The sequence below is a fragment of the Streptomyces sp. NPDC001219 genome, assembly GCF_053597915.1.
This window is the reverse complement of record NZ_JBSFJF010000014.1, coordinates 56,939-112,283: the sequence shown is the minus strand read 5'-3', so window position 1 is coordinate 112,283 and position 55,345 is coordinate 56,939. Positions and strand designations below refer to the sequence as shown.

The 55,345-nt window shown below is 69.1% G+C and carries 54 protein-coding genes and 4 pseudogenes (1 of these 58 only partly in view); 16 read left to right on the top strand and 42 right to left on the bottom strand.

Annotated features, from left to right (window positions below):
* Positions 1-95: 95 nt before the first annotated feature.
* The 4 genes from ACWC9R_RS12005 to ACWC9R_RS11990 form a co-directional block, all read right to left on the bottom strand.
* On the bottom strand, positions 96-644 hold the full coding sequence (locus ACWC9R_RS12005; protein ID WP_450730818.1) for a lamin tail domain-containing protein: 549 nt from the start codon (positions 642-644) through the stop codon (positions 96-98).
* Between the two features lie 255 nt (positions 645-899).
* On the bottom strand, positions 900-2,369 hold the full coding sequence (locus tag ACWC9R_RS12000) for a UvrD-helicase domain-containing protein (protein WP_450730868.1): 1,470 nt from the start codon (positions 2,367-2,369) through the stop codon (positions 900-902).
* 168 nt (positions 2,370-2,537) lie between these two features.
* Positions 2,538-3,404 (bottom strand): DUF6083 domain-containing protein, encoded by an 867-nt coding sequence (locus ACWC9R_RS11995; RefSeq protein WP_450730816.1) that lies wholly within the window; start codon positions 3,402-3,404, stop codon positions 2,538-2,540.
* A 158-nt stretch (positions 3,405-3,562) separates the two neighbouring features.
* The gene (locus ACWC9R_RS11990; protein ID WP_450265706.1) at positions 3,563-3,826 is read right to left on the bottom strand and encodes a helix-turn-helix transcriptional regulator; all 264 of its coding nucleotides are present in this window, start codon (positions 3,824-3,826) and stop codon (positions 3,563-3,565) included.
* A 638-nt stretch (positions 3,827-4,464) separates the two neighbouring features.
* Between ACWC9R_RS11990 and ACWC9R_RS11985 the strand changes: the two genes are divergently transcribed.
* The 4 genes from ACWC9R_RS11985 to ACWC9R_RS11970 all read left to right on the top strand — a co-directional run bounded on the left by ACWC9R_RS11985 (position 4,465) and on the right by ACWC9R_RS11970 (position 9,715).
* Positions 4,465-5,058: a hypothetical protein gene (locus ACWC9R_RS11985; protein WP_450730814.1), complete on the top strand. Its 594-nt coding sequence runs from the start codon at positions 4,465-4,467 to the stop codon at positions 5,056-5,058.
* Between the two features lie 385 nt (positions 5,059-5,443).
* Entirely contained in the window at positions 5,444-6,202 is a 759-nt protein-coding gene (locus ACWC9R_RS11980; protein ID WP_450730812.1) for a TnsA-like heteromeric transposase endonuclease subunit, read from the top strand.
* Entirely contained in the window at positions 6,199-8,619 is a 2,421-nt protein-coding gene (locus ACWC9R_RS11975) for a hypothetical protein (protein ID WP_450730810.1), read from the top strand. Before ACWC9R_RS11980 ends, ACWC9R_RS11975 begins: the two co-directional genes overlap by 4 nt.
* Positions 8,620-8,671: 52 nt before the next feature.
* Positions 8,672-9,715: an ATP-binding protein gene (locus ACWC9R_RS11970; protein WP_450730866.1), complete on the top strand. Its 1,044-nt coding sequence runs from the start codon at positions 8,672-8,674 to the stop codon at positions 9,713-9,715.
* Here the strand turns inward: ACWC9R_RS11970 and ACWC9R_RS11965 are convergent.
* Positions 9,647-12,142 carry a Helicase associated domain protein gene (locus tag ACWC9R_RS11965; protein ID WP_450730808.1) on the bottom strand — a complete coding sequence of 832 codons (2,496 nt, stop codon included), beginning with the start codon at positions 12,140-12,142 and terminating at the stop codon, positions 9,647-9,649. The two genes, ACWC9R_RS11970 and ACWC9R_RS11965, sit on opposite strands and share 69 nt — an antisense overlap.
* A 428-nt stretch (positions 12,143-12,570) precedes the next feature.
* Here ACWC9R_RS11965 and ACWC9R_RS11960 point away from each other — a divergent pair, with 428 nt between their 5' ends.
* Positions 12,571-13,566, top strand: coding sequence for a hypothetical protein (locus ACWC9R_RS11960; RefSeq protein WP_450730806.1), 996 nt, complete (start codon positions 12,571-12,573; stop codon positions 13,564-13,566).
* Positions 13,567-13,579: 13 nt separating this feature from the next.
* Here the strand turns inward: ACWC9R_RS11960 and ACWC9R_RS11955 are convergent, their stop codons facing one another.
* The 7 genes and pseudogenes from ACWC9R_RS11955 to ACWC9R_RS11925 form a co-directional block, all read right to left on the bottom strand.
* A complete protein-coding gene (locus ACWC9R_RS11955) occupies positions 13,580-16,333 on the bottom strand; it encodes a Helicase associated domain protein (protein ID WP_450730804.1) in 2,754 nt (917 codons plus the stop codon).
* Positions 16,334-16,734: 401 nt separating this feature from the next.
* Positions 16,735-17,298 (bottom strand): hypothetical protein, encoded by a 564-nt coding sequence (locus ACWC9R_RS11950; protein WP_450730802.1) that lies wholly within the window; start codon positions 17,296-17,298, stop codon positions 16,735-16,737.
* Positions 17,299-18,263: 965 nt separating this feature from the next.
* Positions 18,264-18,374: pseudogene (locus tag ACWC9R_RS11945) on the bottom strand (IS5/IS1182 family transposase); the annotation flags it as partial.
* A 130-nt stretch (positions 18,375-18,504) separates the two neighbouring features.
* A pseudogene (locus tag ACWC9R_RS11940) lies at positions 18,505-18,615 on the bottom strand (transcriptional regulator); the annotation flags it as partial.
* A gap of 70 nt (positions 18,616-18,685) precedes the next feature.
* Entirely contained in the window at positions 18,686-19,951 is a 1,266-nt protein-coding gene (locus ACWC9R_RS11935) for a multidrug effflux MFS transporter (protein WP_450730800.1), read from the bottom strand.
* A 3-nt stretch (positions 19,952-19,954) separates the two neighbouring features.
* Positions 19,955-20,599: an NAD(P)-dependent oxidoreductase gene (locus ACWC9R_RS11930; protein WP_390506806.1), complete on the bottom strand. Its 645-nt coding sequence runs from the start codon at positions 20,597-20,599 to the stop codon at positions 19,955-19,957.
* Between the two features lie 23 nt (positions 20,600-20,622).
* Positions 20,623-21,375 (bottom strand): MBL fold metallo-hydrolase, encoded by a 753-nt coding sequence (locus ACWC9R_RS11925; RefSeq protein WP_450730798.1) that lies wholly within the window; start codon positions 21,373-21,375, stop codon positions 20,623-20,625.
* An 81-nt stretch (positions 21,376-21,456) separates the two neighbouring features.
* On the opposite strand from ACWC9R_RS11925, the gene ACWC9R_RS11920 reads away from it, so the two are divergent.
* Together ACWC9R_RS11920 and ACWC9R_RS11915 are read left to right on the top strand one after the other, a co-directional pair.
* A complete protein-coding gene (locus ACWC9R_RS11920; protein WP_450730796.1) occupies positions 21,457-22,086 on the top strand; it encodes a winged helix-turn-helix transcriptional regulator in 630 nt (209 codons plus the stop codon).
* A gap of 388 nt (positions 22,087-22,474) precedes the next feature.
* Positions 22,475-22,687, top strand: coding sequence for a DUF6207 family protein (locus ACWC9R_RS11915; RefSeq protein ID WP_450730864.1), 213 nt, complete (start codon positions 22,475-22,477; stop codon positions 22,685-22,687).
* A gap of 491 nt (positions 22,688-23,178) precedes the next feature.
* Here ACWC9R_RS11915 and ACWC9R_RS11910 read toward each other — a convergent pair whose 3' ends face one another.
* The 4 genes from ACWC9R_RS11910 to ACWC9R_RS11895 form a co-directional block, all read right to left on the bottom strand.
* Complete coding sequence (locus ACWC9R_RS11910; protein ID WP_450730794.1) at positions 23,179-23,589, bottom strand: hypothetical protein; 411 nt, start codon at positions 23,587-23,589, stop codon at positions 23,179-23,181.
* A gap of 232 nt (positions 23,590-23,821) precedes the next feature.
* Positions 23,822-24,007: a hypothetical protein gene (locus ACWC9R_RS11905; protein WP_450730792.1), complete on the bottom strand. Its 186-nt coding sequence runs from the start codon at positions 24,005-24,007 to the stop codon at positions 23,822-23,824.
* 605 nt (positions 24,008-24,612) lie between these two features.
* Positions 24,613-24,786 (bottom strand): hypothetical protein, encoded by a 174-nt coding sequence (locus ACWC9R_RS11900; protein ID WP_450199995.1) that lies wholly within the window; start codon positions 24,784-24,786, stop codon positions 24,613-24,615.
* A gap of 333 nt (positions 24,787-25,119) precedes the next feature.
* Complete coding sequence (locus ACWC9R_RS11895) at positions 25,120-25,431, bottom strand: hypothetical protein (RefSeq protein WP_450730790.1); 312 nt, start codon at positions 25,429-25,431, stop codon at positions 25,120-25,122.
* A gap of 74 nt (positions 25,432-25,505) precedes the next feature.
* On the opposite strand from ACWC9R_RS11895, the gene ACWC9R_RS11890 reads away from it, so the two are divergent.
* The gene (locus ACWC9R_RS11890; protein ID WP_450730788.1) at positions 25,506-26,096 is read left to right on the top strand and encodes a hypothetical protein; all 591 of its coding nucleotides are present in this window, start codon (positions 25,506-25,508) and stop codon (positions 26,094-26,096) included.
* 147 nt (positions 26,097-26,243) lie between these two features.
* Here ACWC9R_RS11890 and ACWC9R_RS11885 read toward each other — a convergent pair whose 3' ends face one another.
* From ACWC9R_RS11885 to ACWC9R_RS11875, 3 genes are read right to left on the bottom strand one after another with little or no spacing between them, the layout of a single operon-like run.
* Complete coding sequence (locus ACWC9R_RS11885) at positions 26,244-26,642, bottom strand: DUF5958 family protein (RefSeq protein ID WP_450730786.1); 399 nt, start codon at positions 26,640-26,642, stop codon at positions 26,244-26,246.
* Positions 26,639-27,295 (bottom strand): Fic family protein, encoded by a 657-nt coding sequence (locus ACWC9R_RS11880; protein ID WP_450730784.1) that lies wholly within the window; start codon positions 27,293-27,295, stop codon positions 26,639-26,641. Before ACWC9R_RS11880 ends, ACWC9R_RS11885 begins: the two co-directional genes overlap by 4 nt.
* Entirely contained in the window at positions 27,292-27,963 is a 672-nt protein-coding gene (locus ACWC9R_RS11875; protein ID WP_450730782.1) for a hypothetical protein, read from the bottom strand. Before ACWC9R_RS11875 ends, ACWC9R_RS11880 begins: the two co-directional genes overlap by 4 nt.
* Positions 27,964-28,385: 422 nt before the next feature.
* On the opposite strand from ACWC9R_RS11875, the gene ACWC9R_RS11870 reads away from it, so the two are divergent.
* On the top strand, positions 28,386-28,646 hold the full coding sequence (locus ACWC9R_RS11870; RefSeq protein WP_450730780.1) for a hypothetical protein: 261 nt from the start codon (positions 28,386-28,388) through the stop codon (positions 28,644-28,646).
* A 626-nt stretch (positions 28,647-29,272) separates the two neighbouring features.
* Here ACWC9R_RS11870 and ACWC9R_RS11865 read toward each other — a convergent pair.
* The 4 genes from ACWC9R_RS11865 to ACWC9R_RS11850 form a co-directional block, all read right to left on the bottom strand.
* On the bottom strand, positions 29,273-29,782 hold the full coding sequence (locus ACWC9R_RS11865) for a PLAT/LH2 domain-containing protein (protein ID WP_450730862.1): 510 nt from the start codon (positions 29,780-29,782) through the stop codon (positions 29,273-29,275).
* Between the two features lie 123 nt (positions 29,783-29,905).
* Positions 29,906-30,895, bottom strand: coding sequence for an AraC-like ligand-binding domain-containing protein (locus tag ACWC9R_RS11860; protein WP_450730778.1), 990 nt, complete (start codon positions 30,893-30,895; stop codon positions 29,906-29,908).
* 807 nt (positions 30,896-31,702) lie between these two features.
* A complete protein-coding gene (locus tag ACWC9R_RS11855; protein ID WP_450730776.1) occupies positions 31,703-31,951 on the bottom strand; it encodes a hypothetical protein in 249 nt (82 codons plus the stop codon).
* A 158-nt stretch (positions 31,952-32,109) separates the two neighbouring features.
* Positions 32,110-32,355: a hypothetical protein gene (locus ACWC9R_RS11850; protein ID WP_450730774.1), complete on the bottom strand. Its 246-nt coding sequence runs from the start codon at positions 32,353-32,355 to the stop codon at positions 32,110-32,112.
* A gap of 125 nt (positions 32,356-32,480) precedes the next feature.
* Between ACWC9R_RS11850 and ACWC9R_RS11845 the strand changes: the two genes are divergently transcribed.
* Positions 32,481-33,506 (top strand): RICIN domain-containing protein, encoded by a 1,026-nt coding sequence (locus tag ACWC9R_RS11845; protein WP_450730772.1) that lies wholly within the window; start codon positions 32,481-32,483, stop codon positions 33,504-33,506.
* Here the strand turns inward: ACWC9R_RS11845 and ACWC9R_RS11840 are convergent.
* On the bottom strand, positions 33,443-33,766 hold the full coding sequence (locus ACWC9R_RS11840; RefSeq protein WP_450730770.1) for a hypothetical protein: 324 nt from the start codon (positions 33,764-33,766) through the stop codon (positions 33,443-33,445). The genes ACWC9R_RS11845 and ACWC9R_RS11840 overlap by 64 nt on opposite strands.
* A gap of 12 nt (positions 33,767-33,778) precedes the next feature.
* Here ACWC9R_RS11840 and ACWC9R_RS11835 point away from each other — a divergent pair, with 12 nt between their 5' ends.
* Positions 33,779-34,093 carry a hypothetical protein gene (locus tag ACWC9R_RS11835; protein WP_450730768.1) on the top strand — a complete coding sequence of 105 codons (315 nt, stop codon included), beginning with the start codon at positions 33,779-33,781 and terminating at the stop codon, positions 34,091-34,093.
* On the opposite strand, the pseudogene ACWC9R_RS11830 reads toward ACWC9R_RS11835, so the two are convergent.
* The 4 genes and pseudogenes from ACWC9R_RS11830 to ACWC9R_RS11815 form a co-directional block, all read right to left on the bottom strand.
* A pseudogene (locus tag ACWC9R_RS11830) lies at positions 34,016-34,186 on the bottom strand (DNA helicase); the annotation flags it as partial. The gene ACWC9R_RS11835 and the pseudogene ACWC9R_RS11830 overlap by 78 nt on opposite strands.
* Before the next feature lie 140 nt (positions 34,187-34,326).
* The gene (locus tag ACWC9R_RS11825; RefSeq protein WP_450730767.1) at positions 34,327-34,932 is read right to left on the bottom strand and encodes a DJ-1/PfpI family protein; all 606 of its coding nucleotides are present in this window, start codon (positions 34,930-34,932) and stop codon (positions 34,327-34,329) included.
* On the bottom strand, positions 34,929-35,900 hold the full coding sequence (locus ACWC9R_RS11820) for a GlxA family transcriptional regulator (protein WP_450730766.1): 972 nt from the start codon (positions 35,898-35,900) through the stop codon (positions 34,929-34,931). The genes ACWC9R_RS11825 and ACWC9R_RS11820 overlap by 4 nt, the downstream gene beginning before the upstream one ends.
* Before the next feature lie 255 nt (positions 35,901-36,155).
* Complete coding sequence (locus ACWC9R_RS11815; RefSeq protein WP_450730764.1) at positions 36,156-36,512, bottom strand: MerR family transcriptional regulator; 357 nt, start codon at positions 36,510-36,512, stop codon at positions 36,156-36,158.
* A gap of 181 nt (positions 36,513-36,693) precedes the next feature.
* On the opposite strand from ACWC9R_RS11815, the gene ACWC9R_RS11810 reads away from it, so the two are divergent.
* Positions 36,694-37,398 carry an amidohydrolase family protein gene (locus tag ACWC9R_RS11810; protein ID WP_450730762.1) on the top strand — a complete coding sequence of 235 codons (705 nt, stop codon included), beginning with the start codon at positions 36,694-36,696 and terminating at the stop codon, positions 37,396-37,398.
* Between the two features lie 343 nt (positions 37,399-37,741).
* Here ACWC9R_RS11810 and ACWC9R_RS11805 read toward each other — a convergent pair whose 3' ends face one another.
* The 3 genes and pseudogenes from ACWC9R_RS11805 to ACWC9R_RS11795 all read right to left on the bottom strand — a co-directional run bounded on the left by ACWC9R_RS11805 (position 37,742) and on the right by ACWC9R_RS11795 (position 39,775).
* Positions 37,742-38,644, bottom strand: coding sequence for an aminoglycoside phosphotransferase family protein (locus tag ACWC9R_RS11805; protein WP_450730760.1), 903 nt, complete (start codon positions 38,642-38,644; stop codon positions 37,742-37,744).
* 323 nt (positions 38,645-38,967) lie between these two features.
* Positions 38,968-39,124: pseudogene (locus ACWC9R_RS11800) on the bottom strand (DNA-binding response regulator); the annotation flags it as partial.
* Positions 39,125-39,130: 6 nt separating this feature from the next.
* On the bottom strand, positions 39,131-39,775 hold the full coding sequence (locus ACWC9R_RS11795; RefSeq protein ID WP_450730758.1) for a LysE family translocator: 645 nt from the start codon (positions 39,773-39,775) through the stop codon (positions 39,131-39,133).
* 383 nt (positions 39,776-40,158) lie between these two features.
* On the opposite strand from ACWC9R_RS11795, the gene ACWC9R_RS11790 reads away from it, so the two are divergent.
* A complete protein-coding gene (locus tag ACWC9R_RS11790) occupies positions 40,159-40,482 on the top strand; it encodes a hypothetical protein (RefSeq protein ID WP_450730756.1) in 324 nt (107 codons plus the stop codon).
* A 139-nt stretch (positions 40,483-40,621) separates the two neighbouring features.
* The gene (locus tag ACWC9R_RS11785) at positions 40,622-40,843 is read left to right on the top strand and encodes a DUF7489 domain-containing protein (protein WP_450730754.1); all 222 of its coding nucleotides are present in this window, start codon (positions 40,622-40,624) and stop codon (positions 40,841-40,843) included.
* 660 nt (positions 40,844-41,503) lie between these two features.
* On the opposite strand, the gene ACWC9R_RS11780 is transcribed toward ACWC9R_RS11785, so the two are convergent.
* The 3 genes from ACWC9R_RS11780 to ACWC9R_RS11770 form a co-directional block, all read right to left on the bottom strand.
* A complete protein-coding gene (locus ACWC9R_RS11780; protein WP_450730752.1) occupies positions 41,504-42,040 on the bottom strand; it encodes a hypothetical protein in 537 nt (178 codons plus the stop codon).
* A gap of 323 nt (positions 42,041-42,363) precedes the next feature.
* Entirely contained in the window at positions 42,364-42,987 is a 624-nt protein-coding gene (locus tag ACWC9R_RS11775) for a histidine phosphatase family protein (protein WP_450730750.1), read from the bottom strand.
* 175 nt (positions 42,988-43,162) lie between these two features.
* Entirely contained in the window at positions 43,163-43,330 is a 168-nt protein-coding gene (locus ACWC9R_RS11770; protein ID WP_450730749.1) for a hypothetical protein, read from the bottom strand.
* Positions 43,331-43,388: 58 nt separating this feature from the next.
* Between ACWC9R_RS11770 and ACWC9R_RS11765 the strand changes: the two genes are divergently transcribed.
* Positions 43,389-43,709 (top strand): hypothetical protein, encoded by a 321-nt coding sequence (locus ACWC9R_RS11765; protein WP_450730747.1) that lies wholly within the window; start codon positions 43,389-43,391, stop codon positions 43,707-43,709.
* A 270-nt stretch (positions 43,710-43,979) separates the two neighbouring features.
* On the opposite strand, the gene ACWC9R_RS11760 is transcribed toward ACWC9R_RS11765, so the two are convergent.
* From ACWC9R_RS11760 to ACWC9R_RS11740, 5 genes are all read right to left on the bottom strand, one after another.
* Complete coding sequence (locus tag ACWC9R_RS11760; RefSeq protein WP_450730745.1) at positions 43,980-44,675, bottom strand: alpha/beta hydrolase; 696 nt, start codon at positions 44,673-44,675, stop codon at positions 43,980-43,982.
* A gap of 269 nt (positions 44,676-44,944) precedes the next feature.
* The gene (locus ACWC9R_RS11755; protein ID WP_450730743.1) at positions 44,945-46,096 is read right to left on the bottom strand and encodes an ABC transporter substrate-binding protein; all 1,152 of its coding nucleotides are present in this window, start codon (positions 46,094-46,096) and stop codon (positions 44,945-44,947) included.
* A gap of 313 nt (positions 46,097-46,409) precedes the next feature.
* Entirely contained in the window at positions 46,410-47,117 is a 708-nt protein-coding gene (locus tag ACWC9R_RS11750; RefSeq protein WP_450730741.1) for a response regulator, read from the bottom strand.
* Complete coding sequence (locus tag ACWC9R_RS11745) at positions 47,114-48,628, bottom strand: sensor histidine kinase (protein ID WP_450730739.1); 1,515 nt, start codon at positions 48,626-48,628, stop codon at positions 47,114-47,116. The genes ACWC9R_RS11750 and ACWC9R_RS11745 overlap by 4 nt, the downstream gene beginning before the upstream one ends.
* Positions 48,629-48,685: 57 nt before the next feature.
* Positions 48,686-50,674 carry a protein-arginine deiminase family protein gene (locus ACWC9R_RS11740; protein WP_450730738.1) on the bottom strand — a complete coding sequence of 663 codons (1,989 nt, stop codon included), beginning with the start codon at positions 50,672-50,674 and terminating at the stop codon, positions 48,686-48,688.
* A 239-nt stretch (positions 50,675-50,913) separates the two neighbouring features.
* Between ACWC9R_RS11740 and ACWC9R_RS11735 the strand changes: the two genes are divergently transcribed.
* The gene (locus ACWC9R_RS11735; protein ID WP_450730736.1) at positions 50,914-51,774 is read left to right on the top strand and encodes an RNA polymerase sigma factor SigF; all 861 of its coding nucleotides are present in this window, start codon (positions 50,914-50,916) and stop codon (positions 51,772-51,774) included.
* 131 nt (positions 51,775-51,905) lie between these two features.
* Here ACWC9R_RS11735 and ACWC9R_RS11730 read toward each other — a convergent pair whose 3' ends face one another.
* From ACWC9R_RS11730 to pcaB, 3 genes are all read right to left on the bottom strand, one after another.
* Entirely contained in the window at positions 51,906-52,970 is a 1,065-nt protein-coding gene (locus ACWC9R_RS11730) for an alpha/beta fold hydrolase (RefSeq protein WP_450730735.1), read from the bottom strand.
* Positions 52,971-53,209: 239 nt separating this feature from the next.
* Positions 53,210-54,358, bottom strand: coding sequence for a bifunctional 3-oxoadipate enol-lactonase/4-carboxymuconolactone decarboxylase PcaDC (pcaDC, locus tag ACWC9R_RS11725; RefSeq protein WP_450730733.1), 1,149 nt, complete (start codon positions 54,356-54,358; stop codon positions 53,210-53,212).
* On the bottom strand, positions 54,355-55,345 hold the 3' portion of the coding sequence (gene pcaB, locus ACWC9R_RS11720; protein ID WP_450730732.1) for a 3-carboxy-cis,cis-muconate cycloisomerase. It continues 413 nt past the right edge of the window; only the last 991 of its 1,404 coding nucleotides appear in the window; its start codon lies beyond the right edge, outside the window; the stop codon is at positions 54,355-54,357. Before pcaB ends, pcaDC begins: the two co-directional genes overlap by 4 nt.

Here is a 55,345-nt window from a genome sequence, read left to right as displayed (position 1 = left end):
CCACCGCAGGTGCAGCACCCCAACTCCACAGAAATCGAGCCAGAGCCGACTCGGGTTCTGGCCACCTGCGGCGCGCTCTCGACCGGCTGGGCGTCTCAGTGCATCCGAACGCCGTAGTCGCCGCGGTGCGGGAGGACGGCTTGGACACCCGCGATGGAACGTCGTTCGCCACTGACGCCGTTGTGTGGACCACCGGGTTCCGTGCGCCGGAGCTGGCCCGCGCGGCAGGACTCGCCACGGATGAGAGCGGCCGGATGCTCGTTGACGCCACCCTGCGCTCGGTCGCGGCGGTTGTCCTGTCCGGTGCCCGTGTGGACGCGGATCTGGCTGTGGCCGTTGAGGTGGAGGTTGCCGAAGCGGTAACTGTGGCCGGACTTGTCGGACAGGGTCCAGCCCTTGATGTTGACCGGGAGGCGGCCGGTGTTCTTCACCGTGACCCACTCCGCGTTCAGGCTGCGGTTGGAACGGTCGTCCCGTCCGGGGCTGTCGTACTGGATCGCGCCCAGGACCACAGCGGAGCGGCTGTGCTGCGGGGCCGGCGCGTGGTGGCCGTGGCCGGCCGCCGCGGCGGGGAGCGCGGCGGTGGCGGCGAGAGCCGCAGCACCCGCGACGGCAACGGCGATGCGCGAGATGCGACGGGACACAGAAACCCCCTCAGAGGGCACCCCACGAAAAGGGTGCCGGAATCCGGAAGTCCGGCCAGCTTGACTGGACCCCCACACAGTGACCCACCGTCACACCTTGCCAGGAGAAATCCGGTTTGGAGTTATAAAACCCAGATATCTGCACAACCACACCACGCCAGGCGCGCACTCCCCCGCGTCCACCAGCACAAACACGACACCCCATACACCCACCCAGCTGCCGCAAGGGGTTACCGCCGGTGCAGTCGGCTGGCTTCAGTGACGCGGGAGGTTTCCGTCAGGGTGCTGTTCGACCCAAGCAAGGCCCCCGATGTCGAGTCGGGTCCGAGTTCGAGTCACGGCGACATAGGCGAGACGGGCTTCGCCATCATCGATCGGCCCGGGGATGGGACAGCCGGCATCGTCCTGCTCGTCACTGTCGCGAGGTGGCAGGAAGTCGGCGGCGATCCGCACGCTGGGCCATTCGCGGCCTTTGGCTTTGTGCGCGGTCGAGACGGTCACGTGTGCCTGGTCTTCGTCGGTGAGCTTGTTGACGGCGGCGAGGATGGCGTCCGTGCCGTGCGTGTCAACGAGGTCGACCAGCGGCTGCAGATCGCGGCCTGCTGGGTCGTAGGAGGCATAGTCCTGAAGGTCGCCCCAGGAGGTGAACAGCACGAGTTCGGGGTGACCGGTGCGGCGGCCTTCCTTCAGGTCGCGAGCGGCCAGGGCCAGGGCGCGAAGGCTCTCGCCTCCGCCTACGAGGGCAACGCGGTGCCCAGCGTCCAGCAGTTGGATGACTTCGGTAATGGCGCCGACGTTCGTGCGGCACAAGACAGCGTCCGGGCAGGGGACCAAGCCGAGTTTGGTCGGGATCGCTTCGCTGCCTTGCAGGCGGAGGGGCGCGTCGGCAATGGCGAGCCAGCGGTTGGCTTCGCGGGCGAGGCGGGGGCCGAAGCGGAAGGACTTCGACAGGGCCAGGGCGGTGCCGTCGAAGCCGGTCATGACGTCCCTGGCGCCGCGCCATTGGTAGATGGCCTGGGCGGAGTCGCCGACCATGACGAGCTGGGCGTGACTGCGCTGGTTGTTGAAGATCTGCTCGACGACGGGGTTGGTGTCCTGCGCTTCATCGAGGAGCAGGAAGTCGGCGGCGATCTTCGGGTTCGTGAGTGACCAGATCTTGAGGTAGTGGTCGTGGTCGAAGCGAACTTTGCCGTCGTCCGGGTGTTGGAGGTCGGCCCAGGCTTTGTGGGCGAAGGGCGTGATCAGTTGGGCGAGTTGTTGGTGTAGCGGTGGTTCTTCGAGTCCGCGGAGGCGGGGGACGTGATGGTGGGTGAGGGCGGGGTCGGCGGAGTGGCAGAAGCGGGTGATGGTGCGCAGGGTGGCGTGGGAGAGGGTTTTGGGTGACAGGTCGCGTTCGCCGATGCGGATGGGCTTGGTGATGCCAAGGTCTCGTCCGGTGTGCCAGGCGGGGCGGCGTGGGGCGTTCAGTCGGCGGGCGTAGCGGTGGCCGATGGCGGCGAAGGCCAGGGCGTGGGCGGTCTTGCAGGTGACGGTGGTGGGGAAGCGGGTGGCGGCGTCGCGGGCGATGGCTTTGTTGTAGGCGATGTATCGGCCGCGGCGTTTGGTGCCGTGCGCGAGCAGGGCGAGGGTGGTGGTTTTGCCGGTGCCGGCTCCAGCTTGGAGGGCGAGGTGGTCGCCGGCGTGGAAGTGGTCTGCGGCGGCGGCTTGTTCGTCGGTCGGGTTCAGCACCTGGGTTCCATCTGGGCAGTTCGGGGTTGGGTATCAGCCTGGGGCGTTGCTGATCTGGTGAAGTGCTTGAGTCGCGGACGGGTGATGGCGGGTTCGCCGGGCGACCGTGTGGTCTGTGGTTGTGGTGCGTGGGGCTGGGTGTGGTGGTGGGCTGAGCCGCGGGTATCAGTTGCTGCGTCCGCGGTGCCGGATGGTGGTGGGCAGGCGGGGGTGCATGTACGAGTGGTGGAGCAGCGGGTCGAAGACCTCCCACTCGGCGAGCGCGAGGTCGGCGGCCTGCGCGGCGGCTGCGTGGAGGGGGCAGCGTTGAGCGCGCCAGCGTAGTTGCTCTGTGTAGTGCAGTTGGCCTAGGTCGTAGACGGCCATCTCGGATGCGGGGAGAGTGAGTTGGCCGTGGGAGGGGGTGGCAGACATGAGGGTCCACGTTCCCGCGGGTGCGTCCGGGGTGAGGATGGGGTGGGTGCAGCGGTGGCGTAGGCGGGTCTGTGCGACGCAGCGGATGTCGCCGAGAGGGCGCGGGGCGAGGTAGCGGCAGTAGAGGAGCTGCACCACGGGTCGGGCGGGCTGGCACGGCGTGGTGAGTGGGTCTGGTGCGGGTTCGGTGGGGTGTGGAGTGAAGGCGCCGGTGTCGAGCAGGCGTCGGGTGCGCAGTGCGAGGTGGCGGCGTAGCGCGGCGAGCTGTGCGGTGAGTGGCGCGGTGGCGGGGCGTGCGGGGCAGAGGGGGGTGTGGGGGATGCGGCACCAGGGTGTGCCGTCGTGGGCGGGGTGGGCGATGCCGGAGCTGACGTGCCAGCGGCATCGGGCGGGAACGGCGGCCGCAGTCATCTCGTGCGGGTGGAGGCTGATGGGGTGCTGGTTGGTGCGGGTGTACCAGTCGATGCGGTTGCCGCAGTCGCGGCAGCGTGCCGGTTGAGCTGCGCACAGCAGACGGCTGGGGCTGTCCGTGGCGACGCGCAGGGCACGTGGACGGTGGTGCGGGCGGGTGGGGCTGCCGTCCCATCGGCGGGCCGGCAAGGCGGGGGTGGAGCGCATGGCCGTGAAGGTGACAGTCGGCGCGCCGGAATCGCGGTGCCCATGCCGTCCGCATCCCACGGATGGCTCACTCGCAGCGTGAGTTCATTCGATTCGCGCCTACGCGTTCGTGGTCGAGGACCGGATCGGGTGATCTGCCCAGGGGTGGAGCAAGGAAGCTATTCGGTGGCGTCGGCCGGCGGCGTGTGGCCGTCGCAGAGGGCGCCGAAGAGGTGCTCGATGGAGATGCCGAGGGCGTGCGCGAGGGCGTGCCAGGTCTTGAGGGTGCCGATGGTGCGGCCCTGTTCGATCTCAATGAGCGTGCGTCTGGCCAGGCCACTGCGGTGTGCGAGTTCGTCGTAGGACCATCCGCGCTCGCCCCGCAGCCGTCCCAGCTCCAGGCGCAGGGCGGTGAGGTTGGGGTCGGGCGGGAAGAACGTCACCTTCTTATCCGAAGGTGCAGACCCCTGCCCTGTCAGTGCAGACCTCTGCCCTATTTCCGCTGGTGGCGGCCATGCGGGTCAGGGCAGAGGTCTGCACTACCGTTCCGCCCACCCCTCCCCGTCACCGCCCTCGAGGTGCCCGCCTCAACGCGGACGAGACAGAAAGGCTTGCGGTCATGAGGCTGTGCGCGACCGGACGAACAGTGCGGCGCACCTGGACGGTCGAGCTGCGCCCGCAGCGCGGCGGCCCTGTGATGGCCTGCCCGGACTGTCCTACAGCGAGCAGGCGCTTGCCGCTGGGAACGGCGGCAGTGCGCCCCGCTGTGGTGGGGCATCTGGCCGCCCATGCCCGGAGCGACGCATTGCCGGCGCATCTGCGCACCTGCCAGTGCCACGCGCGGGGCTGCCATTGGCATCCACGCCACCGCGGCTGTTCAGGCGCCATCCTGCTGGTGCTCACCTGCGAACGCGGCGGGCGCCTGTGGCGACTGACCGACGCCTGCACTGCCTGCGCCCAAGCCACCGAACACAGCGCCATCGTCCCCGAAGCCGCCTTCGCGACATCCGCCCTTCCCCCTCCCCCGCGACGCCGCAGGAGACGGGGGCAGGGACCGGGAGCGGCAGTCAGGATCCGGGAGATGCTCAGCTACCTCGCGGCCGCGCTTCCTGCCGAGATCGGCTCCGCTGCCCGGCTCGTTGCCCTGCAAGGCGCGCTGCGGGCAACGGCCTCAGGCCGGCTTCATCTGCCGGCAGGCCTCCTACGAGGCATGCGCTTGGACCAACAGTCATCTCCGTGGCAGGAACTGGAGCACGCCGGCTGGCTTATCCGTCTAGCTGCGGGCATCGCAGGTGCGCCCTGCGGGGTCACAGCGCAGCTGCTTGACGCCGCGGTCCTGACACAGGCGCCAAGGCGACAAGACCGTGCCTACGCCGCAGACAAAGCCCTGCGCCTGACCTCCTGCCGCGCGCTTCGCAACTTGCCGACCGCAGATCAGCTGGCCGTACTCGCACTGGTCACTCACCTCCCTCCCGGCAGCCTTCAGGGCGCCATCGAAGCGGACAGGATCGGGCGCGTGTGCGCTGCGCCTCCTGACGTCCTGGCCTCCACGCTCGACCGCCTCGTAGCCGCCGGGGCAGCGGACTGGTGGTCGTACGACCAAGGTGCGGAAGAGATCGCCTGGGCTCTCGGCCCCACGTTGGTCGATCCTCATGCGAATGTGTCCGCCGAATAAGAGCCCTTGGCCGTACTCGCCGATCCCAGGCCGGAGGAAGCACAGGCAGCTCCAGCTGGCTAGTCAAGCCCCCACCTGCTTCCCTCGCGCCCTCGCGCCTGCCATCACGTAGCTGCAGAGCAGCCTGGAGGCGTGCCGAGCGTCCAACCTGATCGCCTGCGCCGCTTAAGCCACCAAGCCGATCCGAGCACTCACTTGTCAAGTCAACGGAGTTCACCTGCCCGTCCGCCGGGCGACCTCGTACCGGGGGCGCCCGGCGGCCCGCAAAAGACTGTCCGGATCGCGCTATTCGCCGCTCAGGGGGCGGCGAGCGTTGTGCTATTGGTCTGACAGTCCGTTGTCGGCGGCACGCCGCGGCAGTACGACGTAATGCCAGGGAGGCGTCATGGAACGGGAGTTGCAGGTTCTTCACTTCGACCCCAACGAAGTGCGCCGGACCGTGCCAGCGGACCGGTTGGCAGGGGTGGCGCTGGCGGAGCGGGGCGAGGTGTGGAAGCCGTCGCGGCATCCCTCCCAGCGAAGCATCGTCACCTGGTGGTGGGCGGCGACCAACAGGCGTCTGGTGGGCTGCCGTTCGCTGGAGCGGCTGTCGACGGCGATGCTGCTGGACTTCCATCCTGGGGTGGTCGATTTCGGCGCTTGGTCCGCGCAGTTGGTCTGGCGGGAGCGGGGCCGCGAGCGGCGGCTGGTGCCGGACTTCTTCGTGCGCACCGTTTCCGGAGCGACGGTGATGGTGGTCGCCCGGCCGGGTAAGGGGCCGGGCGAGCGGTTCGAGCGGGAGATGTCCGTGTGGCGCGAGGCGTGCGAGCAGGCGGCCTGGCAGCTGGCGACGCCGCGGCTGCCGGGGAGGACGCCGTTGGCGAATCTGCGGTGGGTGTCGCGGCGGCGGCATCCGCGTTTCGCTGACGCGGAGGTGGAGGCTGCGCTGGCTCGCGCGTTCGCCGAGCCGCGGCCGCTGGCGGAGGGCGTCGAAGAGTGTGGGGTGTCGCGCCTGCTGGCCCTTCCCCGCCTTTACCACATGTTGTGGAAGCGGCGCCTGAGCTTGGACTGGGCCGTGCCCCTGGGTCCCGGATCGTTGGTGGGGCCGATGAGCGCGGACGAGCCGGAGGCGATGCGCCGCCCGTTCGCGGCGGAGCAGCCGTGAGCGGACCGGGGCCGGCTGCTGCGGCGGACCGGGCGTCACTGCAGGTGCGCGGCGCACCGCGCGGGGTGCTGGCGCGCGGTGATGAGGTGCGGTGGCGGGGCGGCCGGTACCTAGTAGCCGGACTGGACGGGGTGATGGTGCTGCTGGACCCGTTGGGTATCAGCGGGGTGCCGGCCGCGGTGTTTCTGTCGGTGCTGGCGGCAGCGGACGACTTCGCTGTCCTCGACACGGCCGGGCATCCCTTGATCCAGTCGGAAATGCCCGACTTCGCAGAACTGGAGGGTATCCCGGGCGCTGCGGCGGAGGCGGCGCGGCGGTGGCAGCGCGCGGTGGTCGAGGTCGACACCGGGCTGCCGCTCGGGGCACCGCCGGGGGCGCGGCCGCGGCCGGCTTTCGACCCTGCGTCGACGACGTTCATCGAGCGATACCAGGCCAAGGCTGCCGAGATGAGCGCAGTGCTGGGCAGGCGGGTGTCCTGGCAGACGGTCCAGGCCAAGCGGCTGGTCTACTGCAGGCGGCGCAGTGTGGTCGATCTTGTGGATGGGCGCAGTACCAAGCGGCGACGGCTGTACGGGGCGACCGACCCGCTCGTAGTGGAACAGCTTCTGGTACTGGTGGAGCGTCAGCGTCGGCGGGTGGACGCGCCTTCGGATGCGCGGAAGCTGTTCAAGTCGCTGCGGCGGGTGGTGCGTGCCGCGCACGGGGAGGGGGTGAAGGTTCCGGAGGAGCCGACGCTGTACAAGCTGTTGGGGCGGCTGGGCATCAACCCCAAGGACTGGGACTCTCCCCCCGGCGCGCGTGCGGCGGGCGCCCGGGTGGGGCCGCCGTTCTCGGTGACGAAGGCGACTATGCCGGGTGAGCTGGTCCAGATCGACTCGACCGACCTGGATGTATGGGTGCTGGGCGACGACGGCCAGCCCGCCCGGGTTGAGCTGACACTCGCGATCTGCGTGGCGACCCGCAGCATCATTGCTGCGGTGGTGCGGCCCAAGCAGCCGGGCAGGCGGGGCAAGCGGCGGAAAGCCGGCCGGGGCGGTCTGGTGTCGGCGCCGCGTGCCAGGGGGCGGGCGACGAAGGCGGTGGACGCCTGCGAACTGCTGGCGCAGGCCTTGGTCCCGGCGCCTATGCGGCCCGGGTACGACGCGGCCGTCCACGCGAGCATGTCCGATCTGCCGTATGAGGAACTGGTCGCCGTCGACCCCCGGTTCGCGAATGCCGCGGCCCGGCCGGTGATCATCCCTGACGTGATCGTCATTGACCACGGCACGGTGTTCGCCGGGCGGACGTTCGCCGACGCCTGCGAGTACCTGGGCTTCTCGGTGCGGCCGGCACGCAAACGCACCGGCCAGGACAAGGCGATCGTGGAGCGCACCTTTGGGACGGTCAAGTCGAAGTTCAGTCAGCACGTGAATAGCTACACCGGTCGTGACCCGGTGCGGGTGCGGCGGACCGTGGACGGCGAGCGGTTGTGGACGCTGGCCGAGCTCGACGCTCTGCTCCAGCAGTGGATCGCCCTGAAGTGGCAGAATACGCCTCATCCGGAGCTCGCCGATCCCTACGACGCCTATCTGCCCCATCTGACGCCGAACCAGATGTACGCGGCGTGCGTGGCGGTCGAAGGCTACCTGCCGATCCCGCTGACCCGCGAGGACTACCTCCGGCTGCTGCCGACGGCGTGGGTCGGGGTGAGCGAGCAGGGCATCCGTCTGCACAATCGCACCTACGACCACCCCTCCCGGGATCCGGAACAGGGGCTGAACCCCTTCCGGCGCACGCGCTCGGACCTGCGGGGCAAGAGGAAGGGTCGCTGGGAGGTCCGGTACACCCCCAACAATCTGTCCCGGGTGTGGCTGCGGGATCACAACAAAAACCGGTGGGTGGAGGCCACATGGGTCGGTAGCCATGTGGTCGGGGCGCCGTTCACGCAGTTCCTGTGGGACATCGCGGTCTCCCAGCATCTGGAGCGCGGCGGGCGCATCGAGGACGAGGAGGCGATCGCCCATGCTCTTGCCGAGTTGTTGGAGCGGGCCGAGCGGGGGCCTGAGCAAGTTCAGCGGGTGCTGGTGCCGGACGGTTACACGCCGCTGCCCGAACCGGCCCTGCAGCGGGAGTTCGACCCGTACGCGGAGCGCGACCCCATCGACTGGTCGAAAGTCCCCCCGTCCGTTCCGGACCCGGACGGTGATCCTCTCAGCTTGGGCGACACCGGCCTGTACGGCGGGCCCGAAGGTGACGAGGGGTCGGGCATCGACTGGGAGCAGAGTGCGATGGCGCCAGATCCCGCACTGGATGCCTGGGCGCGTGCCAGCGGAGCGGAAGGCGACGTCGGCGAGAGTCTCAAAGAGCGCTACCGGCAGATCTTCGCCCAGTTCGACCAGGCGCAGGCCGATGCTGGCACCGAAGGCGACGTCCTGTGAGGGCATGGTGCGGACGAGGCACCTGCACAGTTGGAGAGGGGTACCCGTGAAGATGGAGCTGACGGTCGAGGAGGAACGGCTGCTGCGCGACAGGAGTGCGCCTGAGCCGTTGCTGCTGGCGCCGCCTGCGCCGTCGTGGCCGGAGAACTGCCATGAGTGGAGGGCGCTCGCTCAGTCGTCTTTGTATGCTCCGAAGCTGGAGGACAGCGCCCCGGAGGGGACGAAGGTCGGCAGTCTGGACCCGCGGCTGCTGTTCCACGGGCATCTGCGCACGTTCACCACCCCCGCGATCGCCAAGGCGAAGCTGCTGGTGGCGGAGCAGATCTTGGCCAACCAGCAGCGCCGGCACGGCAAGGCCGGGATCATCCTGGACGGGCCGCGCGGAACGGGGAAGAGTACGGTGCTGCAGGCGATCGGGGTGCACTGGGAGCGGCGGCTGTCGGATCTGTACGGGCAGGACGAGAACCGCATCCCGGTCATCACCCTGAACGTGCCCGCGCCGACGCGCGGCAGCATGCGCAACTGGGCTGGTGCGTTCGCTCGGTTCCTGGGGCAGGAGCGGGAGAGCGGAGACCTCACCGAGTCGGTAATCCGGACCATGCGTAATGCGAGGACGCGGCTGGTCCTCATCGACGGCATCGAGCGGCTGCGTACGGCCGCGGACGCGGAGTTGGCCTTCCAATACCTGGATGTGATCAGCGAGGAGACCGGGGCAACGTTCGTCTACTGCGGGCGCGGCGCCCAGTTCATTGTCGACCCCCTCACTCGGGATAACGACACCGAGCTGGATCGCTCAGAGCAGTTGCGGGGTGACCACATGGTGCTGCGGACCAGTCGGATGGGATTCAGTGACGAGGAGTCGATCACCTTCGCGCGAGTCATCGACCTGTTCGATGCGGAGCTGGTGCTGTACCGGCATCAGCCGCACGACCTACGGAAGGTGGCCGAGTACCTGCATACGCGCAGCCGCGGCTACATGCGGTCGCTGTCCCAGTTGATCTGTCAGGCGGCGCAGATCGCGATCCGATCAGGCGAGGAGCAAATCACGCTGGAGGTGCTGGAGAAGGTGTCGCTCGGCCGTGTCGTGCATCTGTGATCCGCAAGCCCGGTCCGGGACAGGTGCCAGGGGCTGTTCTGCGGTTTCATGCGCGATCGGGCGTCTCGCGTGTGGCCTGGTGTCGTCGTGTGAGCGGCGGGCCGGGTGTTTGCGGGTACTGAGGGTGGGGTGCCAGATCATGCGCAGCGCTTCGAGGGCGTGGCGTTGTTTTGGGGTGAGGAGTTCGGGGTGCCTGCGGCGCTTATGGATCCACTCCCCCAGTGCGAAGGCGGGGGCGTCCGCGCGGGCTGGGGTGGGTTCCATGTGGCGGCGGGGTACGTCGAGGTGGCCTTCGCGGTTGAGGAACGCGGCGGCATGTCCGAGGGCCGCGTAGAAGGCGTGGCGTTTGGGGTCGTAGGCGCGGTCGGAGTACATGCTGCCAGGCAGGGGCGGGATGCCCAGGTCGGCCAGCAGTTCCTGCTGGCGTGGCTGGAGCTGGAAGAAGGTCAGCCGCTGAGTGACAACCCAGTTCACGATGGCGCGGTGCTCTCCGGTGGGGCTGGTGGAGGGCACGGCGGGCTCCCAGCCGGTGGTGGCGACGAGGGTGCGGGCACGGATGTAGCGGCGATGCCAGTCCGTCCGGGGCGGGTTCCAGTCGGAGTCGATCGCGTCGAGCGCTTGGACGTGCTCGTGGGGAAGGCGGCCGGTCTTGGCTTTGTGGCGCTGGGCTGCCAGCCAGGAGCCGAGCGGATGGCCGCCGATCTCTTCCTTGACGGGAACGTAGAGGTGTCCGTGCACGCCCGCCCAGGCGCGGGCGTGTTCGAGCATGGACTGGAATGTGCGGGCTGGCGTCGCCCATATCATGCCCAGGGCTTCCAGGGCCTGTTTGTGCTCGGCGGGCAGGCGGCCCAGGAGGTGCCGCAGGCGGAGGTTGGTCAGACACTCGCCCAGGGCAAAGCCGCCGGGGTCGGTGTAGTTGGCGGGAACGTCGAGGTGTCCGAAGGCGGTTCGGTAGCGGTGGGCGGAGGCGTGGGACTCCTCCCAGGTGCCGATGGCCGGCACGGTGATCTCCAGGCCGAGGGCATGCGCGAGTTGCGCGGCCCGTTCGGGACGGGCGTAGAAGGTGGTCCGGGCCTGGGCCCTGCCGCCGTTTGTGCGGGCGGGCAGTGCGATGCGGTCCATGAAGGAGTTGTCGTGGGCGCGCAGGGCCTGCAGGAGGGTGAGCAGGTTCTCGAAGGCGGAGCCCTTCAGCAAGTCGGTGGTGCTCAGACCCTGTCGGAGGTAGACCGGGACGATCAGGGTGGTCTTCTTGCCCGCTCCGGGTGGCTGGCGCAGGCCGCGGCCGATGGCCTGGATGGCGTCGATGACGCTGTACCGGGGAGCGGCGAAGACGACGGAGTCGACGTCGGGCATGTCGACTCCCTCGTTGAGGACCCGCACGTTGGACAGCATCGCGCACGCGTGGTCAGGGTCGGCGAAATCCTCCAGCAGGTCCCGGCGCCAGTCGCCGGGCTGTTCGCCGTGGATGGCCTGGGACCACAGGCCATCCATGCGCAGTTGCTCGCCGGCTTCCTGCGCGGTGGTCGGCAGGGATTCGGCGAAGGCTTCCGCGAGGATGACGCGGTTGTGGAATACCAGGACGCGGCGCAGCCCGTGTTCGGCGATCGCGCGCAGGACGGCGACCTGGATCGCGGCGTTGCGCAGGCCGTCGTGGTGGGCGGTGTTGGCGGGATGGCGGGCGGCGAGGATGTGGTGCAGATCGGCGTCGCCGACGATGGGCATGACGACCTGGTAGTCGGCGAGGATGCCCCGCTCGATGGCTTCCGCCATGCCCAGTTCGAACACGGTCGGGCCGAAGATCTCGCGGTGGTCCATGGTGGCGAGAGGGGGGCGCTCCATGAACGGGAGAAGTTCGTTTCGGGCCGGGGCGGCCCAGACCCGAGGCGTGGCGGTCATGTAGAGGCGGATCTTGGCGGGGACGGCGGCGTCGTCGTGGATGGTGCCCCAGCCCTCACCGAATGCGGAGCAGGTGCGGTGGGCCTCGTCGATGATCACGAGATCCCAGGGCGGCAGCCCGTACAGGTCGTGGGCATCGCAGGCGTGGTGGAGGGAGCCGTAGGTGGAGAACACGGTGACAGGGCCAGTCGTGCGGGCGGCCTGGGCGATGGCCCGCGGGCTGCGCGGGCCGCGACACAACACCGCCTCCGCGGGGGCCAGGCCGCTCTCGGTCTGGCTGAGGAAGCAGACGCCGAGCGCCAGCCCCCTCGTGCCTGCCTCACGCCAGCGCCGAACGGTCTGGGTCACCAGAGCCTTGGTCGGCATCAGCACCAGCACGGTGCCCTGCGGTGCCAGGCGCTGCACGGCCTGCTGAGCGACCAGCGTCTTGCCCGTGCCGCACGCCGAGACGACCGTCATACGTTTCTCACCGGCTGCCGCTGCAGCCTGAATCGCGGCCAGAGCCTCGACTTGGTGCTCCCGCAGTTCCACGGAGCCTCCGTCCCTTCTCGGGGCGGTGCCCCTGCATCAGATCGCGCGGGAATGTACTGGCCGGGGCTGCCAGCCCGGAGGGGGCATCGAAGAGTTTCGGCCAATGACATGGCTCGCGCCGCCGGGAGCGGACCCGCCGCACGTGGATGGGCGGGCGCCGGACGCATACGGGCTTGCTCGTCCGGCGCAAGTAACGGGTGTCATGCCGGGGGTAACGGGTCGCCCTGCTGTGGGGCGGCTGATGAGAGGGGCGCGTGACAGTGGTTCGTGCAGGAAACGGCGCGGCCAGCCGGCCGCGGCGGAAGAAGCCCTGGCAGCCGGCACAGCGGCTGGGGCTCCCGGTGCGGTTGATCGGCGGGGAGTCGACCGGCTCCTACACTCGGCGCCTGGCAGACGCCAACAGCATCCCCGACCAGGAGTTCTGGCCCATGTTCGGCACGCCGCTGCGCAAGGCCGGTGTCCCGGGCGATCCGCGCTACGGCGATGGCTATCTCAATGCGGCCGCGCTGGACCGGCTCGCCGTGATGACGGGCCACTCGGTCGGCGAGCTGCAGTCCGCGCTGCCGAACCTGCGCGCGAACCGACTGCTGACCGCTGCGGGCGGGCCAGTGTGGGACTGGCCCTGGGACACCCCTGGCTCCTTCCTGGTAAGGGTGTGCGAGGTGTGCGCCCGCATCAAGGGCACGACGTGGAATTCCTATCTGGCCGCCGACGCGACGTGGCAGGTCTGCGCCGCGCACGGGCGGTGGCTGGACAACCGGCGCGAGCCCGAAACCGCGGCCATCCGACTGTCAGCCGTGCCTGAGGTCGCCGACGCCCACCGCTTGCGGGTGCTGCTGGAGCGTCGGTTGGGCGCGGGCGGCCAGGCGATGTTCGCTGACGCCTACGCCATCGCCTCGTGCTGGTGGAACATCCCCGTGCTCAACGCGTCGGTATGGCACACCCGCAGACGGGCGTTGGGGCGCGCGGGGCGGGATGAACTGCGGGTCGCACCGCTGGTGTTCTACCCAGAGGCGGTGCGCCTCGCGTACCGGCTAGCCGCGTGGGAGCGGCGCCGGCTACGCCGCACCCTCACCGAGGGCGCGGACCGGGCCTGGCTGAAGGAGGTGGCGGGGCTGCTGAAGGAGTGGGGCATCCCCGTAACGGACGGCCTGGCCGCGGTCGAGAAGTGGATGGTGCGGCATGCCCCGGTGCTTCCAGCGTCTCCGGGCCGGACCGGGCTTGGGAAGACGATGACCGAGGCGAAGCGGCCAGCCCGCGGCCGCTACCGGCGTCTGTTCCTGCACGCCCCGCACACCGACCCGGAGATGGATGCGGACTCGACGTTCACGGACCGTTCGTGTCTGCCCTGGCGGCTAGGCGACCTGATGACCACTCAGTTGCAGCCAGCGCCACGCGGCTGGTACCTCGGCGGCCGCGCCTGACACCCCGGGTCGTTCACTGCAACTTTCTTTCGACGAAGCCGTAGTAGCTGAGCATGTCGCTCAGGTGCTCGTGGGTCACGCCGTACAGGTGGACGGCCCAGCTTCGGGCAGTCTCCGCGTCGGGGACTCCGCCGATCGAGAAGTGGACGGGCCCGGTGCTCCCCCAAGCCGCCTTGCCCGCGCGGACTGCTTCCTCGATCGAGACCTGCAGGCTAAAGGCCGCTTCGGGCTGGACGACGACCAGTTTGGTGGTGGAGGTGTCGACCCGGGCGCTCCACCCGTCGGCACTCTGCTGGACGAAGGCGGTCGGCGTTTTGCCCCGGCGGGCCTTTCTGTAGGCGGCGGCCAACGCGTGCGGGCGGCCAGTGAGATCTGCGACGGTGTCCTGCTGGCCAGCTCCTCCAGTCCGGCTCCGGCGTGCCTGTGGGGAACGGGGCTCGCCGGGGTCATGCCCGAACCCGGCTGCGCGGCGGGCCAGTTCCCGAAGCGCGTTCAGAGCGCGGCGTTCGTCGAGGGGCAGGGTCACCAGAGTCGCGAGGTGCTCATGGAACCAGGCTCCCAGCGGGAAAGAGCCGGCAGGACCGCTCGCACTTCTCTCCCACGTGGCCTGGTGGCCCGCGGGGATGTCCAGGTGACCTTGCTCTGCCAGAAAACGGGCTGCATGGGGCAATCCCAGGCTGAAATTGTTCCTCTTGCCGACGCCCCAGGCAGGCCGCAGCAGGATCTTGGTGTCGGGTTGCGCTCCGATCTGCAGTAGCAGGTCCTGCTGCTCGGGCGTCAGGCGGAAGAACTCGGTCTCCTGCGTCCTCATCCAGCGGGCGGCGGCAAGGTCGTGCTGGGATGGTGTGCGCGCGGCCAGGTTCCATGTCTGGCCCCGGCCGCGGTAACGGGCCTTGGCCAGGGCGTAGTAGGACTGCCACGCGGGCGCCCAGGGCGGGTTCCACCACTGGTCGATTCGATCCAGGGCGCTCTGCACCTCGACGTCCAGGCTCCCGGCGCCGGCGCGGGTCCGGCAGGTGCTCAACCATTTACCCAGCGCGTACCCGCCGACGACGGTGGTGGTGGGGAAGGCGAGGTGGCCGTGGGTGCGGGCGAACAGGCGAGCGTGGTCGAGCATGGCCTGGGTGGTGGTGGGCAGCGTCCAGCGCATGTCGAGGCGTTCCAGTGCGGTGCGGCGCTCGGCAGGCAGGGTCCCCAGCAGGTGGTGAAGCCGCTGGCTGGCGGTCCACTGGCCCAGGCCGAAGCCGTCCTCGTCGGTGTAGTCGAAGGGGACGTTCAGGTGGTTGAAGGAGCGATGGTAATCGGTGGCGGAGCGCAGCCCATCGGTCCAGGTCCCGGCGGCGGGGACGAGTACCTTCAGGCCGAGGACACGGGCGAGTTGGGCGGCGCGTTCGGGGTCGCTGTAGAGCAGGTCGCGGGTGATCAGAGTGTTGGGGCGGGTCGGCGGGGGCAGGGTGACGCGATCCATGAACGACTCGTCATGTGAGCGCAGAGCCTGCAGGATTGCGATCAGGGCGGCGAAGTCGGAACTTTCGAGGATGTCGGAGCCGTCGCCAGTCTCGGGCAGATAGACAGGAATCAGCAAGGTGGTGCGCTTGCCCGCGCCCGGGGTCTGGCGCAGGCCACGGGAGACTCCTTGGACGGCGTCGATGGTGCTGTAACGGGGCGCGGCGAAGACGACAGCGTCCAGGTCGGGCAAGTCCACGCCCTCGTTGAGCATGCGGGCGTTCGACAGGACCGCGACATCCTGCCCGGGGTCGTCGAAAGCCGCGAGCAGGGACTGAGTCACGGTGTCGTCCTGCTCGCCGTAGACGGCGTGCGACCACAGATGGTCGCGGCGCAGTGGATCGTGGACCTTGGCGGCGGTCTGCGGCAGGGTACGGGCGAACCCGGTCGCGGCTTCAACGCGGTTGTGGAAGGCCAGGATCCTGCGCAACTTGTGTTCGTGGATGGCACGCACGACGGCGACCTGTACGGCGGCGTTGCGCAGGCCGTCGTGGTGCGCGGTGCCAGCGGGATGGGGATCGTTGAGGATGCTGAGCAGATCCCGGTCCTGGTCGTCCACGACAACGACCAAGACCTGGTAATCGGCAACGATGCCGCGTTCGATGGCGTCAGCCATGCCCAGGCGGTAGACGATGGGGCCGAACACCTCTTCGTGCTCCATCGTGGCCAGGGGCCTACGATCCTCGGAATCGAGCAGACCGGCGTCGGCGCGAGCGGCCCAGACCCTCGGCGTGGCTGTCATGTAGAGACGAGTGGCAGCAGGTATCAGGGTGTCGTCGTGGACGGTGCCCCAACCCTCGCCGAACGCGGCGCAGGTGCGGTGGGCCTCGTCGGCGATCAGTAGATCCCAGGCGCCCAGGCCATTAGAGTGTGCGGCCGCCAGGTGGCGCAGGGAGGCATAGGTCGCCACCACCGCCGCCCCGGGCGACCCGGCCACCTGAGCCGCGATGGCGGCCGGGTTGCTGGTCATGGTGAGCTCCCGGGACGACAGGCCGCTGTCGTCCTGGGACAGGGAGCACACGCCGATCAGCAGGCCGCGGTACCCGGCCTCACGCCACTTACGGGCAGTCTGCACCACCAGCGCTTTGGTCGGCACCAGCACCAGCGTCGCTCCCCGGCGGGCGAGTTCGGCGGAGACGCGCTGGGCGATGAGGGTCTTGCCGCTGCCGCTGGCGGCCACGACGGTCATCCGTCGCCGGCCCTGTCGGACTGCTGCCAGGATCGCGGCCAGGGCTTCTTGCTGGTGGGGACGTAATTGCATCTCGCTCCTATACACGGGCGACTGTGCTGTGCGGGGCTTGGGACGCCATGAGAACCGTCCGGCAGATGGAAAAGACAGCACCAAGCCACGGAGCGGCCCCCGCCGCCCCGATCCCAAGTCCATCACGAGAAATGACAGGCCGAGCAACGGGAGCAGGAGCAGGAGGCTGCCCGCGCTGTGCCGCCGCCGGCCTGGACGGTGCAGGTGACCGTCGACGCCGATCCGAGTCCGGTGGCCATCCACCACGGCCAGTGCACCGCCGGGCAGCCCCGGGTGCGGCCGATCACCCGCCGCGCGGCCGTCGAGGCGCCGACGCTGGGGTGGAGGCCTGCGCACTGTGCCGCCCGGAGCGTGAGCTCCAGATCGACTGAGCCGCGGCCCATGGGAATGCACCAGGCAGCTCAAAACGGAGGTTCGTCGCTGTACTCCGGAGGTTCCGGATAGGTCTGTGTGCCTTCTCTGCCCCAGAGGTCGCCTTCGTCAGCGCCGTCGAGCACAGCGTTCCACAGCGCCTTGATCTCCGCTCTGGTCCCCGAGCGGATCCACAGGTCGTCATCGACTGGTGCCGGCTCGGGGTCTATCTGTGCCAGGTCGCACAGCACCACGAGTAGCGAATCGACCGTGCTCCAACTGGTCGGAACTGACAGCCCCAACAGCGTGCGGCGGACCGTCTCCGGGCTGCCGGTCGCATCTGGGGACTTCTGCCGCATCAGCTCGGCGATCGTGCGCAGCGTCGGCCTGGAGGCTGATCGGTAGTAGCTGAAGAGGGCCTTTACGAACTCCCTCCGCGGGCCCGGCGGCAGCTGTTCCTCGGTTGGCATGCGCAAGACCCGCCCCATGGTTCCCCCTCGTTGACGCAGAAAGTCCAGGGATACCTCGCGATGACTCACGTTGTCACGCGGAAAGTGACCAAGCCTCACCGAACGAACAAATACTTTCTGCAACGCACCCTGACGCCCTGTCATGCATGCAGGTCAGTGGGTAGGTGGTGCGGGCGCAGAAAACGTCCGCCGGGCACGGCTCCGGTCAGCCGGACCGCCCTGCGGGACAATTGACGAACGGCTCCCTGGTGCAACAGGGAGCCGTTCTGCATCTGAACCACGATCACCACTGTGAAGGAGTCGTCGTGTCCACCGCTGAGCCTACGAGCACTCACGGATTACAAAAGCCCCGCGCCGCCGTTGTCTCCACCCGGCGCAAGGCCCTGCTACGCCTGTCGAAGGAGGCAACAACCGGTCTCGTCCGCGGCGCGTCGACAGCCCTGGGAACGGCGATAGTCGGCTGGCTCGCTCTCTGGATCCAGCAGCACTGATCCATCAGGCGCCGGCAGCTGGCTGGATCGCCAACTCCCGGCGCCTAAGGGCCCCCACCATGTTCGGCGGGGGCCTTTCGTCAATTCTCGGCCGGGGCCTCCGGCTGTGCCGGAGGCCTCCTGTTGCTGGTGATGACCAGCAGCGCCAAGTCCATCACGAGGAACGACAATCGCGGCCTTCAGCCAGCATTACCCACCGCACAGAAGCCGCATCCACAGCTCCCATTGACATGCATCATATTAGGAGCAAAAGGCGTATTCGTGCCGCCCTCAATCGACACGCCTCCAAGAGCATTATCGATCTAGTTACAACATTCTCTCTCTACCTCAAGCACAGCAGGCCAACTGGCCTACATCGCACAGCAGACAAGCCCACATGTGCATACCACCCCAGGTCAACAGTAGGACCAAGATTTCCTACATGAACTCTCAACACTGCATGTCATAGCCATCTGCATATCGCAACTAGAGGGAGGATCGACAGGCAGCAGGTCCGCCGCGCGGCGGACGCCGGCGGTGACGGCGCGAGCGGTGCCGGTGAGCAGCAGGGTGATCTGCTGAGGGTCCGCAGGTGGGGAGGTCAGGGTTGCCGGTCCATCCCAGCGCGGCGTTGACCAGGCGCTTGCGGTTGGCGATCTGGTCGGCGGGCTGTGGAATGACTGCGCGGATCTTGCGCTTGCGCAGGTGTTCGCGGATCGCGCGGGAGGAGTAGGCCTTGTCGGCCCCGATGTCCTATCCCTGACCCACGGTGCGGAGTAGCTGAGGCGTTGCTTCGGGGTTTCCCGGAGATCGACCGGGCTGAGCTGATTCGGTACTTCACGTTGACCGGTGCGGACGAGGCGTTTGTGCGCCAGTTCCGTACGGGCCGCAACGCGAGTACGTCGAAATAGCGGCCCTCCACGAATGCGGGCAGCTGCAGGGATGCGAGCAGGTGCCCCAGACGGGCGGGAACGCGTTCCACGCGTCGCTGCACCCGACCGTCGTCGTACGTCTGTCACGCTGATCGCGGAATCACCCTGTTCGCCAGACGCTGGCCCGATTCACTGGATGCCGGCTCGTCTGCGATCGATGTGCCGGCGCGGTCGCCGGTGCCCGGCAGGTCCTTGGCGAGCCGGCCTGCGAGTGCGCTCACCGGGCATCGACCGGGTGAGGACGCCGAGTGTGAGCAGAGCGAGCGCCGGCAGCACGGCGACGATGATTCCCATCGGCAAGGCATCGGTGGCGCCACCCGCGCCGGCCAGCGGAGCAAGTGCCCCGCCGAACATGAACTGGCTGAAGCCGAGCAGAGCGGCTGCCGACCCGGCGTGTCCGGCGTGGTCGGCCAGGGCCTGGGCCGCGGCGTTCGGCATGACCAGGCCCACGCTGGAGACCAGGACGAACAGGCCGATCAGGAGCACGGGCAGAGGTGCCCGTGTCAGCACCGCGCCCAGGACCGTGGTGCCACCGGCTGTCGCGCCCAGCAGACCGGCGAGCAGCAGCACGCGGGCGCCGGCCCGGGCCACCAGCCGGCCGCTGATCTGGGCGGCCGCAATGAGTCCGGCGGCGTTGACGGCGAACACGGCGCTGTACTGCTGCGGTGACAGGCCGTGGATTTCCTGCAGGACGAACGGCGAGCCGGAGATGTAGGCGAACATCGCCGCGAAGACCAGGCCGTTGGCCAGGACGTACCCGGTGAAGACCCGGTCGCTGAGCAGCTGCCCGACGACAGCCAGCAGCGGCTGGCGTGACGCGGAGGGCCGGGTCTCCGGCAGTCCTGCGGCGGAGGCCGCCAGCATCACGGCGCCGAGTACGGCCAGGCTCACGAAGATTCCAGGCCAGGCCGTGACGCGCAGTAGCTGGCCGCCGAGGACCGGCGCGAACACCGGCGCCAGGCCGGTGATCAAGGTCAGTGCGGAGAAGAGACGTGCGGTGCGGGTTCCGGAGGTGCGGTCGCGGACCATGGCGTTGGCGATGACGATGCCGAACGCCCCGCCGATGCCCTGGACCAGGCGTAGGCCGACGAAGGTCCGGACGTCGGGCGCCACCGCGCAGAGCGCGCTGGCGATCGTGTAAAGGGCGAGGCCCGCCAGCAACGGACGCCGCCGGCCGTAGGTGTCACTCAGCGGCCCGGCGATCAGCTGCCCGATGGCCAGCCCGGCCAGACAGGCGGTGATGGTGAGCTGGGTGGCCGCGGCGCTGGCGCGCAGGTCGCCGGCGAGGTCCGGCAGTCCGGGCAGGTAGCCGTCGATGGACAGTGGTCCCAGGGCCACGAGCGCTGCGAGCAGGACGATGAATCGGGTGTGCCGGCCGGCGGCGTCGTTGCTCATGGCTCAGTACGCCACGGTGATGCGGCGGCGGATCGCGGTGCCGCTCTCGATCGTGTCGGCCAAGGCGATCGCGTAGTCGGCGTACGAGATGCGGCTGTTGCCGTCGTCGTCGGTGAGCAGGGTGTCCCCGGCGCTGCGGTAGGCCCCGGTCCGCTCGCCCGCTCCGATGACCGCGGCGGGCGACACGTACGTCCAGTCGAGGTCGTGCACGCCGCGGTAGAGGTCGAGCGCTTCGGACTGGGCCTCGGCGTTGGCCTTCCACAGCGCGGGGAAGTCCGGGTCGTCCATGACCCGGGCGCCGGTCGGCGTGCGCAGGCTACCGGCACCGCCGATGGTGACCAGGCGGGTGACGCCGGCTCGGCGGAGACCGTCGATCAGCGCACGGGCGGCACCGACGATCGTGGCGCGGTCGTTCTCCTGGCCGATCCGGGGGCCGACGGCCGAGAGCACGGCGTCGTGGGAGGCGGCGAGGCCGGCGACCGCCGCGGGGTCGGTGACGTCACCGGTGGTCACGGTCAGGGCCTCGTGCTTGAGTCCGTCGACGTGGCCGGCTCGGGTGACCGCGGTGACGGTGTGGCCGCGACGCAGTAGTTCCTCGGTGGTGGGCCGGCCGATGTTGCCGCTGGCACCGAACAGGACGATCTTCATGTGTTGCTCCTTGTTTCTGATGGTCAGAGGACGGGCTGGCCGTCGGCGATGAGGGCCGCGGTGATGCCGCGCTCGTCGGCGGCGTGCTGGAAGCGCTGCTCGATGTCGGGTTGTTCGGTGTAGAACGGCGGGTTGTGGAACAGGCCGTAGTGCATGGCGCAGACGGTGCCGGCGCCGAGTGCGACGGCGGCCTCGACGCCCTGCTCGGGGGTCATGGTCGCCGGGACATTGGCCGCGTAGCCCTCGAAGTGGGCGATGACGCCGTTGACCGGGACGAACGCGACGTCGAACGGGCCGTGGTCGCGGGCGATCTGCCACCAGCTGCCGTGCCACTGGGTGTCGCCGCAGTGGATGACCCGCCGGCCGGCGCCTTCGACGACCCAGGCGACCTGGTCACAGTCGTTGCCCCGCCAGTCCAGCGAGGTCACCGGGGTGACGGTCAGCTTTCCGATGCGGCGTGACTGGCCCAGGTCCTGGGCAACGGGGGTGATGCCCGCCTCGCGCAGCCCGGCCGCGCTCGGGGTGTGGCAGCCGATCGTGCCGGTGGCCGCGATCCGGGCGATCAGGTCGTGGTCGTAGTGGTCGGGGTGCAGGTGGGTGATGAGGGCGTGGGTGCCGGGCGGGGTATCGACCGGGTCGACCGGCCGGTGCGGCGGCCCCATCACCGGCGCCAGCGGAGCGACGTTCTCGAGCGGGTCGATCAGCAGGCGGGTGTCGCCGAGACGGATCTCGACGCCGGCCCAGGCCAGCCGACGCACGGAAAGGGTGGGGGTCATGGGCAGCGACGCTAGACCGACGTTGTTGAGAAAGTCAACAAGAGAGTTTTGAATCTCAACACCGCGATGTAGGGTGGTGGCATGCGCACCTACGGGCAGTACTGCGGCATCGCGAAAGCACTGGACACCATCGGCGACCGATGGACCCTGCTGATCATCCGCGAACTGCTCGCCCTGGGTCCTTGCCGGCACACCGACCTGCGCAACGGGCTGCCCGGGATCGCCAGCAACCTGCTGGTCGACCGGCTCCGCGAACTCGAGGAAGCCGGCCTGATCCACCGCGAGACCGCCCCGCCGCCGGTGGCCACCACCCTGTTCTCCCTCACCGAGCGTGGCCGCGCGCTGGAGCCGGTGCTGCAGGAACTGAGCCGATGGGGAATTCCGCTGTTGCGTGAGTCGGCCGGCAGCGACACCTTCCGCACCCACTGGCTGGACATGCCCGCCCGGGCACTGACCGACCACCGCCCCGACCAGCCGGCAATCGCCCTGCAACTGCACGCCGACGGCAACGAAGACCTGGTCATCGAAGTCAAGGACGGCTCGGTGCACACCCACGCCGGCCGGGTCGACCACCCCACCGCGTCCCTGACCGGACCGCCGCACCTGCTGGCCGCGACCCTGCTCGGCGACCTCGACCTGAGCGCCGCAGTACAGCAAGGCCTGCGGCTCAGCGGCGAACACGAGGCGGTACTGCGCATCCTGCCCCGCTGATCCGGGTGTGAGTAGTTGCCGTACAGAAAGTGCCGCTGGGATTGATCTTGCTCGTGCTGGGCTACTTCGCGGGGGCTTCGAGCTGGCGGGGGCCGGCGCCCGCGCGCAGTTCGCGTAGGTCGGGGATGTGGTTGTACAGGGTTGCCCGGGGAGACGCCGAGCAGCTTGGCGATCGAGGTGATGGAGCGGCCGGGGTCGGGCAGCAGGTCGCGTGCGGCCCGGATGACTTCCTCGGTGGCGACTGTGGGGCGTCCGCCGACGCGGCCCCGGGCGCGGGCTGCGGCCAGGCCCTCGTTGGTGCCGATGACGATGAGTTCGCGGATGAACTCCGCGAGGGCGGCGAAGACGTGGAAGACGAGCCGGCCGCCGGGGGTGGTCTGAAGAGCACCTGCGCGAACCGGGTCTGGTCGTCATCGACATCACCGCGGCCGACGAAGCAACCGCCACCCGGGCCGCGACGGCGCTCGGCGGGCTGTGGCTCTCCAGCGGGCCCTCCGCCCCCTGGCATACCCCCGGCCAGGCCGGCGTCACCGTCCGCGCCTACGCCGACCTGCGCCGCACACCTCTGGCCGGCGGCAGCTTTGACCCCGGTGCCGGCTGAACACCCACCCTGTCGCCAACAGTCCCTCAGGGGCGGGCAGCTACCGCGTCGACTGCGGCTTCACGCAGCTTGCGGGCGAGGTACTCCACCTCGGCATCGTGCCCGAGTGGGCCCCCGCCAGCACGCGGTCCACGACGGCCTTGGCCTCCGCCAGACCGACTCCGAGCTCGGCGCGCAGCACCCACCTGGCGGTGACACGCACCGCCGACGGACCGGTACGCGCAACGTGGCCGGGTCGTTGTCGGCGAGCAGCCGATCCCGCAACGGAGCGGAGAGGCTGTCCGCAGTCGGCCGTCGTCTGCCCGCAGGCCGAGCACGCGGTCTCCACGTCCCACCGCAGCGAGCCGCCGATCAGGACGTGGACGCCGGCACGGGCACTGTGTTGTACGGGATCATCTGGCAGATGGTCGGCGTACGTGCCCAGCATGGCGAGAGAGGCCCCGCCGAGCGGGGCCTCTCGATGAGCCGGTTGGGCTCCGGGTCACACCCAGCTACTTGCACTCCGCCAGGTAGTGGTCGAAGGCATGATCCTTTGCCTTCCGTGCGATGCCGTCGGCGTACGCGTCCTTGTGCAGGACGCCGGCCGCAAGCCGGGTGTCGTCCTTGACGTCCTTCGTATTCGCGCACGCCGCCACGACGATCCAGTCGGCATGCGTCCCTTTGTCGTGCCCGGTGCCATATCTGGCCTTGGCGCCAGTGACAGGCTTCGACAAGTCGTAGGACACCATCGTGGAGGCTGGCGGCAGATTGCGCTCCACCTGATCGACGGTCTGGCCGACGAGCGACTCGACCGGCACTTGCTCGGGCTTCGCTGGCTCATCGTGCGTGCCGCATCCGCTCAACATCATCGCGGCCGCAGCAGCGACTGCGATCATGGCACGGACGGGCGGTGCGGTGTTCATACCTCGGCTACCGAAGCGGATCATTTGACCTTGCAACTAACCTTTGCAGGCGCGGGGTTGAAAGCGTGCTTCCACCCACTCGTGCCGGCTTTGTAGTCAATGGGAGTGGTGATGTGCTTCTCGATCTTGTACGTGTACCGGGTACCGCTCGGGTAGGCGACGAGCGAGTGCCCCTTCTTCACCGGGGAACTGCAGATCACCGAGACGGACTGCGTTTGGGCATCGCTGATGTTCAAGCTGGCGGCGACACCGCCGCGGTCCAGGCCGAGCCCGCATCGATGGTGCGCGTCGCCGCTGCCGTCTTGTTGATCATGCAGGTCATGCCCTTGGTTTGCGCCGTACAGCGCGCAATTTCGTTCTTCCGGTTCGTGCAGTTCCCCTTGTGCGACTTCTTGATGACCTTGCTGTATTCGCCCACTGCGGACTTGGTCGATGCCTCTGTCCCTGATGCCGACGAGGCGGACCGCGCGTCACCGGCACTCGCGTGAGCGGCAGTCGCCCCCACGGTGACGGACAGGGCGAGTACGACTCCGGCTATGTGCGTGGCGGAGCTCAAGCGCATGCGTCTCCCCCATAGATGATCATTAGTCACCAAGATCGTACTCTCTTGAGCGGTGTGCCTCCCCTCGTGGTACGTAGCCTGTGAGGACAAGAACAAGCAGCTCAGGGCCCGGTTAAGGAGCTGGAGACCAAGCAGGCGCACACCTGGAAGCGAACGACGCTGCGCCGAGCAACAGGCGCCGCGGACGCTCTGACATGACCTTCATGCTGATCGCTGCGTGCTGTCAGCGCACAGGCTCGGTCTGATGCAGGATCAGCATGGTTGGCAGCCTTTGTCTGGGATTGACAAAGGCGACAGGCGGGGCGGCGAGTACCCGGCCGGCCGGGGCTCGTTGCGATGGGGACTGGGGCTGGATCCGTGACCACGGTCCAACTGAGGCCGTGAATGGCGGATCGGATGGTGCTGTCCCCGACCCCCAATCGCAAGGCAAGACTTGCGACGCTGATCAGCGTCGCAAGTCTCTACGGCCGGGCGGTGGCGGTGCGCTGCACGGTCTCCTCCATTGTGGAGGTGGCAGCCATCAGGTGCTCCGCCCGCTCCGGGTCGGTGGCCGCCTGCCGCCCTGCCTCGAACGCCAGCTCTGCTACGGCCTGCTGGAGCGCGGCCCGCAGGTCCGCGATGGGCTCGAACGTCACGATCGTCTCCCTCGTCGTGACGAGGGTACCGAGAAGACCTCCGGACCGGGGCCACACTGTGTTCGCGGGGGAGACTTGAACACCCCCTCCGTGGGCCCAGCTGGTGGCGTGCCAACGTCGGACCGTGCGGCAGGCCGTATGACCAACAACCCCTGGAGCAAAGACCGGACGCCGGGCAGGTGCGCGGGTGGGAGTATCGCCTGGGGAAGGCACAGGCGCTGCTCCACGAAGTGTGGGACGGTGCCTGTCGGCCACCTGCGCACCCTGCGCCCGCTGCGCGCCGCCGGCGCCTGACCTCGACAACGGCGCGGGCCGGCCGTTCGCTGCTGCAGGTCACAAGCGGAGCGCGCTGCGGTCCAGGTCTGTGTCGAGGACGGCCAGGTCCGGGTGGTCTCGGAGTTGTTGCTCGCGTGCCCAGTCGTCGAGGTCGGCTTTGTGGGCGGTCTGCACGGCCTCGATGGTGGTGTCGGCGACGGTGGCGAGAAGGTCGACATCCTCGCGGCTCAGGCCGTGGTAGCGGTTGGCGGGGGCGTAGCTGAAGGCCATGCTCGCCGTGGCGCCGACCGCCAGTTCGCCGGACACGTCCTGACCAGCGACCGGCAGGCCCGCGACCTGCGGGGAAACCCACTCCTCCAAATCCACCATGGCCACGGCATGACCTGCGTGTTCGACCCCGCCCCGCGTTCTGCCAGATACGCGGAGCCGTCAGCGGTCCGCTGGTGACCCCGGACACCGACGACTGCCGGCGGAAGTGCCGCAACATCGCCCGCATTGACCGCGACATCCAGCACCTACGCGAACAGCACCACGAGCTCGCCGATGCCGTCGATGACCCGCTCGCTCCGTCCATCCGACACGAACGCGAACGCCTCGAACTCCAGCGACTGCAGCGGATCGATCCTCGATACCCACGAACCGGAGAACCCGTGACCAACACCGCTCCCACCAACGTTGATCCGGTCCGCGTCGCGAACATTGCCGCGATGGACCGCCTCCTCGCCGGCACGCCGCTGCGGTCCACCGGGCGCCTCAGCATCACGCAGCTCTCGATCGAAGCCGGCGTCAAACGTTGGCACCTCACCCACCAGCACCTCGACCTGAAGGATCTCTTCCAGGCCCGGGCCAAGGCCCAGGACGGCACACCGAAGGCGTTCAGCCGCAAGCTCAGTGAGCACGAACAGCTCAAGAAGAAGTACGCCGACCTGCGCCAGCACTGCGCTGAACTGGAAGAAGGGATCGATCCAGGTCTATGCCGCTGCGATCAACCTCCTCGCATTGGAGAACGCCGCACTCACCGGACAGCAGCCTGACGCACGGGTGATTCCCCTGCCCCGGCTCCAGGCTCCGCCGTCATAGCCTCGCGAGGTCGGCGCAGGCGGGGTCACCTGCAGGTCCTGGACCTGTGCAGCGACGGCCGGGCAGCCCAGTCAGGCCCGCCACCCCTTTGACCAATGCGATCAGTCAGCGGCGGGCAGCCTGTGCCACCAGTGCCCGCACCCTCCGGAGCAGAAGCGATCACGGCGCCGTCCGTCGGCGATCGCGAGTACCGCGATCAGTAGCCGGAACGCCTTGCGGCGTTCGTCGAGAGGGGTGAGCCCGGCGATCTTCCCGAGCTGAAGGTCGATCCGACCACGTGTGATGAGTACCGCAGGCGTATGCGTCGAGCGCAGCCCGGCGCGGCGGATGCTCTCTGGGCCGTCTTCGGTGACAGCGCGCGCCTGGACGCAGTGATGTCGCAGAAACAGCAACGTCTCCGACTGTTCCTCCGGGCCCAGCGCGTCGAACCATTCGACGCCCTGTGACATCGGGCGCAGCCCTTGGGCGAGTTCGTTGAGCATCACGTCGCGTTCGGTCATGACTGCCTCCCGCTGGACAGGCGGCGCTCCGCCGCGGAGATAAGAATGCCGAGCAGCACCGCAAGATCGGCCGCGCCCTCGACGTCGTCAGCCCAGCGGGTGGTCTGTAGGGGGTGCACCTGGTCGAGCGGGACGCCTTCGCGGGCCAGGACGAAGGCCATCGCCAGCATGGCCGCGCGGGCGTTGCCGTCCTCGAACGGATGGAAGAACAGGACGTCGAGGTAGGTTCGGGCAGCGCGTGAGGGGAGGGGCAGGTTCGGTTGAGCGCTCTCGGACAGACAGCCCTCGAACTGCGCACGCGTGTCCGGCGTGAGGCCGTAGCGCTCCCGGCCGCCCTTCGCGAAGGCCGGCACGGTACGGAAGCCGACAGAGTCGCGGCACAGCACGGTCCGCTGCCAGTTCGCCATGCGGGTGAAGGTCAGCGGCCTGCCCTGCTCCGCGTCGGCGAGGGCCAGGTCGAGGGCGGTCAGGACTTGCGCGGTTCCCTGGGGGTCGCGGTCACCTCGCGTTGCCGTGAAGAAGTCCCGGAAGCCGTCACGAGCCGATACTCCTGAGATGGGACGCTCTCCGCTCCAGCGCGGCCAGGCGATCCCCGCACGGATGCGCAGCCAGTCGGCGAGAGCATCCGCCTGGTGGCCGCGCCCGCAGGTCATCGGTGCCCGCCCACGGTCTGGGCGAAGCGGGAACTCACCGAGTCGACCACCGTGACGTCCGGCGCGATCCAACTGCCGAACCGGCCGCCGACCGCGCTCTCGACCATCTCCCGGGCTCGCTCCTCGTCGATGCCGTTGTAGGCGAGGAACCATCCGAGGACCTGCATGCAGTGCCCGTACCAGCCGCTCTCGGCCTGCGTCCGGTCGGCCACCACGGTGACCAGTCGCGTGCACGCCCGTTCCCAATGCCAGGGGTCCACCAAGGCCTTCTCCGATTGCGACGGCGGCGTGAGGGCGGCAAAGCGCTCCGCCAGATCCTCCAACCAGTCACGCCATTCGCACAGGGCCGCGACGACCAGCGGGGCGGTCGCTTCCGCCGTTGTCACGGAATGCGGCGAGCAGCACCACACGCCGACGATCCCACCGTCGGTGTCACCCTCACCCATCGACCAATTCCACCCACAGGCCCACCGGCCGTACCGGTCCACCAGGAACTCGGTGACAGGGTCCAGCGAGCGTCGACGGTGCTCGTCAGCGGCCTCGGGACTGGGCAGCAGGGGCACTACAAGACCGGTCAACGTCCTCGCCGCATCCTCGTCCAGTTCGAACGGATGCCGCAGCGGGTCCACTTCCGCCCAGGTCAGGTTATGTGCCCACAGCTCAGTCATGACGCCACTCTGCCGTGCGCGTCCGGTCGAACTCCAACCCAATACCGAGCAAGCGCCTCAGGTCACTGGCAAACGATCTCCGGCCACACGGGAGGCAATCTTCATCCGCCTCCGTCATGCCCGGTGAGCGACACGCGTGAAGGGCCCTCCGCACAGCCAGCGCTGACCCCACAGCTGTTGCTTCTCAGAGCTCATGCGATGCGGCTCTGGCCTGCACAGACGCCGCTACCAGAGAAGAACGTCAACAACAGGCAAGGAAGCGAGATATCGCAGGAGCTGGCCCCGTGCTGCGCGGTTTTGACCACATCGACGGCGGCTGATCTTCACCCCGGCGGGAGACGGTGCCCGACCGACTGACCCGGCGCTTAGGTAACCCGACGGCTCTGACCTCGTGGTACCTCCGCCGGCAGAACCGCATGTACGTGTCGACCTTGGCAGCGATCCGGGCCGCGCCCCCGAAGCAGTTGTCGACCTCGATGAACAACAGCGACACCCCCACCTCCGGCACGGTCGTCATCAACTCCACCCGCCAGGCAGTGTGGACCTGCTACTTCAACGACAGCACCTGGGCGCCGGAGGAAATCACCCTGCCCGAGACCCTGCGGGCCGTCCCCGCCACCGGGGAGGCCGAACACCGCGACTGGCTTCACCGCTGGGAGGAGCACATCACCAGCCTGCTCTGACCCGCATCGCCGAACTGCCCGCTTCTGCACCGGCAATGCCCAACTGAACGAGCTGAACGAGCTGAATTATGGAGGTTCATCCACCATGTGGCAGACCGCGATCGCGATCTTAGACCCTGGCCGGGGCGGCGCTCCCCGCCTGGTTCCAGCAGCGCGGCCAGCGTGCCGAGCGCCCGCCGCCGACGCTGCGGCGCACCGGAGGGAGGCGGTGGACGGCGTGACCGAGCTGGTGGCCGCGCTCGCCGACCACCGCCGGGCCGTGTGGCTACGGGAGGAAGCGCGGCTGGCCGGCGGGGACTGGCGCGAGGCCCGCGCCGCCTCGCGCGCCACCCGCGCCGCGATCACCGCCTGGTGGAGTTCACTACCGCCTGCCCGGCACGGAGACGGCCGCGGCCTGCGACGGGACCAAACCCTCGTGTCGAATACTGCGGTCCGTGCGAGCCGCACGAACGATGCCCCGGGGCCGCCATCGGGTCCCAGGGGCATCGTTATCGTCCTCCCGTAGCTCCGCCGCCAACTGCGTTACGCACCGTACGAGAACACCGCGTGGCCTGCGCCGGCGCGCCCCCGATCCGCAGAGGTCGCTCACCCCCAAGTGCGGTGAGTATCACGGAAGCTAATGGTGCTCAGCTGCGCTCAAGGTGCACCCAGGGGTTTTTGTCATCTTCGTCCGTGGCAACCCACCGGTCGGCTTTGAACGTGACGCCGTCGATCGTGACCTTCTTCAGGAACCAGCCAGGCTTCTCACCACTGTTGTCGTGCCAGATGGTGATGCTCTTGAGCCGGCCGACATCGCGGAGGCCGAGAGTGAAGCGATCGGTCTTGCCGCGCTCGAAGTTGTTCTGGGAGTTGTCGAGCTTGTGCTTTACGTAGGTCCTGGTGCCGTAGATGGTGAGGTGGACGTTCGCGTCGGTGCCAGCACCCGCCTTGTCGCCGGTGTACACGGCAACGCGGTATTGGTGGTGAGCCATACCGATCCCCTTGTGCAGGGGAACGGATGGTGTGTTCTGTCGCCCGGAGTACGTGTGGTCCGATCCGATGCGGGGTGTGACGCTGGCAGCGGCGCTTTCTGAGGTCGCCATGATGGTGGTGGCGGCAAGCGCCATCGTGCCTGCGACGACCCGACCGATACGCATCTTCAAGACATGCTCCTTCGGCTCGTGATGTGGATCGCCCCGCACCGTTTCCCTATTTCGTCGGCGGCGAGGCCATCACCAGCTTGCCGGTGTACACCATGAGATGTCGTTAGCAATGGGTCATCAATGGCTTAGAGATGCGTCTCCTCGGACCGATGTGAGTGCGTGGTTCCGGTAGTCGCTGGGCGGCATGCCGTAGGCAGCGCGGAAGACTCGGGTGAAGTCGGCAGCGCGAGAAAAGCCCCAGCGGGCGGCGATAGCGCGGATGGGGGTAGCGACGAGAACGGGGTCACCAAGATCGCGGCGGGCACGGTCCAGGCGCTGGTGGCGGATCCAGGCCGCGATCGTCTCCTCTTCGTGCCCAAAGAGGCGGTGCAGGTAGCCGGTGGAGATGTGGTGAGCGGTGGCGATGCTGCGTGGGGTCAGTTGCGGATCGTGCAGATGCTGCTGAACGAAGGCCCGAATACGCAGCACGAGGGCCTGTCGGTGAGCTTCCGGTGGGAGCGACCTGTCCGCGTCAAGGACGTTGGCGAGCAGCGCCGACAGCAGATCGACGATGATCGAGCCCAACCGGGGGCCGTCCGCGGGGCCGTACGGTCCGGTGCCCTTCGCTAACTGCTCCAGCAACTGCGCCAGCAGGCTCCCGTACCCCTCCTCTGCCGGCAGCCGCCGGGTGAGCAGCAGGTCGGCCCGCTCCTTGCGCAGGGGCACCAGTTTTCTGGGCACCTCCAGGCCCACCGCGTGCAGGGCGCCGGTGACACAGTGGAACGGCTGTGAGGTGTCCGCCACATGCATCCCCCCGGGGCCGTGGACGGCTTCCCGGCCCGCATGGGTGACGCCGACCGACCCGGCGATCGGGAGCGTGACATGGTAGTTCTCCGGATCGGACTGCCGAATCAGACGGGGCGTTCTCCGCCAGCTCATCGGCTCGACAATCGTTGGCCACACACTGACCGGGCCCAATTCCAACAGCCGTGTCTGAGCCTGAAACTGCGCCGCGCGATCGCTGTTCATGTCCATGGGGCAGAGGGTCTTCGACATCAGATCCCGCCAACAGTCGAACCGGTCCGCCGGCGGTAAGTCGTCAGTCCGGAACAGCCTCTCGGTAAGCATCTCTTCCTCCTCAGCTGCCTCACGAGCCCTAGAACAGCACGTGGCTGCTCCTGGTACGGAAGTTCAGAAGTTCACCAGTCGTCGATACACAACAGATGAATACCCTGGTGGCCGGCCCCTGGCCCCGCCACTGCCTCCGATCCTCAGTCCGGCGCACCGGGCGTCGCGGGACGACGTCGGGGTGGCCCGCTCGACGGTCGAGGACTGGCGGTGGACCGCCTCGCGCTGGCCAGGGCCAAGTGCCAGGACAGCGTGTCGTTCGCCGCCCCGCCGTCCGCATCACCGTCCTGCGCCCTCCCTGGCCAGCACCGCGAGTTCAGCAGTCCCGGCCACCCGGCCGCCACGCTGCGACACATCCCCGCGCACCATGGAGCGGCGTCGCGTCCTGAAGGCGCTGGGCGAGGCCGATGGTCTGTGCAACACGCGCACCATCGAGCTCTGGCGATGTCCTCCTGTGCGCCCGTGAGGCCGGCCCCACGAGGGTGAGGCCCTGCGGGCCTGAGGGACCGGAGGGCTCCACCCGGTGTCTCCTGACGCTGCTTACCCATGCGTACGGCGCCTACGGTGCGGCACGTCGCCTGAGCGTGAGCATCGGAAACGGTTTGACCGAATGAATTCGTGGACACGCTGACCGCTCCGACCGCAAGGGGGGCTGAGGGGCATCTGTGTCTACCGCCTGCCGGCCGCGCGCGGAATCGAAGCGGACGGTAACCCCCACACCGGTCTGCTGCCCACCACGTCACCGGCCGCCAACACGTCGACGGTCCGCCCCTCTTGCAGAGGGACGGACCGTTTGAACTGCCTGGATCAGCGGAGCAGCACGTCCAGGTGGAACCTGCTGTTCGAGGTCCAGTCGCAGCGCCACCGTATGACGTTGGTGTGGTTGTCCACGTACCACTGACCGCGCTGGTTGCACGCGGCCTTCTTGTTGAAGTCCTCTCCTGTGTCGTACCAGGACGAAGAGATCGTTGACGGGGCAGCAGTCGCCGTCGCCGGCGCGGCGACAGCGGCGGTAGCACCCAGAACAGCCGCCGCGACGGCCAATCGCATTCTCATAGGTGACCTCCACTTGTAGTGAGGGATGTTGGACGGTTACCCGTGCTCGGGCTTCCCGTCGGGTCGGATGTTTTGAGCTTGCTCCCTGGGTCTCGGAGTGTCAGCACAAAACCTGTCCGGGACATGTTCGGGACAGGCGCCGGCCATGTCCGGGCTGGTCAGCCGGGCAGGTCGGACTGTTGTCCGCGTTCGCTGTCGCCGAGCGGCGCGTCGGCATAATCCCCACTGGTCGTGTTCTTCACCATGCGTGCGTCGGTCCAGCGGTTGCCCGTCTTGCGGTTGACACCGACGTCTCGGCACGCGGCGTGATGGTCGGAAAGCGCGAGAGCGCGTGAACCGAGGAAGTGCGGAGAATTCGCGCTGAAGCTTTGCAGACCCCTGTGGTTCCAGTACGGGCGTCCCACCTTTCCCGCCCCGATTTCCGACGCTGCGCCCCGAACAGCTCGATTTGCTCTTGTGTGTCCAACTCACGCTCTGCAAGCCTGTCCGGTGTTCCGAGCACAGGGGAAAGCGGAGGGGGTGGGCGGACATGCCCGACGAGCAGTCACCCGATCCCCGGCGAGCCAGGACACCAGGTGAGTTCGTCCTGGTGATGCGGGCCATGAAGGACCTGTCCGGTCTGACGTACCGGCAGTTGGCCGTGCGCGCTGAAGAACGCGGAGACGTGCTCCCGGCCAGCACCCTTGCCGGTACGCTCAGCCGCGGCTCGCTCCCCCGCTCTGAGGTCGTGGAGGCTTTCGTCCGTGCCTGCGGTGGCTCTCCGGCCGACGTCGAACGCTGGCTGGGGGCCTATCGCGATCTGGCCCGCGGCGGTCCCCACGCCACCGCCCCCGAGGACACCCCGGTGGTGGACGGCATTGACGCAGGCCGCGCTCGCAAGGGGGAACCGTCCCCTGAAGAGAGGAAGGCTACGGGCCCGAGACGGTCGGCGCGCGGTCGTCTCTTCGGCGGCGCCTCCTTGGCGCTGCTGGCCGTGGTCGGCGGCTCCCTGGCGGTCACCCGCCTCGCCGGGGACGATACAGGCCAGACATATGTCACCGGTGCGGCTTCCGCCTCCGCCACGCCCCGCCCTGCGCTGTCCGGTCCCCGGCCGGGCGTCTACCGCATCCGTTCCGCCGCCTCGTCGCTCTGTCTGTCCGAACGGGAGGGGGAGAGCGGCGGCCGCATCTACCAGGCCACCTGCGCGAAAGCCGTCCCGGCCTACTCCGTGGAACCGGTTGAAGGCGGCGCCTACCGCATCCGCTCCCTCCACCCGGTCTTCGGATACGGCTGCCTTGGCGTGACGGGCGGGAGCACACGCGCAGGTGCCCAACTGATGGACGACTACTGCGGCCACCGCGGAAGCGCCGAACGCTTCCGGCTCCAACCCGCCGGCCGCGCCCGCTACCGCCTCGTCCCCGCCCACACCGGCACCTGCGCCTCGGTCCCCGCAGGCCCACCGACGCAATGGACCCCCGTGGTCCAACTCTCCTGCCGCCCGGACGACCCAGGTCAGCTCTTCCTCTTCGACAGCCGCACCCCACCCACAGCCATCCCCTCCATCACCAGCAACTGACCCGACCACGCCCGCCCACCACGGTGTGGACCGTGCCCGGGCCCGAGGGCGGGGCTGAGCGCGGCGATGGCCGGGGACGTCTTCAGGTCGTCCTTCTGCGGGAAGGTCTCCCAGTAGCGGGCGAGCTGGCGCAGCGTGGCGTGGGCCTCGTCGACCGCGACGATCAAGCTCGGCACGTCGTCCAGGTCGCCGTCGAGGCCGAGGCGGCGCTCCAGTTCGGCGGCGAGGTGGACCAGGGCGTCGGCGAATTGGGACTGCAACCGAGAGCGCCAATGACACCGAGGACGGACCCGCGGCGACTGGCGGAGGCGATCAGCGCGCTCGGCACCAGTTGCCCAGCCGACGGCAGCAGCCCGAAGGACGTCCCGGTCCTGCTCGGTACGCTCCTGGCCGCGGTGGAAGGTGCCCTGATGGAGTCGGGCAACGGAGGCCCGGGGTCGGTTGCCGCCGTGCTTCACGGATACGAGGCCGCCAGCAGCCTGGTGCACAAGGTCGGATGGGAAACAGCGTTGCTCGACGACGGGGTTGGTGTCCTGTGCTTCGTCGAGGAGCCGGAAGTCGGCGGCGATCTTCGGGTTCGTGAGTGACCAGATCTTGAGGTAGTGGTCGTGGTCGAAGCGGACTTTGCCGTCGTCGGGGTGTTGGAGGTCGGCCCAGGCTTTGTGGGCGAAGGGCATGATCAGTTAGGCGAGTTGATGGTGCAGCGGTGGTTCTTGGCGACAATGATCAGCCGGGCCTTGGTCGTGCTCCGCTGTGGCTGGTGTGCGCGCCGGGGACGGCCTGTCCCCCGATCGGGCCGTCCCCGGCGCTGGCCTGATTCTCAGCGGGCTATCGGCTCGTTGGCGAAGTAGCCCGGGGCAGGCTCGTACTGGATGTAACGGCTCACGGCACGGGCGTGATCGCGGCCGTGCAGCTGGCCAACCAGCCAGTGTGCCATGTCGATTCCGGCGGACACTCCCTGGCTGGTGACCAGTTCACCGTCGACCACAAAGCGTGCGTCGCGGACCACGGTGATGTTCCCGCGCGCCTGAAGGGTGTCTTCGAAGGCGTGGTGTGTGGCTACCCGGCGGCCGCGGGCCGCGCCCGCCTCGTGCAGCAGGAGGGCCCCGGTGCAGACGCTGGTGGTCCAGGCGGCCTGGGCGGAGGCTTTGCGAACCCACTCGATGAGGACGGGGTTGGTCACCTCGGTGCGGGTACCGTTCCCGCCGGGCACGAGCAGCACGTCCAGCGAAGGGTGGTCGTCAAAGGTGTGGTCGGGTAAGACCCGCATGCCCTTGTTGCAACGGACGAGGTCCCGCCGCTCGGCGATCAGCACGGTGGTGTCACCCTGCGCGCGGATCATGGCGGAGGAGGTGAACACCTCCCAGGGACCGACGAAGTCCAGCTCCTCGACTCCCTCGAACAACAACAGACCATAGGTCGTCATGTGTACTCCTTGATGGATCGGAATCTGTCCCGGTACTCGGACGGCGCGATGCCGACCTGCCGGTGGAAGGCGCGCCGCAGTGTCTCCGCGGTACCGAAGCCGCACCGGTGGGCGATGGCCTCGATGGGGTCGTCGCCTTCGACCAGGGCCCGGCGTGCCGCCTCCACGCGCGCCTTCTCCACGTACGCCGCCGGCGGTGTGCCGAGTTCGGCGGTGAACCGGCGCTGTAGGTGACGGGCGCTCAGGCCTGCGTGAGCGGCCAGATCGGTGATGCCGTGCCGGGCTCCGGGTTCCGCGTGGATCGCGGCCACCGTGGTCCGGATCGGGTCGCTGGACGGCTGGCGCGACCACAGCGGCACGCTGAACTGCGACTGGCCGCCGGGCCGACGCATGAAGAGCACCAACTCCTGCGCGACCGCATGGGCGATGTCCCGCCCCAGGTCGTCCTCCACCAGGGCGAGTGCGAGGTCCATGCCGGCGGTCACGCCGGCCGAGGTCCACACCCGCCCGTCTCTGATGAAGATCGGGTCGCAGTCCACCCGTAGATCCGGATGCTCTCGGGCGAGCTGCCCCGCACGCGACCAGTGGGTGGTGACCCGGCGTCCCTCGACGAGGCCGGCGGCCGCCAGCAGGAACACCCCGCTGCACACCGAGGTGACACGGCGGGCGGAAGCCCCGGCCGCCGCGAGCCACCCGGTCAGCGCGCTGTCCTGCGCCGCGTGGTCGACGCTGTCGCCGCCCATCGCGACCAGGGTGTCGATTCCGCGCGGGTCGAGATCTGCTACTCCGTGTCCGGCCTGTACGGGTAGGCCGCTGGTCGAGCGGACCAGACCGGCGGTAGGCGCCAAGACCTGGCAGTCGTAACCGCCTGAGAGCGTCCCTGCGTACTGGAACACCTCGTGCGGGCCGACCAGATCCAGGGACTGGAAACCGTCGAAGATCACGAAGATGATGCGGCGTTGTTGCACGTCTTCAGCCTGCTGTCCCCCGGATGATGGCGTCAACGACGGGCATCCCACGATTCGTGCCATGGCATGAGGGACTGCGACGTGGAGGGCGACCAAGTGCTTGACGACTCGGCGGGCATGTCACCGAGCACCGGTGACGGTTGGGGTCCTGGCGTGGGACCCACTGACCTGCCCGACCACAGCCCTCTACAACACGCTTTAGCTCGGCAGCCTCGCGCGAACCGCTGGCGAGATTCGAGCACCCGGCATCCGGTCCTAGTTTGGTGCGTTCTCAGTAGCGGCGATCGTCCGGCGCAGAAGGCGGCGCGTGGTCTCCAGGTCGGCGGCGCGCTGGTCGAGGACGTTCAGCTGGTCACGGAGGCTGGTGAGAACGCCCGGACAGGGGCGCAGCGTCGCCTCGTCAGAGGTGCAGGGCAGGACCTGGCGGATGATGCGGGTGGGCAGGCCGGCGGCCAGCAGGGCGCGGATGCGCCGCACCGTCTCCACCGTCTGGTCGTCGTACTCGCGATAGCCGTTGGCGCGGCGCTCTGAGTGGATCAGCTCCATACGCTCGTAGTAGCGCAGCAGGCGCTCGCTGACTCCGACACGTCGCGATAGCTCCCCGATCAGCACCGCCCAGCTCCTCCATCTTGACCTTCCCACAGTGTCAGGGAGCAACAGTGCACAGGTCGGTCCCATTCCGGGCCGATGTCCAAGGAGGGAGTGAATCATTGATCATCGATGCACACAGCCATGTCCACGACCCTGTCGACGCTCATGTGGGGCTTTGGTCGAGGCGGGGGTGGACCGGGCCGTGTTGTTCGCCACCCGTCCGCACCCGGAACGGGCCGGTGACCTTACCTCGTTGCGGCGGGAGATGGCGGTCCTGGACGAGGCCATCGGGGGCCGGGCCGGAACGGTCGAGGGGTATCGCCGTGCGTGGGCGGAGTTGCACGCCGCACTCGCCGCGCGGCCGGAGCGGTTCATCGGCTTCCTGTCCGTGCCGCTGGACCTGGAGCCGGAGCAGATCGCCGCGACCGTGGAACGCGAGGTCGTCGGGCGTGGGCTGCACGGGATCGGTGAACTGACGCCGCCGCCGGGACGGGCAGGGATAGTCGAACCGGTGCTCCAGGCCGCGTCCGATCACGGTCGGCTGCCCGTGGTTGTGCACGGATTCGCCCCGACCACGGCGGACGATCTCAAGACGCTGTCGGCTCTCGCTGGCCGGTATCCGACGGTTCCGCTGGTGATCAGCCAGCTCGGAGGACTGAACTGGATGGAGGCTGTCGAGCTGGTCCGGGACACCCCGAACATGTACCTGGAACTGTCCACAGCCAACATCATCTTCGCCGTCCGGCTGGCCATCAAGGAGATCCCGGACCGGACCCTGTTCGGCTCGGACGCCCCGTACGGCGACCCGGTCCTCACCCGCGCGATGGTGGAGCGCGTCACCAGCCCGGGCGAGGTACGCGACCGGGTACTCGGCGGGACGATCGCCGAATTGGCCGGACTCAGGTGAGACAGACCCGACGTCACCAGGTACGACCCGGCAGATGGAGCGCTTCGGATGGCGAACCGCAGTGTCGTCGCGTCACCTCAGCTGCCTTCCGTACCCAAGAGCACGCCGCCGGGCCCCAACAGAACAGGCTAGCTGGCGGCTGGCGGGCCAGAAGGCCATCGGGCGTCGCGCCGCAGCCCTCCAGCGACTGGTCCGAGAACGGCCTCTTCACCAGGTCGTCCGCGAGATGCCGTCACACCTCTCCGTCCGGGCCGGGCGCCCGCCCCACCCGACACCGCAGCACACCTCCGGCGACACCAAACGGATGGGAGTCGGGTGGGCTCTGAGGCTCGTCGCTCCGTGTCTACGGCAAATCCCCTCTCAGAACACGATCGAGCGCCGCCTTGCCTGCGGGTCCCCATGTCGGCTTGCCGCCCGGAAGGCCCCGATCCCCGTTCCGGCCCATAAGCATGAGGAACAGGCTTTTCAGAGCAGCCAGCCCGCGGGCGCGCCGGATCGTCGCCTCGTCCGCATGCGCGTACGTCTCGAAGAACCGTGAGGCGGCGCCTGCGGGAAGGACCACCCATGCGGCCGCGAGGTCCCACGCCGGATCGCCGGCGAACATGTCACCGAAGTCGATCACGCCCGACAGCGTGCCGTCCGAGACGACGACATTCGCGGGATGAAGGTCACCGTGCACCCATACCGGCGGGCCCTCCCACTCGGGGGCCGCGACGGCATCACCCCAGACGGCCCGGACCTCGTCGGCAATGCCGCCGGGGGCAACGGCTTGAAAGAAGTGGTCGAAGCCGTCCGTGTACTTCTTGGGGTGAGCGCCACGGTCGGAACTGGTCGGCGCCTCGGTGGGCGCCTCCACGTGGAGTGCCCTGAGGAAGCGCGCCAGCGTGTCGGCCGCGTGGTCGCCGCGGCTGATCGAGGTGTGATCCAGCGGCTCGCCGGGAACCCACGTCATGATGCTCCAGGGCCTCGGGAAGCGTGCGGACGGTTCACCGGTCCGCACAGGAATCGGGACCGGGAGCGGCAGGCGTGGGGCCAGGACGGGCAGCCATCGGCGCTCTTTGCGTTGGAGTTCCGGGGCACGTTCTGAACGCGGCATCCGCACGGCCAACTCGTCGCCAAGGCGCCACTGTTGGTTGTCCCATCCACCCGCTACCTCACGGATGGCCAGCCCTACAAGGTCCGGATGCTGCTCCTGCAGCAGGTCGTGGACCAGGTCTGCGGTGATCTCGATCTCGGAGTCGGTCATACCGAGCCACAGTACTGGGGCAGGTGAAGCGGCTCCCGCTCTCCGGATGGTCCTATCCCAGGGCCGCGGAGGGAGCCGGGCCCCGAACGTGATGATCTCGTCCCTGTAGGTGCTCCGGGGACATCGAAAGGTCGAGCGGCCCCGATGCCGACGACGCCGGGAGCGGCGTTGGTCCCATCCCCAACCAGGCTTCGAGCCAGGCGGGTTCAGGTCCACCCAGGCGCGCGTCGTCATCCTGGATCAACAGGCTGGAGTAATCGGCGAGGACCGCCAGTTCGTGGTGGGAAAGCATCTCGGGGTCGCTCAGTGGCCGGGGGGAGTCATCAGGGAATGCGCTCAGTGCCCAGGCCGGCGTCTCGTGCCAGGAGTGCGCCCAGTCCGAGGTTCTCGCAATCCAGCTTTGCCAGGATCGATCCGGCCCACATACTCCTTCATCGTGGCCTCGCTCATATAGACCCGCTGCCCGGCGTTCGCGTTGGACGGGCTTTAGTCCGCCCTGCCCGTCGCTGCCACGGTCACGCCCAGGCCGATCATCGCGAAGCCGCCCGCCCCGCCGACCATGGAGAGACGACGGTCCGAGCGGGCGAACCAGGAACGGGCTGCCGAGGCGCCCAGGCCCCAGAGAGTGTCGGTGATCATGCCGATGCCGACCGGGACCAGGCCCAACACCATCATCTGGGTGGGAACGTGGCCCGCGGCGTGGTTCACGAACTGGGGCAGTACCGCCGCGAAGAAGACGAGGCCCTTGGGGTTGGTGACGCCCACGAAAATGCCGTCCAGGACTGTGCGCAGATCGCTGCGCTGCTCTCCTGCGGGCGCCTCGATGTCCGCCGCGCGCATCTCCTTGCGGTGCCGGAACGCCTGCACGCCGAGGTAGACGAGATAGGCCGCGCCGGCCAGCTTCACGCCCATGAATACCGCCGCCGAGGTCTCCACCAGCGCGCCGAGGCCCCATGCCACGGCGCTCACCAGGGCGTACGAGCCGATCAGGTTGCCGAGGACCGTCGCGAGCGCGGTGCGGCGGCCGTGCGCGAGAGCCCTGCCGATCACGAACAGCACACTCGGCCCCGGAATCACGATCACCAGTAGCGACATCGCCGCGAACGCGAGGATGCTCTCCGTGGACACCATGTGTCCGTCACCTCCTGGAATGGCTGCTGGGGGCTCATTCAAACAGAGGATGGAATACCGGCTCCAGGCTCACCCACATGCTGATACGCAAGGCCGCGAGCCTGCAACGAGCTAGCGAGCCGAAGCGCACGGCGAGTGCTGCCGACGGTGATGAGACATCTGGAGGCCAAGGCGATCGACGGGGCCCCGGACCTCTTCCCGTGCAGATGGCGACGAAGCTGATCAGCCCAGGACGGCATGGAGGACCGGATCGGCACCGTCAGCCAGGCCCACGTCACGTCACCTGACCGCGCCACCGCATCACGGACCAACTCCCCCACGCCCCCGTCAGAGCCTCGCCCCTCGCTCTCATCGGCGGCGGGTCTCGCCAGACCGAGCGGGGCTTGCCTTCCGTCATCGGCGTTGTCGTCATTGATGACAACGCCGATGGCAGGAGCGCCATGGCGGACAGGAAGCGAACGGTACGGCTGCCGCCTGAGGTGATCGTTGATGCGGCCATGCGGGTCACCGCACGTGCAGAGCCGGACGGGCTGACCGGAAAGGCGCTCGGGAACGAACGCGGTGTGGACCGCTCAGCGGTGTGGCGGCATGCCGCGGACCGGCACGCGTTGCTGCTCGCCGTGGGTGATCGGCTGCTGCAGAAGCATCCTCGACCTGCAAGCCGATTGCACCTGATAAAGGGCTTTGGAGCCCCTCAGCAGTGCTAGATATCCGTAGCTCGTGAACTCATACTGAATCGATCAGTAAGTCGCCACGACCGCGGTGGCCTGGCAGGACATATGTCATCCCCAGGACATGACTCAAGGGCCTGCCGGGTCGGCTGCCGATCCTCGTAAGCTCCATTGCATGTTCACATCTCGCAAAATCGAACCAGGCGACCACTGGGAAGGCATCGTCACCCATAAGTCCCGGGGAATGCTCGATGGCTCGAATATGTACCACTTCGTCGAAGTCCGCCTTGACGACGGCGAATCCATGAAAGTCCGGGTCAGCCGCCGACTCTGGAAGTCGATCGAGGTCGACGATCGGATCGTCAAGCGGCCGGGCGCCGAACCGGCCAGGGAGTAGCCCTTCAGCGGCCTGAATCAGGGGCCTGGAGGTGTGGGATCGCTACGGCTGGTCCGGTCGCCGCGGCCCTGGCCGGCTGAGTTCCGCCGGCGTGCGAGCACTGCATGGCGTAGGTGGCATGGGGCATCGGGGCATAGCCGTCGCCCGCCTGCACATCACGTTCGGCCTGGCTTTGACCCCGGTGTCGGTGCACGCTGCCACAGAACGCTGGTCCGCCCCCTGCACCACGTGCATGTGACGGACGGTTCCCAGATCCGCCAGCTGCATCGCGGCCGGTGGCCGGTCAGGGTAAGGGCCATGCCCGTGGTGCAAAGCACCGCGGACAGCCCGACGGCGGCGGCACCGGCCGGGTCCAGATGAGGGCATCTTGGGGGCCGGAGTATTCAGCGGGAGCCTTGTCCCCACGCCGGGGGCGCATCGGCGGTGACGTTCCTTCAGCGCAACGGGGACGGGCTCGACTCGCGGTGGTTCACGAAGCCCGACGGGATGAACCCGAACAGGCCCACCAGTCCGAGATGTTGACTCCACCAGGGCGTTGGGCCGACGAGCCCAGCTATGCGGTGCGGGCCGGCCGTGCTTCGTCCCCTCAGGTAACCGGCGGCCGCGCCTCCACGGCTGGGTGGTGGCCTACCTCACCGGGCTCCGCGGCCCCGGTACGGATCAGTCCTTTACCGGCCACTCCAGTGGGGCGGTGCCGTACCCCCGGCTGAATTCGACCGCGGCGGCTTTCTGGCCCTCGGTGATGAGGAACGCGGTGCAGATCTTGGCTGGCTGCCCCGGGATCAGCTTCTTCGTGAGGTCAGTCGTCGGGCAGTTCGGCCAGGTGGCGTCCCCCATGAGGACGAAGAGGGACCTGGTCCGCTCTTCCATGTTCGTCTTGACGATCAGTTCCCCCTCTATGGCGCCGACTTCCATGGCCTTGCCGGTCTTCTGGGTGACGGTGCTCCACACGTACACAGGGAGGCCTCCCTGATCCTTTTCCAGGCCGGATCTGGCCACGTCCTTCTTCGTCCCGGTCAGCACTTTCGTGGGCGTGACCGTGAACTTGGCGTCGGCGTACTCCGCGCTTTCCTGCGGCGGGCTGGCCTCGCCCAGACGGAAGCGCGTCTTCTCCACCGCCGATGGGGACCTGGATGTGTCCCGTCTCTTCTCCAGCTCCGAGTCACCACAGCCCGTCAGCACCAGAGTCAGCCCCACGGCGCCCACCGTCATCGGCAGGGCGCGCGTCCATGTGCGCATGATTCCTCACTCCCCCATTGAAGCTGTCCGCGGCCGGTGGGGCACGGTGCCCCAAACCTGCCATCGTTCAGAAGTTCGATCTTGCCAGAGCGGGCGGGCCGGCCATGGAGAGAGCCTTCAAGATGGCCAGTTACGTTCCCCTGGGGTATGGGACGGAGAGATGGAGACACCCTGGGTCGAGCGCGCGGTCGCCGAGGTCGCGGCGCATCGCGGGGAGGCGGGGGACGGTGTGACCGGGCTGGTGGCCGCGCTGGCAGCTCGCCGCCGGGCGAGGTGGCTGATCAGACGTGGAGTTCCTGCGGGAAGCCGGTCCAGCGGAGTTCGGCGGGGAGGTGGCCGGTGTCGTTGAAGAGGAGGAGCGTCGGGGGGCGGTCGGGTGCGTAGCGGATGACGGTCAGGGCCGCGTTGGCGTGATTGATGCCCAGCCACCTCCACTTCGGTGCGTCGAGGGCGGCTCGGACGAGCCAGCCGACGAGGAAGTTGTGGGTGATGACAAGCTCGTGGCGTGGCTTGTCGCCGACGACGGGTCCGGTGAAGTCCGCGAGCGCGGCCGCCGCAAGAGTGGGCCCCTGATCGCGTTCCTCGGCTGTGAACTGGTCCAGGAACTTGAGCCAGGCGTCGGCCGCCTCTGGTGGCAGTTCCTCGCGTGTCGGCAGGTGGGGAATGTAGTCGCCGGCCGCTTCGGAGCGTCGGCGGGGGACGCCGTCGAGCTGTTCACCGACCAGTTGGGCGGTCTGTTCGGCACGGGCGAGAGGTCCGTGGTGAATCGCCGCCAGTGGGACCCCGCGGAGCCGCTCCCCGAGCAGGGTGGCCTGGCGGCGGCCTGCATCCGTCAGTTCGCTTTCGTCCGGCGAGGCCTCGCCGTGACGGGTGAGGTAGAGGTAGCGGGCTGCCATACCAGGCATGGGCGCGTCCTTCAGTGAAATAGATCTTGCGGATTCATGGAGGGACGTGGCCCCACTCGGGCTGGTTCCACGAAGGGCGAGGGCTGCCCGATGCCCGCGGCCTGGTGATCACGCCTGCTGTCTCGGCGCCGAAGTGGGGATCGGTCCGCAGCACACGGACGCGCCGGGCTGCCCGTCACGCGGGACCGGCCTCGACCTCCAGGAAGCGGCGGCCGCCGGGCCCAAGGACCTCCAGCGCCTCGAAGCCCCAGGTGCGCAGTACTGTCTGGCACCGCAGGAGGTGCTCGTGTTCTTGGAAGCGGACGCCGCTCCCGCTGGCGAAGTTGCCGCATGCGGTACTCATCCCGCTATGAGTCATCACGCCCATGCGGCATCGGTCGCGGGCCACTTAGGTTCGGGTCATGGACTCCGATGAACGCCCCGAGGAAGCCCAGGTCGGGCCTGAGGAAACGGGCATGGCTTCGCTGGTGATGGGCTCGGCCGCTATTGCGCTGTACGGGAGTCCCTTTCTCCGCTTCCTGCCGCCGTGGCTCCGGTACATCCCCGTGTACCTCACCGTGCCCCTCGGGATCTGCGCGATTGTTTTCGGATGCACCGTTCTGTACCGCATGCGAGGCGATGAGGGAGCCAACCGTCGCCGGGCACGGGCTGGAGTGGCGCTGGGCACGGTAGCCCTCGCGGTCCCTGTCATCTTGGTGGTGTGGCTGTCGTGGGCGCTGTAGCGGTGAGGGGCCGCGGAGTCAGTCCTCCATATGTGCCGCCGGTGGGCGGCTTCAGTGCGCGATGCGGGCGAGACGACCGGGAATCCGCACGGAAGCCGCCCAAGGTGGCCCACGCCACCTCGCCACCTCGCCACCGAACTGAACGAAGCCTGGCAGGTATGGGAGACAAACGGCGCTCCGGACCTGTACGAGTTCGGGATGATACGCACCCCGACGATCGGCGGGCACTGCTCCCTGGGAATCGCCGGCCCGGCTCGTCCGCGGCTGCCGTCACAGGCTCAGCAGCAGGTCCCGGACTGCGGCGGGCCGGGACAGGAAAGGGTGGTGGCCCGCGTCGAGTTCGACGACGCTGCCGGCCCGGCGGGCGAACTCGCGCTGTAGGCGGGGTGGGGTGCCCCGGTCCTGGGTGCAGATGAGATATGTCGAAGGCACCTGCTGCCATGCGGCCGCCCTGACTGGCTGACCGGTCACCTGCATGCTCTGCCGGGCGAGATGATGTGCCGCCTCTGCTTGGACCTCGGGGTCGCAGTCCTGCAGGAATGTGTTCACGAGGAACTCGGGGCGAACCCCGAAGGTTCCGGCTTCGGAGTCGATGTCGAGGAACGGGGCAGGGCCGGCGTCCCCGAAATCCGACAAGCTCTGGCCGACTTCGGGAAGGTAGCTGGAGACCATCACCAGGTGACGTACCGTCCCGACGCCCGCGGCGGCTTCTGCGGTGACGATGCCGCCGTAGCTGTGGGCGACCACAACGGTTGGCTCGTCACTGTCCACCAGCGTCTGCCGCACCGCCGCGATGTCCTCGGGCAGCCCCGGACCGGCGGCGCCTGCGGGCAGGTCCACCTCGCCGCAGCTCGGCAACGCCGCGGCCACGCTCAGCACCCCCCGCTCCTCCAGCAGCTCGGCTGTGCGGTGCCACCACCACGCCCCGTCCCGCACACATGCCCCATGCACGAACACGACCCTCATCGCCACATCATCCTTAGCGGTGTGTCCTTTCGCTGGAAGCTACCAGCGGCCCTGTCACTCAAGCTTCGGCGACAACGCTCAAGGTTCGATGGGACGGAACGCTGGTGCTCGCTGCGTGCGGGGCGGGAGGCTCTGCACGACCCGGTGCAGGTCGGCTTGAACGAAGGCCAACGAGACGCCGCCAAGGTCCGCGAAGTACCAGCCGGCCGCGCGGCCCCGCCGTTGCGAAGGAACGGCGGGCGCCGCGTCGGCCCTGGTGCGAGTCGCGGTTACCTGGAGACGACCTTGCCCCAGCCCTGGGCGATGTCGTCCTTGGCATGGCCGAGCTGCGACTCGGACGGGATACTCGGCGTGCCGGAGACCTTCGGCAGCTTGGCGGCCGCGGTCTTGTCGAGCGTGCCGTTCTCCTCCATGGCGGCCATCAGGGCCGGGCGGGCGTAGCCCTTGAGCCAGAGGTTCTGGCCCTCGGCGCTGTAGAGGTACTCCTGCCACAGTCGGGCGGCCGCCGGGTGTGGGGCCTCCTTGTTGATGGCCTGCGAGTAGTACTGCGAGAACTTGCCGTCCTTCGGGACCGTGACCTGCCAGTCGAGTCCCTTCCTCTTGAACTCGTCGGTGTACCTGGCGTTGAGGTAGTCCCAGTCGAGGACGATCGGCGTCTTGCCCCTCGTGATGGTGGCCGAGGTGGCCTGGACGGGCGTGTAGTTGCCGTCCTTCTTGAGCTTGGCGAAGAAGTCGATGCCGGGCTGGATGTAGTCGAAGGAGCCGCCGTTGGCGAGGGCGGCCGCGTACACGCTGGCGAAGGCCGAACCCGACTTGGTGGGGTCGCCGTTGAGGGCGATCTTCCCCTTGTACTCCGGCTTGAGCAGATCCTTGATGGTGGTCGGACAGTTCTGCACGCGCTTGGCATCGCAACCGATGGAGACATAGCCGCCGTAGCCGTGGTACCAGCGGCTCATCGTGTCCTTCTGGCCATCGGGGATGTCGATGAAATCGGTGACCATGTACTGCGCGAGCAGATCGTCCTGGGCCGCGCTGTACGCGAAGGAGCTGCCGAGGTCGAGGACGTCGGGCGCCCGGTCCTTGCCCTTGCGGGAGGTGACGGCGTTGATCTCGTCCTGGCTGGCGCCGTTCGGGTTCTCCACCTCGATCTTGATGCCGTACTTCTTCTCGAAGCCATCGATCAGCGCGCCGTAGTTGGCCCAGTCGCGGGGGAGCGCGATGGCGTTCAGTGTGCCTTCCGCTTTCGCTGCCTTCACGAGCGCGTCCATGCCCCCGAAGTCCTTGGCCGTGATCGCGGTGGCCGCGCTCTCTCCGTCGGCGTTGGTCGACGCGTCGGGGCCCGCGCCACAGGCGCTGAGGACGAGTGTGGCGGCGACGAGGCCGCCGGTAAGGGCAGCGGCTCTCGGCAGGGTCTCGGTCACGGTCTCTCCAGAGGGGTACACAAGGGGGCACAGGGGACACACGGGGATTCGCGTGGGGGGTGAGAACTTGTGCGAATAACTCGTCTGAACAAGTTCGCCATAGTAGGCACGCTGTCACTGTCCGGTGCGTAACATCTTCAAAACTCTTGACGACCATTCCTGCACATCTGTGACACACAAGGATGTGTCAGGCTGCCTCATCCACGCCGGCCGCGCCCGCGCACACAGCACGCCCCTCGTCTTGAGAGAGCTGCCGACATGACGGCCCTGACCGTCGAGGGGCTGATCGGATCACGGCAGGGCGTGCGCCGGTTCAACAGTCCAGCGACTTTGTGGAAGGGCCCTGCACCTGGTCCGTCGTGGCCAGGCCGCACTGCCATGCCCAGGCGGCGATGCCCACGCGGTTGCGGACCTGCAGCTTGCGCTGGAGGTTGGCCAGGTGGGACTTGGCGGTGGCGAGGGAGATGAAAAGTTCCTGGCCTATCTCCGTATTCGACAGCCCCCCGGCGACCAGCACCGCGACCTCCTCCTCGCGCGGGGTCAGCGCCTCGGCGGGCGGGCGGCCCGTCCGGGCGGCAGGCGGGGCGAGGCGATGCAGCATGCGCGCGGTGATCTGCGGGCTGATGAGCGCGTCGCCGGACATCGCCGCGCGCACGGCCTCGACCAGCAACGTCGGTCCGGAGCGCTTCAGCAGGAAGCCCGAGGCTCCGTCACGGAGTGCGCTGTGCACGTAGGCGTCGAGGTCGAAGGTGGTGACCACGATGACCCGGACCTGCGGACCATCCGCGTCGGGCCCGGCCAGCCGCCGGGTCAGTTCCAGGCCGTCGAGGTGCGGCATCCGGATGTCCGCGAGCACCACATCGGGACGGAGACGCCGGGCGGCGTCGAGCGCGGCGACACCGTCGGCCGCCTCGGCGATGACGGCCATGTCGGGTTGGGCGTCCAGGACGAGGCGGAAGCCGCTGCGGATGCTCGCCTGGTCGTCCGCCAGCAGGATTCGGATGATGCCGGGAGCGGTCACGCGACGGTCTCCTCGTGTGCGGTGTGCCGGGCGAGGCTCGTCCGGCCGTGCCGAACCGCCGTCGGCAGGGCGCCGCAAGGTAACGGAAGGATGGCCGCCACCTGCCATCCGGCCGTCCCGTGCGGCCCTGCGGCCAGCGAGCCGCCGAGGGCTTCTGCCCGGTCGGCGAGACCGGCCAGTCCTCCGCCGCTCCACGCGCGCTCCGGAAGCGGTGAGGTCCGGGCGGCGGTCCCGGCGCCGTCCGAGTCGGTGACGGTGAGACGCAGCCCGACGCCGTCCCGGTACGGCACCCGTCGGGCGGCGATGTCGACGGCGGCTGCCGCGGGGGCGTGGCGGCGCACGTTGGTGAGGGACTCCACCACGATCCGGTAGCCGGTGGCGCTGATCTCCCCAGGCAGCGCGTCCAGCGCACCGGCGGTCACGTTGAGGCGAGCCAGGACCGTTCCGGTGCGGGTGAACCGTGCGACCAGCTCGGGAAGTTCGGAAAGATCGCGCCGGCGATGACGGGGGCCGCCAGGGCGATCCGGACCGGGAGGGCGCGGGCGCCCTGGGGGCGGGACGGGTACGCCGTCCAGCTCACCCGCCTCCGCCGCCAGGCCCCTCTCCCGGACACCGCCTCCCTCCCCACTTCCGGCTTCTCCGCCTCCGCCTCCGTCTCCGTCTCCGTCTCCCTCTCGCTCCTGGCTTCCAGCCTCTCCGTCTCGCTCCCCGCTTCCGGCCTCTCCGTCACCGTCGCCGTCACCGTCGCCGTCGCCGTCGTCTCCCTCCCCGTTGAGTGTCCACACCGTGCGATCCATCGCGGCCAGTGCCTGCATGCCCGCTTCTTCGATCCGCGGCAGCAACTCCACTGCCCGCGCAGGGTCTTCCCGCGCCAGGAAACGCGCCGCCTGTACCAGGACCACCACTCCCATGACGTCGTGTGACGCGAAGTCATGCAGGTCACGCGCGACTTCGAGGCGCTGTGCGCGACGCTGTGCCGCGAGGGCCCGGCGCCTCGTGGAGTCCAGACTGCGCAGATAGCAGCCGGACGCGGCCGCACCCGCCGCCAGCAGGGACCAGATCAGGCACAGCACCCCGGTCTCCGCCGTATCGGCGGGCGGGTCCAGATACGGGCCGATCCGCATCGGCAGCACCGCGATCGCGGTCACCTGCACGGAGGCGAAGACGATCGCCCGGCCCCTCCCCTTCGTCCGGCGCACCGTCGGTACCAGGAGGGTCAGCAGCGCGAACGTCTCCAGGACCCACCACCAGCCTGTGACGTTGGATGCCGGCCCCCGAAAGCAGGCCGTCACCGTGACCGAGGCCGTGGCAACGACGAGGCCCGTGCACTGACGGGCCGACAGGCGTGGTGGCAGGCGGGCCACTGTCGCCAGTGCCGCACCGGCCACCAGCAGTCCCACGGCGACGATCACCCCGCCCGCGGCGGGCTCGGTCACCCAGGCAGCCCCGGCCATGCCGAGGAACAATAAGCCGCTGAGGACGCGTATGCCGGACATGTAGGGGTCGCTCATGAGTGCCGACCTTATGAGACACGGAAGTTGGGCCCGGCGTCGGCCCGCGGGCTGGGCTCAGCTCCGCTCGGTCCACCACGGCCGGGTGCCGGCGTGGCTTCGCAGCGCGTTGGTCGCGCAGTGCACTTCGCCGCCGACGGTGCCGAGGTGGTGCGCGTAGTCCCAGTCCTCCACCCACTCGATCCGGGTGCCGGTCCGCCGCAGGGCCTGCTCGGCAGCCCGCTCGAAGACGTCCCGGCCGCCCGCTGCCGGGGCGTGCTGGCGCGGCGCCAGATAGACCCCGGTGCCGGTGCTGACGCCATTGGACGCGCCGGGCAGGTAGTTGGCGACCACGTCGTGCCGCGGATACCCGGCAGGCAGGTCGATCACATGGAACAGGGCAGGGACGCGCACGATGTCCTGCTCCGTCAGCCCGGCCCGGACGCGCAGGGTGCGCAGGGCGGCGTCGATGCCGCGCCGGGCGACCTCGGTGCCACGGGTGAGGGACGGCTTGCGCAGGGCACCGGCGACGGTCAGCCCGGGGTCCGCGGTGTCTTTGGGGGCGATACCACGGACCAGCGGCCGGTCGCCCTGACCGCGCTGGACGAGATCGCTCAGCAGCTTCCGGCCGAGGTCGGGGTCCGCGACGACGGCCACCCAGCCGCGGGCGTTCCGTGCCGGGACGAAGGACAGGAACTCGTCGATGTGGCCGACCCCCAGCCAACTGGTGTCCAGTGCGATCGGCCGCTGGTAGCCCTGTGCGGTGAGCATCCGGAGGAACGAGCTGTCCGGGGACTCCTTGCCACCGTTCCCGCCGTAGATGATCCGCCCGACCGGATAGCGGTGGCCACGCCAGGTGTGGGGCGGGAGGGTGCCGAAGTTCCCGGTGGAGCTGAAGGAGCCGTAGTACTGGCTGTCCTTGCTGCCGACGCGTCGGGGGTCGTACTGCTGGAGCACTCCCGTACCGGGGCCACGGAGCAGCGGGAACGCACTGCGCGAGGCGTCCCGCAGCGGGAACGCGCGCGTCGCCGTGCCCGGCATGACATCCGCGGACCGAAGGAGCACGGTGACGCGGTGCTCCCGGCCGCCGGGAGCGGGTATGGAAGCGTAGGCGGTCTTGAACAGGTCCTGCATCCAGACGTCGTCGCCCGTGGGGTAGTTGTGCAGGGGTGCGGGCAGTCCGGCCCGGTCGAGGCCACGCCGCAGGTCGTGGCGGAACGCGGCTTCTCCGGACCGTACGGGCCGTGGTTGCGCGGAGGTGTCGTAGCGCTTGCCGCGCTCCACCTCGGCCGGGTCGGTGGTGTGATCGGCCGTCATCATGCGCCGCATCGGCATCAGATCGTGCTCGAACAGGAGGGGCGCGACCCGGAGCCGCACCCGGTCCTCGACGGTGTGACCGCCACGGTCGACCCTCAGCACGAGGTCGGCGAAGCCGTTCCACTTCTTCGGATCGCGCACGAAGTCCCGTGCCTCGACCCCCAGACGGACACCATGGCGCAGTTCACGGGTGGTCAGCCGGTCGCCGGGCCCCAGCCGGACCATACGGCCACGACGCTCGGCGAAGATCCCGACGTGGTCCCGGGAAGCGGGGCCTGCGGTGACGGTGGCGGTGGTTCCCGCCGCGGCCCGCGGGTCGGCGGCGATCTGCGCGGGGGCGAGGTCGGCGAGGTCGGCCCGTCCGTTGACGACGGTGTCCGCGGCATCGTGACAGGCAGCGAGGCGCTCGTCGCCCAGCCGGGCGCCCGCGGGGCCGGCGGAAGGGCAGCGCCGCTGGTCATCGTCCACATTGGGCAGCATCAGCGCGCCACGGCCGCGGGTCCACGTGCCTTTGCCGAGGTCGTCGGCCGGGGTGATCTCGCCGTCCCGGTTCGTGTCCACCCGCAGTGCCGACCCGAGCGGCGCCGCGTGCGCGGTACAGCCCAGGAGTGTCCCCGCCGCGACCGTGAGCAGGGCCGCACCGAGCGCGCCCGCTCTCAGGGAACCGGGACGGCGCCCCCAACGGGGACCCGTTCCCGGCCAGGGTGCGGGGCGAGTGGCGGAGGCGGGCACGGAGTTGTCGTCGTCCATGGCCTCACCCTCGGTGACGTGCGGGCCGCCGGGCATCCACCGGACGGCGGGTCCCCTCCTGTGAGACGGCGGCCGTCTCATCCTTTCGGCGGTCCACCCGCGCAAAAGGGACGGCTCACCGCCCCGACGCGGGGGCTCGCCACCTCATCACCAGGTGACCGCCCTCACACGCATGGGTTGTTTGAAGCGGGGTAGGCGGCCAATGCGCTTGAGCGTCTCTGGCGCACAGGGAGGGCATGATGACCACCGTCGTGAACGACACCGCCGGCACCGCGCGCACCGCCGAGGTGGGCATGGCCCTGCCGGAGGTGGAGTGCCCGAGTGCGGTCGCCCCCAGGGACGCCCGAGACCTGTCGAGGCGGTTCTTCGACCGGCTCCGGGAGCTGGACGAGGGCACACACGAGTACCAGTACGCGCGCAACACCCTCATCGAGATGAACATCTCGATGGTGCGCTACGTCGCCCGCCGCTACCGCAACCGCGGCGACGACATGGAGGACATCATCCAGGTCGGCACGATCGGTCTGATCAAGGCCATCGACCGGTTCGACCTCTCCCGTGAGGTGGAGTTCTCCACCTTCGCCGTCCCCTACATCCTCGGTGAGATCAAGCGGTTCTTCCGCGACACCGGCTGGGCCGTCCATGTGCCCCGCCGCCTTCAGGAACTGCGCAGCGACCTGGCCAAGGCCAAGGAACAGCTGCACATCGAGCTCGACCGCGAACCCACCGTCCGCGAACTCGCCACCCATCTCGACCTGTCGGAGGAAGAGGTCATCGAGGGCGTCGTCGCGTCCAACGGCTACACCGCCGGCTCCCTCGACACCCCCGCCGACCCGGCCCCCTCCGAGGGGTCTCGCGCCTTGGCCGACGTCCTGGGCGAGGAGGACCCCGGCATGGAGACGGTCGAGGACCTCCACACGCTCGCGCCCCTGCTGCACCAGCTCGACGAGCGCGAACGCCACCTGATCGAGATGCGCTTCGGGCAGGAGCTGACCCAGTCCCAGATCGGCGCCGAACTCGGCGTCTCGCAGATGCACGTCTCCCGCCTGCTCACCCGCACCCTGGCCAAGCTCCGCAAGGGCATGCTCACCGACCGCTGACCAACGTGGCTGGGCTCGGCCACGTCGCCAGACTCGTTCAGGAGGGGTGGGCCCTCCGGCCGCGCCGGGACAGCGCGATGGGGCCGCAGCCCGGACGGGAATCCGGGCTGCGGCCCTGCGCCGCCGGGGGCTCAGTGTCCAGTGGTGTGGAGCTGAGTCTTGAGGAAGGAGACGACGGTCTGCCAGGACGGGTGGGCGGGAGCGGGCCGTGTGGTGTGGCCGTGGCGGGTGGTTTCCTGGGAGGCGCCGCGCTGGGCGTCGGGGTCGCTGAGCATCTCCAGGAACGTGCCGTGCCCGGCGTTCGGGAAGGAGAAGAAGCGGGTGTCCTTGTGCGCGGCGGCCAGCTTGTCGAACAGCAGCCGACTCTGGTGGTAGGGCACGAGCTTGTCCTGCTTGCCGTGGAACATCAGGAAGGGCGGGATCTTCCGGTCACTGATGTAGGTGAGCGGGCTGGCTGCGGCGGCCTTGTCGGTGCAGTCGTTGATGGCGCAGCCGAGCAGTCGTGATTCGGGTGAGTTGGGGTTGGCGTGGCAGTCGCCGGGCACGGAGCCGTCCTTGCCCGGCTTGCAGTCGATGGGCATGTGCTCGTCCATCCGCAGGAAGTCGACGGGCGGGTAGAACGGTATGGCCGCCTGGACGGCGCTGGAGGGGCCGTTGACGCCGACGGTGCCTTCCAGCTTGGGCATGTCTCCGGTGACGGCCGCCATGGTGGTGGCCCAGCCGCCGGAGGACTCCCCCATGATCGCGAAGCGTCGCGGGTCCAGGTGGTACTTCGTGGCGTTGGCACGCAGCCACCGGATGGCGCCCTTGATGTCGTGCAGCTGTGCCGGGAACTGGGCCTGTGAGCTGGAGCGTACGGCCACCCCGGCCACGGCGAACCCGTGTGGGTTGAGCTGTGCGGCGACCTTGTCGGCGTCCATGCGGCCGTTGTCGGCCATCCAGCCCGAGCCATGGGTGAAGATCACCAGAGGGGCCGGGCGGCGGGACTTCGGAACGTACAGGTCCAGCTTGTGGCCCTGTGTGCCGGTGGGCTGGGCGGCGGCATAGGAGAGATCTTTGGTGACGTCGACGTCCGGTGACGAGGCTGCGGGGACGTCTCGGGCCCCGAGGGTGGTGGCCACGACGGCCACCAGTGCCGCCAGCAGGACGAGGAGGGGAATGCTGCGGATCGGTGTTCGCAGGAGGCTGCGAAGCATGGCTTCACTCCATTTCGACTGGGTTCGGAGGAATGGCAGGTGTGGGCTGTGAGGGGTGGTCCGGGGTGGGTACTCGGCGCCGGGCCTTGGGGGCGCGCCTACGTTGGTGTGTGAGGCGGCGTCGGGCCGGCGGGAGACCGGTATGGCCGTAACTGCGGCGCTCCCCCACGGCGGAGGAAGGCGGCGCCGGCCTGATCCGCCGGCGAGTCACCGGCGATGACCGTGGCAGTGGCGCAGGTTCAGGCGCCGTCGTCGCTGATGATGCGGTTCGCGACGGCGAAGGCGGTGTTGGCGGCGGGGACACCGCAGTAGACGGCGGTCTGGAGCAGAACCTCCTGGATCTCGTCCGGTGTGAGCCCGTTGCGCAGCGCTGCCCGTACGTGCAGGGCGAGTTCTTCCTGGTGGCCGCCCGCGACGAGGGCGGTGAGGGTGATGCAGCTGCGGATACGGCGGTCCAGCCCGGGGCGGGTCCAGATGTCGCCCCAGGCGTAGCGGGTGATGAAGTCCTGGAAGGGGGCGGTGAATGCGGTGGTGCGTGCGGTGGCCCGGTCGACGTGATCGTCGCCCAGGACCGCGCGTCGTACCGTCGTGCCCGCCGCGCGGCGGAGGTCGTCGGGATGCGACGCGGCCGCGAAGTGATCCTGGAGCGCGGTGAGTACGGCGTGCGGTTGCTCGACAAGGGCGAGGTGGGACGCAGCGGCCAGCTCCAGCAGGGTGGAGCCGGTGATGCCGTCGGCCAGCTCGCGGGCGTGGGCGGGCGGAGTGGCCGGATCGTTGCGTCCCGCGATCACCAGGGTCGGTGCGGTGATGCGGGGCACCTCGGAGCGCAGGTCGTAGCCGGCGAGTGCGTCGCAACACGCCGCGTAGCCGGCCGGGTCGGTGTCGCGGAGGCCGGCGACCAGGGAGGCGGCGGTGGCCGAGTGGGCGAACCCTGGGGTGAACCAGCGCTCGGGCGCCTTCTCGGCCAGGGCTTCGGTACCGCTCGCGCGCACGAAGGCGGCTCGCTCCTGCCAGACGGTGGGCTCGCCGAAGCGGGCCGAGGAGCAGACCAGCCCCAGGGCGGCTACGCGTTCGGGATGATGGACGGCGAGGTGGGTGCCGACCGCTCCGCCGAGCGAGACACCGGCGTAGGCGAATCGTTCCACGCCGAGGTGATCGACGAGGGCGAGCACCAGGCCGGCCAGCTCGGCGATGGTCGCGCCCGGACGGATGAGCTCGGCGGGCGAGCCCCCGTGCCCGGGAAGATCCCAACGGATCACCCGGAAGTGCCGTGCCAGAGCGCCCAGTTGGGCGTCCCAGACGGCGATCGAGGTGCCGAGGGAGGGTCCGAGGATCAGCACCGGGCTGCCCGGGTTGCCGTCGAGGCGGTGGTGCAGGAGCTGCTTCATGCGTGGCTCCTGTGTTCGGGCCCGGCCTTGCGTGCCAGGGCGCGGTCGACCAGGGCCGCTGCTGCCCCCAGGTAGGTCGCGGGTTCGGTCAGCGGGCGAAAGCGGTCGAGGTGGTCTGCCAGGGCGGGTTCCTCCTCCAGGACGGCTTCCAGGCTCCGCCTCTCCGCGGCGGCGCGGTGGGCGGCGCGGGTGAGGAGTTCCCTGGCCGGTTGGCGGCCGAGCAGGGCGCCGAGTTCAGCGGCGAGGCGCTCGCTGACGATCAGGCCTCCGGTGAGATGGAGGTTGTCGAGCATCCGGGCGCTGAAGACCCTGAGGCCGTCGACGAGTTCGGCGGCGTCGCGGGATGCCCCTCCGGCCAGCCGGAGCAGTTCGCGCAGGGTCTGCCACTCGGCGTGCCAGGCACCGGCGGGCCGTTCGTCCTCAGCGGCCAGGGAGGCCGACAACACGGAGGAAAGGGCGGGCGCTTGGCGCGCGGCGGCGGTGATCAGGGTGGCCCGTACGGGGTTGCTCTTGTGCGGCATGGCCGAGGAATCCCCTCCGCTGCCCTCGGCCAGCTCGCCGATCTCCGTACGGGAGAGCACCAGGACGTCGGCCGCGAGCTTCCCGAGCGCGCCGGAGGTGAAGCCGAGCCCGCTGGCGAGGTCGACGACCGGGGTGCGCAGGGTGTGCCAGGGCAGGACGGGCTCGGCGAGGACGAGTTCCCGGGCGTAGGCGGCCAGCAGTGCGGGCCCGCTGCCGGGTGTCCCGGTCAGCGCTTCCGTTGCCGCCAACGTGCCTGCCGCTCCGCCGAGTTGGGCGGGAAATGCCAGGGAGGAGAGCCGGTCCAGGGCGTCCAGGACGAGGTGGCGCCAGCCGGCTGCCTTGAGTCCGAAGGTGGTCGGGACGGCGTGCTGGGTGAGGGTGCGTCCCGGCATGGGGGTGGTCCGGTGCTCGTCGGCGAGGCGTCCGAGGGTGTCGGCCGTTCGGCGCAGATCCGCCGCTATCAGC

Coding starts and splice junctions, on each gene's coding strand:
- ACWC9R_RS11835 (WP_450730768.1), top strand. CDS start 33,779: ATGACACCGAGGACGGACCCGCGGCGACTGGCGGAGGCGATCAGCGCG.
- ACWC9R_RS11860 (WP_450730778.1), bottom strand. CDS start 30,895: ATGCTTACCGAGAGGCTGTTCCGGACTGACGACTTACCGCCGGCGGAC.
- ACWC9R_RS11865 (WP_450730862.1), bottom strand. CDS start 29,782: ATGCGTATCGGTCGGGTCGTCGCAGGCACGATGGCGCTTGCCGCCACC.
- ACWC9R_RS11745 (WP_450730739.1), bottom strand. CDS start 48,628: ATGAGCGACCCCTACATGTCCGGCATACGCGTCCTCAGCGGCTTATTG.
- ACWC9R_RS11765 (WP_450730747.1), top strand. CDS start 43,389: ATGGACTCCGATGAACGCCCCGAGGAAGCCCAGGTCGGGCCTGAGGAA.
- ACWC9R_RS11855 (WP_450730776.1), bottom strand. CDS start 31,951: ATGAGAATGCGATTGGCCGTCGCGGCGGCTGTTCTGGGTGCTACCGCC.
- ACWC9R_RS11970 (WP_450730866.1), top strand. CDS start 8,672: ATGGAGCTGACGGTCGAGGAGGAACGGCTGCTGCGCGACAGGAGTGCG.
- ACWC9R_RS11980 (WP_450730812.1), top strand. CDS start 5,444: ATGGAACGGGAGTTGCAGGTTCTTCACTTCGACCCCAACGAAGTGCGC.
- ACWC9R_RS11935 (WP_450730800.1), bottom strand. CDS start 19,951: ATGAGCAACGACGCCGCCGGCCGGCACACCCGATTCATCGTCCTGCTC.
- ACWC9R_RS11760 (WP_450730745.1), bottom strand. CDS start 44,675: ATGAGGGTCGTGTTCGTGCATGGGGCATGTGTGCGGGACGGGGCGTGG.
- ACWC9R_RS11785 (WP_450730754.1), top strand. CDS start 40,622: ATGTTCACATCTCGCAAAATCGAACCAGGCGACCACTGGGAAGGCATC.
- ACWC9R_RS11960 (WP_450730806.1), top strand. CDS start 12,571: ATGTTCGGCACGCCGCTGCGCAAGGCCGGTGTCCCGGGCGATCCGCGC.
- ACWC9R_RS11845 (WP_450730772.1), top strand. CDS start 32,481: ATGCCCGACGAGCAGTCACCCGATCCCCGGCGAGCCAGGACACCAGGT.
- ACWC9R_RS11880 (WP_450730784.1), bottom strand. CDS start 27,295: ATGACCTGCGGGCGCGGCCACCAGGCGGATGCTCTCGCCGACTGGCTG.
- ACWC9R_RS11910 (WP_450730794.1), bottom strand. CDS start 23,589: ATGAACACCGCACCGCCCGTCCGTGCCATGATCGCAGTCGCTGCTGCG.
- ACWC9R_RS11730 (WP_450730735.1), bottom strand. CDS start 52,970: ATGCTTCGCAGCCTCCTGCGAACACCGATCCGCAGCATTCCCCTCCTC.
- ACWC9R_RS11795 (WP_450730758.1), bottom strand. CDS start 39,775: ATGGTGTCCACGGAGAGCATCCTCGCGTTCGCGGCGATGTCGCTACTG.
- ACWC9R_RS11775 (WP_450730750.1), bottom strand. CDS start 42,987: ATGCCTGGTATGGCAGCCCGCTACCTCTACCTCACCCGTCACGGCGAG.
- ACWC9R_RS11950 (WP_450730802.1), bottom strand. CDS start 17,298: ATGACAGGGCGTCAGGGTGCGTTGCAGAAAGTATTTGTTCGTTCGGTG.
- ACWC9R_RS11930 (WP_390506806.1), bottom strand. CDS start 20,599: ATGAAGATCGTCCTGTTCGGTGCCAGCGGCAACATCGGCCGGCCCACC.
- ACWC9R_RS11825 (WP_450730767.1), bottom strand. CDS start 34,932: ATGACGACCTATGGTCTGTTGTTGTTCGAGGGAGTCGAGGAGCTGGAC.
- ACWC9R_RS11735 (WP_450730736.1), top strand. CDS start 50,914: ATGACCACCGTCGTGAACGACACCGCCGGCACCGCGCGCACCGCCGAG.
- ACWC9R_RS11885 (WP_450730786.1), bottom strand. CDS start 26,642: ATGACCGAACGCGACGTGATGCTCAACGAACTCGCCCAAGGGCTGCGC.
- ACWC9R_RS11805 (WP_450730760.1), bottom strand. CDS start 38,644: ATGACCGACTCCGAGATCGAGATCACCGCAGACCTGGTCCACGACCTG.
- ACWC9R_RS11995 (WP_450730816.1), bottom strand. CDS start 3,404: ATGCGCTCCACCCCCGCCTTGCCGGCCCGCCGATGGGACGGCAGCCCC.
- ACWC9R_RS11955 (WP_450730804.1), bottom strand. CDS start 16,333: ATGCAATTACGTCCCCACCAGCAAGAAGCCCTGGCCGCGATCCTGGCA.
- ACWC9R_RS11925 (WP_450730798.1), bottom strand. CDS start 21,375: ATGACCCCCACCCTTTCCGTGCGTCGGCTGGCCTGGGCCGGCGTCGAG.
- pcaDC (WP_450730733.1), bottom strand. CDS start 54,358: ATGAAGCAGCTCCTGCACCACCGCCTCGACGGCAACCCGGGCAGCCCG.
- ACWC9R_RS11740 (WP_450730738.1), bottom strand. CDS start 50,674: ATGGACGACGACAACTCCGTGCCCGCCTCCGCCACTCGCCCCGCACCC.
- ACWC9R_RS11895 (WP_450730790.1), bottom strand. CDS start 25,431: ATGGTGGATTTGGAGGAGTGGGTTTCCCCGCAGGTCGCGGGCCTGCCG.
- ACWC9R_RS11875 (WP_450730782.1), bottom strand. CDS start 27,963: ATGACTGAGCTGTGGGCACATAACCTGACCTGGGCGGAAGTGGACCCG.
- ACWC9R_RS11985 (WP_450730814.1), top strand. CDS start 4,465: ATGCTCAGCTACCTCGCGGCCGCGCTTCCTGCCGAGATCGGCTCCGCT.
- ACWC9R_RS11770 (WP_450730749.1), bottom strand. CDS start 43,330: ATGAGTACCGCATGCGGCAACTTCGCCAGCGGGAGCGGCGTCCGCTTC.
- ACWC9R_RS11920 (WP_450730796.1), top strand. CDS start 21,457: ATGCGCACCTACGGGCAGTACTGCGGCATCGCGAAAGCACTGGACACC.